Here is a 56,469-nt window from a genome sequence, read left to right on the forward strand (position 1 = left end):
CCCGCGCATAAAGGAACCGGCCGTTGAAGCCGAAGGGCGACAGGTTGGAATAAGGCAGGAAATAATTGTTGCTGCCGAACGCGCCGCCCGCCGGGGAGCGGGTGGGATAGATGTCGAAGATATTGTCCGCCCCGACCGCCAGTTCCAGCGCGGGGATGGGCTTCACCCGGATTTCGGCATCGGTGATCCATTTGGGCTGAAGATAGAAGTCGGCCGCCCCCGCACCCGGCGCGACCGACAGGTCGGTGGAGGTGCCCGGCGAGAAGACCGAGCCATAGCGGTTGGTCCGGATCGTCGCCGACACCCGGCCGATATCGTAATCCGCACCCATGTTGATCTTGCTGCGCGGCTGCCCCTTGGTCAGGCGATAGCTTTCGGCGCGGCCGAACAGGATAAGCCCCGGCAGCGAAGGCAGCGACGCGCGCCGGGTGATCGATTGCTCGTTATAGTTGAACCCGGCGGTCAGGCGCAGTTGTCCCGCACCGAAATCGGGCACGCGATAGGTGGCGACCACGTCCACGCCTTGCGTCTTGGTATCGACGCCGTTGACGAAGAAGCGCGCCGAGCTGACCCCGGTGATTCCCTGCGACGCCAGCAGCGCATTGACCGCCGCCCCTTGCAGATTCTCGGTCAGCACGATCCGGTCGCGGATGCGAATCTGGTAATAATCGGCCGTCACGTTGAAGCCGGGAATCGGATCGAAGGTCAGGCCGCCGCCGAAATTGGTCGCCTTTTCGGGCTGGAGCGGCTTGGACCCCAGCGCCACGGCCACCGGGTTGGACACCGGCACCGTCAGAATGTCGATCAGTGTGCCTGATACATTGTTGGTCGAGGTGGTGCTGAAATATTGCTGGGCCAGGCTCGGCGCGCGGAAGCCGGTCGAGATGCTGCCGCGCACCGCCACGCCGGGGAAGAGTTGCAGGCGTCCGGCCAGCTTGCCGTTCACCGTGTCGCCAAAGTCCGAATAATGTTCGTACCGGCCCGCCGCCTGGACCGACAGCGCGTCCGTGACCTCGGCATCGAGTTCGACATAGCCCGCATAGCTGCTGCGCGAGACATCGACCTGGTTCTCGGGGCGAAAGCCGGGGAAGACCTGCGCCCCGCCCGGCGCGCCGTTCGCCACGAACGGGCCATTGGCATAGCTGGCCGGATCACCCGCGCGGATGCGGAAATGCTCGCGGCGATATTCGCCGCCCAGCGCGAGACCGAGCTTGTTGACGAAGCTGACGTCGAACGGGTGGGTGACGTCCAGATTGACCACCGTCTGGCCGGAACGGAGCCCACCGGCCTGGAAGTTGCGCGGGCTCGCCTGGCCGAGCGAGGTGTTGAAGCTGTTGAGCACCGTATAGTTGAGCGTGTTGCTGCCATGGACGACCGACAGATCGGCGGCCCAGCCATCGGCGATATCGCCCTTTACCCCGACCGCGCCGGAGAAATCCTCGATCTCGGCGCCGATGAACGGCAGGAAGCCGTTGGGATAATAGGGGACGAAGCTCGTGGTCGACGCCGACCAGTCGCGATTGCGCGGGTCGTTGGGCCGTCGGAAATAGCCCGCGCCCAGCCCGTCGCGAATGCCGTAGGAACCAAAGGTATAGAGGTCGAACCGCCCCGCGACCTTGGTCCCCGCGTTGACGAACAGGTTCATGTCGCGCGTCTTGCCGTCGCCATAACCATGGTTGAAGCGGTTGATGGTCAACTCGCGCGGATCGCCCGGAAAATATTGGCGACGGGGGTCCGCACCCGAACGCTGGGTGGGATCGCGGTCGCGAAACTGGGTCGAGACGACGAAATAGCCGTCATCCCCCATCGGCAGGCCGATCGACGAGGCGAGCGTCAGCGTGTCGCCGTCATGCCGCACCCGGTCGTCTTGCGAATAGTTGAGGCCCAATATGTCGTTGGCGCGGTTGTTGCCCCCCGACACCGCGATCACCGGATTGCCCGCCGCATCGGTCTGGACGCCCAGCACATCCTTCACCCCGGCCATGCTGGTGCGATATTGGCCATAGGTGACCGAGCCGCGCACGCCTTGCCGCTTGGACAGCTGGATATTGATGACGCCCGCAATCGCGTCCGATCCGTAGAGTGAGGACGCGCCGTCGCGCAGAATCTCGATCCGGTCGATGGCGATCGGAATGATCTCGTTCAGGTCGACGGCACCCGACCCGCGCCCGACCGAGCCGTTGAGGTTGAGCAACGCCGCCTGATGCCGCCGCTTGCCGTTGACGAGGACCAGCGTCTGGTCCGGCGCCAGCCCGCGCAGCGTCGCGGGACGAAGCGAGTCGGTGCCGTCGGTCAGCGACGGCTGCGGGAAGTTGAACGAGGGCACCAGCTGGTTCAGCAGACGGCTCGTCTCGGTATAGCCGCCCTGGGTCAGCTGTTCGCCGCCGATCACGTCGACCGGCACCGGGCTGTCGGCGATGGTGCGTCCGGGAATCCGGCTGCCGGTTACGACGATCGTGTCCTGCGACTCGCTGCCCTCCTCCTGGGCAGAGCCTTGCGTCGGTGCGGCGACCTGCGCTCCGGCTGGAAGGGCCAGGCACAGCCCCGAGACGGAGACGAGCCATAGCGTGGCGTGACGTGCGCGCATCAAATTCCCCCTTTTTGATACCGGGCGGTCATCATGCCGCCCGCCGAGCGTCACAATATGTCGCGATCCCGCACCGACAATTCCCATTTCAATCGATTCATGATTTTGTCATGCGATTGTTGCTGCGACGCAACATTGCCGGAATGGGACCAAGGCGACGATATCGCCTCGCCACCCGTTCGCGCGGGCAGCCGCGGCGAAAACATGGAATCCTTGGTTGACAATCCGGCCACCTTTGCCTAGCTGACCTTTCTTTCCCGACGGGCATTCCCGCGCGGGAGCCATGCATTTGGGAAGTGACAAGAGCCATGTTCGCAGTCGTGCGCACGGGCGGCAAGCAGTATCGCGTCGCCGCCGGAGATAAGATCGTCGTCGAGAAGATCGAGGGCGAAGCCGGCGCGTCGGTGACGCTGGGTGACGTTCTGCTGGCGGGCGAAGGCTCGGAGCTGAAGGCCGTCGACGGCATCACGGTCGCCGCCGAAATCATCGCTCAGGCGAAGGCCGACAAGGTCATCGTCTTCAAGAAGCGTCGTCGCCACAACTATCGTCGTCGCAACGGCCATCGTCAGCAGCACACGATCCTGAAGATCGTGTCGGTCGGCGCCTGAATTTCAGCCGCGCCACCTCAACGAAATCCAGGAGTAGTTCGCAATGGCACATAAGAAAGCAGGCGGTTCGTCGCGCAACGGTCGTGATTCGGCCGGCCGTCGCCTTGGCGTGAAGAAGTTCGGCGGCCAGGAAGCCGTCGCCGGCAACATCCTCGTGCGTCAGCGCGGGACGAAGTTCTATCCGGGTCGCAACGTGGGCATGGGCAAGGACCATACCCTGTTCGCGCTCGTCGATGGCCGCGTCGCGTTCCACGAAGGCAAGCTCGGCCGTAAATTCTGCTCGGTCGAACTGGCCGCAGCGGCCGAATAATCGGGCAACCGCGCCGGGTTGCCCACCAGGGTGACCCGGGTTCCGCGCAGGAACCAGCAAAAAAGGGAGACGGGTCACCCCGGCTCCCTTTTTTCATGCTCCCTCCACCGCCAAGGGCTTCTGTCTCCGTCCCGTCATGGGCACGTGGCAGGCGCCCGACGCGACGAGGAGTTGTCGAGTGATGTTCGCGCGGACCCCCAGATTGTTGTTACGGCCCGCCTGGCCGGAAGATGCCGCCCCCCTGGCGCAGGCCATCGGGCATGAATCGATCGCCCGCATGGCGGCGCGTGTCCCTTACCCCTATGCCCAGGCCGATGCCGAGCATTGGCTGGCCCAGCCGTGCAGCGCGACCGAGCCGCGCTTCCTCATCACCGCGCTCGACCGGGGCGGTGCGCCGGAGCTGATCGGGGGAATCGCGATCATCGCGGGCGATACCGGCCATGAGCTTGGCTATTGGTTGACGCCTTCGGCCTGGGGGCGCGGCTATGCGACCGAGGCGGGGCACGCGGTCGTCGCCATGGCCCGACATGCGCTGCCCATCACGCGGCTTGGCGCGTGGCATTTTGCCGACAACCCGGCCTCGGGCCACGTCCTGACCAAGCTCGGCTTTCGTCCGACCGGCCAGCATATGGCGCGCGCCTCGGCCGGGCGTGAGGGGCTGTCGCCCAGCATCCATTATGCGCTGGACCTGGTGGACGAGCGAAATCGCGCGATGCCCTTGGCGGCGTGAGGGATGCTTGGCGTCCGGAGGGGACGTGGCCTTCGATGCGCCAAGGCCACGCCCCCTCCCCGATCGCCCCGGCAACAAAAGGCCGGGCTGGTCAGTCGGCGCGGTGAGCGGTAAAGGCGGCACCATGCATTTTCTCGATCAGGCCAAGATCTTCGTCCGCTCCGGCGCGGGCGGCCCCGGCGCCGTTTCCTTTCGGCGCGAGAAGTATATCGAATATGGCGGCCCCGACGGCGGCAATGGCGGCAAGGGCGGCGACATCATCTTCGAGGCGGTCGCGGGGCTGAACACGCTGATCGACTTCCGCTACACCCAGCATTTCCGGGCGCAGCGCGGGCATGGCGGTTCGGGATCGAACCGCACCGGCGCCGGCGGCGACGATCTGGTCATCAAGGTGCCGGTCGGCACCCAGGTCCTGTCCGAGGACAAGGACGAGGTGCTGCTCGACTTCACCAAGGTCGGCCAGCGCGAGGTGTTCCTGCGCGGCGGTGACGGCGGGCGCGGCAATGCCACCTACAAGACCTCGACCAACCGCGCCCCGCGCCAGCACGGCACCGGCTGGCCCAGCGAAGAGGCCTGGGTCTGGCTGCGCCTCAAGCTACTCGCCGATGCAGGGCTGGTGGGCCTGCCCAATGCGGGCAAGTCGACCTTCATCAACGCGGTGACCAATGCGCAGGCCAAGGTCGGCGCCTATGCCTTCACCACCACCCGGCCGCAGCTGGGCGTGGTACGGCATCACCAGCGCGAGTTCGTGGTCGCCGACATTCCCGGCCTGATCGAGGGCGCGGCGGACGGCGCCGGGATCGGCGACCGGTTCCTGGGGCATATCGAGCGGTGCCGCGTGCTGCTGCATCTGGTCGACGCCAATGACGAGGATGTCGCCGAAAGCTATCGGATCGTCCGTGACGAATTGGAGGCCTATGGCGGCGGCCTGATCGACAAGCCGCATGTCATCGCACTCAACAAGATCGACACGCTCGACGACGAATTGATCGAGGCGCTATCGGCCGAACTGGCCGAGGCGAGCGGCGCGGACGTCATCCCGCTATCGGGCGCGGCGGGCACGGGTGTCGACTGGGTACTCGACAAGCTGCTCGAGCAGATCGGGCCGGGGCCGGATTCGGTGCCGGAGAATGACCAGGGCGAGGACGAGATTACGTGGTCGCCGCTGGCGTGATGCGTCTGGCGGTGGGCTCGGTGAGACACCCTGCCCTCCCCCATCCCCTCCCGCCTGCGGGAGGGGAGCGATACTTGGCGTGCCGTTCGCTTCTTCTTCTCCCCTCCCGTAAACGGGAGGGGTCGGGGGAGGGAAAAGAGCCTCGCAGAGACCGACAATCGTGGCGCTCGACCGTATAATGATCTTCCCCCCCACCACCTGCCAGCGCCTGATCGTCAAGGTCGGTTCCGCGCTGCTCGTCACGCCCGAGGGCGAGGTGCGTCGCGACTGGCTGACCGGGCTGGTCGCCGACATCGCGGCGCGGGTGAAGCAAGGTCAGCAGATCGCGATCGTCTCCTCAGGCGCGATCGCACTGGGCGCGCGCCGACTCGGACTACCCAAGGGCGGCCGCGCCAGCCTGGAGGACGCACAGGCCGCCGCCGCGACCGGCCAGATCGCGCTTAGCCAGGCCTGGGCGGAGCTGCTGCACGCGCAAGGGCTGACCGCCGCGCAGATGCTGGTGACGCTCGACGATCTGGAGGATCGCCGCCGTTACCTGAATGCGGCCGCCACGCTGAACCGGTTGCTGGGGCTGGGCGTGGTGCCGGTCATCAACGAGAATGACAGCGTCGCGACCGAAGAAATCCGCTTCGGCGACAATGACCGGCTCGCCGCGCGGGTGGGCCAGGCGGCGGGGGCGAACGGCGTGCTGCTGCTCTCCGACGTGGACGGGCTGTACGACAGCAACCCGCATACCAATCCGGCTGCGCGCCATATCGAGCGGGTCGAGCGAATCGATGCGGTCAGCGGCATGGCCGATGGCGGCTCCGCCTCGGGCATGGGCTCGGGCGGCATGGTGTCGAAGATCGCCGCCGCGCGGATCGCGGTCAGCGCGGGCGCGCATCTCGCCATCGCATCGGGTCGGATCGACCATCCCCTGTCGACCGAGGCCCGCCATACCCTGTTCGTCGCCGAAAAAAGCGCGCCGGCCCGCAAGGCATGGCTGGCGGGCGGCCTGACCGCGCGCGGCGCGATCCAGGTCGATGCAGGTGCCGCCAAGGCGCTGACGGAAGGCGGCAGCCTGCTGGCGGCGGGGGCGACCGCGGTGGAAGGGCATTTCGCGCGCGGCGATCTTGTGACGGTCGAAGGGCCGGACGGCACCATCGCCCGTGGCCTCAGCGAATATGATTCGACCGAGGCGCGCGCGCTGATCGGCACCCGCTCGGACGAGCAGGCGGCGATCCTGGGCCATGCGCCCCGCGCCGCGCTGATCCACCGCAACCATCTGGCCCTGCTATGATTGTTGCCGTCACGGGAGCGACCGGTTTCGTCGGTCGCGCGGTGGTGGACCGTGCCGCCGCTTCGGGCCTCACCTTGCGCGCGCTCACCCGGCGTGCCCAGCCGTCGCGCGCCGGGATCACCTGGATCGCAGGCGCGCTCGGCAAGCCGGAGACTCTGGCGACCCTGGTCGAGGGTGCCGATGCGGTGCTGCATATCGCCGGAGTCGTGAACGCCCCAGACCGCGAAGGCTTTGTCGCGGGCAATATCGACGGCACCCGCGCGATGGTCGAGGCAGCAAAGGCGGCGGGTATCCGGCGCTTCGTCCATGTCTCCTCGCTATCGGCGCGCGAGCCCGACCTATCCGTCTATGGCTGGTCCAAGCGTCAGGCCGAGGATGTGGTGACGCAAAGCGGCCTCGACTGGACCATCGTCCGGCCGAGCGGCATTTACGGCCCGCACGATACCGAGTGGCTGGACGTGTTCCGCACCGCCAAACTCGGCCTCGCCTTCATGCCGCCGCCGGGCAAGCTGTCGCTGATCGCGGTCGAGGATTTCGCGCGGCTGCTGACCACGCTCGTCGCCACCGATGGCCCCCGCACGGTGCTGGAGGTGGATGACGGACAGGTCCTGACCCATGCCGACCTCGCCGCCGCCATGGGCGCGGCGGTCGGGCGACGGGTGATGACGCTGCATCTGCCTAAGGCGCTGCTGCGCCTGGGTGCGAAGATCGACCGGAAACTGCGAGGGCCGGGCGCGAAGCTGACCCCCGACCGGGTCGGCTATCTCTGCCACCCCGACTGGACCGCCGACCCCGGTCTGCGCCCCGACCCGGCGCTATGGGAACCCGCCATTCCGCTCGCCAAGGGATTGGCCGATACGGCACGGTGGTATCGCGCCAACGGCTTGCTATAGCAGCGAACATACAGGTGGTCGAAAAGCCGCCGCATTTGGGTGCCACTGGGCGCCCGACTGAAAGGATCATCATGAGCGACCGCCAAGCCATTTTCGACACCGTCGCGGCCCAGATCGCGCCCTTCAACAAGAAGGGCGTCGAGTTGACCGAGGCGACGACCTTCCAGGGCGATCTGGAGTGGGACAGCCTGACCGTGATGGATTTCGTCGCCGCGATCGAGGACGAGTTCGAGATCATCATCACGATGAACATGCAGGCCGAAATCGAGAATGTCGGCCAGCTGGTCGACGCGGTCGAAAAGCTGAAGCAAGCCTGATCCTGAAGCGCCCGAGACGGACACTCCCATGACCGAAGCCGCTGCCCAGCCCCACGCCCTGCCCGCCGAAGCGCAGGAGGTTGCCCCCGAGCGCGACCTGCTTTCCAAGTTCGACGGCCTGATCGCCGAGCGGCAGGCGCTGCTCGATTCCGGCGTCACCGATCCCTTCGCGATCGTGATGGAACAGGTGAAGTCGCCGACCGAGGCGGTGATCCGCGGCAAGGACACGATCCTGCTCGGCACGTACAACTATATGGGCATGACCTTCGACCCGGACGTCATTGCGGCGGGCAAGGATGCGCTGGAGAAGTTCGGCTCGGGCACCAATGGCAGCCGGATGCTCAACGGCACCTTCCATGACCATATGGAAGTCGAACAGGCGCTGCGCGAATTCTACGGCACGACCGGCGCGATCGTTTTTTCGACCGGCTATATGGCGAATCTCGGCATCATCTCGACGCTGGCGGGCAAGGGCGAGTACGTCATCCTTGACGCCGACAGCCATGCGTCGATCTATGACGGCTGCCAGCAGGGCAATGCCGAGATCGTCCGCTTCCGCCACAATTCGGTTGAGGATCTCGACAAGCGGCTCGGCCGCCTGCCCAAGGAGCCGGCCAAGCTGGTCGTGCTGGAGGGCGTCTATTCGATGATGGGCGACATCGCCCCGCTGAAGGAGATGGTCGCCGTCGCCAAGAAGCATGGCGCGATGGTGCTGGTCGACGAGGCGCATTCGATGGGCTTTTTCGGCCCCAATGGGCGCGGCGTGTACGAGGCGCAAGGGTTGGAAGGCCAGGTCGATTTCGTCGTCGGCACCTTCTCCAAGTCGGTCGGCACGGTCGGGGGCTTCGTGGTGTCCAACCATCCGAAGTTCGAGGCGGTGCGCCTCGCCTGCCGTCCGTATATCTTCACCGCCTCGCTGCCGCCCTCGGTCGTCGCGACCGCCGCGACCTCGATCCGCAAGCTGATGACCGCGCATGACAAGCGCGAGCGGCTGTGGTCGAACGCCCGCGCGCTGCACGGCGGGCTGAAGGCGATGGGCTTCAAGCTGGGCACCGAAACCCCCGACAGCGCCGTCGTCGCGGTGATCCTGGAGGACCAGGAGCAGGCGGTGATGATGTGGCAGGCGCTGCTCGACGGCGGTCTCTACGTCAACATGGCGCGCCCGCCCGCGACTCCGTCGGGCGTCTATCTGCTGCGCTGTTCGATCTGCGCCGAGCATACGCAAGCGCAGCTGGAAACCGTGCTGGGCATGTTCCGCGCCGCGGGCCAGGCGGTCGCCGCCATCGGCTGATCGGGCACCGGACGGTGTCGGCAACCGCGCGCGGCTTTGCAATATAGGATCGTCGGGGATAGCGTCGCGGCCGTGATGGAGCAGGACGAGCTTGGCGGGGTCAGCCGGTGGCAGACCTTCGCACTGATCGCGATGGCGGTGGCAGGCGCGGTGACGCTCGCCATGCTGATCGTGACGCTGGGCCATGCCAATCGCGAACGCGACCGCGCGCTGGAGCGACAGACGCACAGCTATGACGTGATGATCGCCGCCCGCACCCTGGCAGGCACGATCGCCCGGTCCGAGGCGTCGCTGGGCCGCTATGTCATCTCCGGCGACAACAAGCTGGGCCAGCTCTATCAGGACGAATGGACGCTGGCGGGTGCCCAGCTCGATCGGCTCGACCGGCTGATCGAGGACCGGCAGCAGCAACAACTCGTCGACCGGCTGCGCCAGGCCTATGACACGCGCGGTCATGAATTGTCGACCATCGCCCTGTCGACCACCTATCATCTCAACCGTCAGGCCTATGGCCTTTATTATCAGGCGCGGCAGGCCAGGGCGCTGCTGACGATCAACGCCCTGCTGCCCCGGCTGATCGACGGCGAGCGGGTGCTGCTGAAACAGCGGTCCGAGGCGGCGCAGGAGACGATCCTCCATTCCAACCGGATCGCGAGCGGACTGGGGATGTTCGGCATCGCGCTGGTGCTGGGCGGCATCGGCCTTGCCTGGCTGATCTTCCGCACGGTGGGCGAGCGGGCCGAGGCGCGGGCCGAGGCCTGGGCCGAGCGCGCGCGCGCCGAGGAACTGGCGAGCGCGGTCGAGGCCGCGACCGAGGAGCTGAAGGTCCAGGAAGCCAAGCTGCGCCAGGCGCAGAAGATGGACGCGCTGGGCCAGCTGACCGGCGGCATCGCGCATGACTTCAACAACATGCTGGCGGTCGTGCTGGGCGGGCTGGAACTGGCGCGCCGGACCGAGGCGCATGAGGACCGGCTGCGCCATCTGGAGAGCGCGACCGAGGGCGCCCACCGCGCCGCCGCGCTGACCCGCCGGTTGTTGATGTTCAGCCGCGAGGAGGCGCTGACCCCCGAAACGCTGGCCCCGCGTCAATTGGTGGAGGGGATGCGCGACCTGCTCGACCGGACGCTGGGCGACGGGGTGAAGGTGACGGTCGAGGACCGGACGACCGACTGGACGCTGTTCGGCGATCGCACCCAGATGGAGAATGCGATCCTGAACCTGGCGGTCAATGCCCGCGACGCGATGGAGGGTCGCGGCGAGTTGACCATCCGCACCGCCGAGGCGCAGGTGAAGGCCGATGTCCTGCCGCGCGCGGGGGCGGGCGATTATATCATCCTGTCGGTCACCGACACCGGCGCGGGGATGACGCCCGAGGTCGCCGAGCGCGTGTTCGAGCCCTTCTTCACCACCAAGCCCGCGGGCAAGGGCACGGGCCTGGGGCTCAGCCAGATTTTCGGGCTGGTCGGGCAGATGGGCGGCGATGTCACGATCCGCAGCGCGCCGGGCCGGGGCACGACCGTCAACCTCTATCTGCCGCGCCATATCGCCCCGGCCGCAGCCGCCGAGGTGGAGACCCCGCTGGCCGCCCCCGAAGCCGAGGCGACCGATGCGCTGCGCATCCTGCTGGTCGAGGATGATCCGCGCGTGCTCGCGGCGACGCTGGCCGCGCTTCAGGAGCTGGGTCACGATCCGATCGCCTGCAACGACCCGCGCGAGGCGGAAGGGTTGCTGGCGCGGCATCCGGGGATTCGCCTGATCGTGTCCGACGTGCTGATGCCGCATCTGACCGGGCCCGAGCTGATCGCCGCGATCCGCCCGCGCCACCCCGACCTGGCGGTACTGTTCGTCACCGGCTTTGCGGGCGAGGCGCAGGCGACGGGGTTCGAGGGGCATGAGGTGCTGCGCAAGCCCTTCACCCTGGTCGGCCTGGAACGCGCGGTCGCGGCAGCGTTGAAGCGGGCGGAGGGCCCGGTCTGCGCGGCGGCATAAGAGCCGACGGCCATCCCCTTGCGCGCCAACCACAAACGGGGGGTGACGCGCCCTGCCCACCCCCGTATAGCCATGGCCGTTTTATCGCGCGAGTGATGTCCCCCCGCATGAAGTGCCCCGCATGAAATCAATCGATCGCTACATGGCCCGGTTGATCGCGTTGCCGCTGTTCGCGACGCTGCTCATCTCGGCGATGCTGCTGGTGCTCGATCGCATCCGCCGCCTGTTCGAATTCGTCGCGACCGAGGGCGGGCCGATCAGCGTGGTGTGGCGGATGCTCGCCAATCTGCTGCCCGAATATCTGGGGCTGGGCATTCCGATCGGGCTGATGCTGGGCATCCTGCTCGCCTTCCGGCGTCTCGCCACCTCGTCCGAGCTGGACGTGATGCGCGGTGTGGGCATGAGCTATACCCGGCTGCTGCGCGTGCCCTATATGTACGCGATCGTCCTCGCCGCGCTGAACCTGGCGATCGTCGGCTATGTCCAGCCGATCGCGCGCTATTATTACGAGGGCTTGCGCTACGAACTGCGCACCGGTGCGCTGGGCGCCTCGATCAAGGTCGGTGAGTTCACCCATCTGGGCGACCGCATGACCCTGCGCATCGAGGAAAGCCGCGACAATGGCCGCGACCTTTCGGGCATCTTCGTCCATGCCCAGACCGCGAAGGGCGACTGGATCGGCGTCACCGCGGAGCGCGGACGCTTCCTGGCGACCGACGATCCCAACGTCATCATCTTCCGCCTGACCAACGGCACGCTGATCCACAACCGGCCCGACTTCAAGGCGCCGCGCGTGCTGACCTTCTCCAGCCACGACCTGCCGATCGACCTGCCCAAGTTCGACAATTTCCGCCAGCGCGGCGGCCGCGACCTGGAGTTCACCCTGCCCGAACTCGCCAAGCTGGGCCAGGACGCCCCCAGTGCCGAGGCACGCGCAGGCAGTCGTTCCGAATTCCACTTCCGCGTGGTCGAGGTGGTGACGATGTTCCTGTTGCCGCTGCTTGCGGTGTCGCTGGGCATCCCGCCGAAGCGATCGACCTCCGCGCTGGGCGTGTTCCTGTCGATCGTGATGCTCGTCACCTATTTCAAGGTGAACCAGTATGCCGCCGATATCGGCGCCTTGGGACGGGTGAATCCGATCCTCGCGCTATGGGGGCCATTCACGGTGTTCGCGGGGCTGGTTCTCTGGATGTATTACGTCACCGCCTATGTGCCCGGCGGCCAGCCGATCGGCGCGCTGGAGCGCGGAGTGGCCAAGCTCGCCAAGGCGATCGGCCGCTGGTTGCCCGGCCGCCGCCGCAAAAAGGCGTATACGGCATGAGCCTGTCCAATATCTTCCCGTCCAAGACGATCGCCATCTACATGGCGAAGATGTTCCTGGTGCGCACCTTCGCCATCCTGTTCGCGGTGGCGTTGGTGCTCCAGACGCTCGACGTGCTGAGCGAGTCCGGCGCGGTGCTGGCCGCGCCCGGCAACGGGCAGGAACAGGTGTGGCGCTATGTCTCGCTGCGCGCGCCGCAGATCATCTCGTTCCTGCTGCCCTTCTCGGTGCTGCTCGGCACCATCCTGACCTTCTTCACGATGAACCAGAATTCGGAGGTCATCGCCCTGAAGGCGGCGGGCATGTCGGCGCATCAGGTGCTCGCCCCCCTGCTGATCGCCAGCGCGGGCGTCGCGGCGTTCAGCTTCGTGTTCAACGACCGGATCGTACCCCGCGCCAGCGCGACGCTCAGCGCGTGGCAGAAGGTGCAGTACGGTCCCCTGCCGATCGACAGCGGCGACCGCTCCAATGTGTGGGTGCGCGACGGCGATGACCTGATCTCGGTCGACCTGATCCAGGGGCGGGGTACGAAGACGCAGTTGGGCGGCGTGACGCTCTATGATCGGTCGGGCGGCAGCCTGCGCTCGATCGTCCATGCCCCGCGCGGCGTGCGCGCGGGCGATGGCTGGCGGATCGGCCCGGTGACGCGCTTCGAGGTGCAGTCGGGCAAGCTGACCACCGCGCCTTCGATGATGATCGGGCGCGGCGTCACCCCCGATCAGCTGACGCTGGCCAGCGTGAATGCCGACAATCTGTCCTTCGGTGCCCTGGCGAGCGCGATCACCGACCTGCGCGAAGCCGGGCGGCCCACCAAGTCGCTGGAGGGATCGCTCTGGCACAAGCTGTCGGCGCCGATGTCGGCCATGCTGATGCCGCTGCTGGGCGCGGTCGCGGCCTTCGGGATCGCGCGCTCGGGCAAGCTGTTCGTCCGCGCGGTGGTCGGCATGGCGCTGGGCTTCGCCTATTTCGTGGCGGACAATTTCTCGATGGCGATGGGCGATCTGGGGGCCTACCCCCCCTTCCTCGCCGCCTGGGCCCCGATCCTGCTGTTCTTCCTGATCGGGGAAGCGGTGCTGTTCCGGACGGAGGAGTGAGGCTCAGCCTACCACATCCCCGTTTGCATGGAGCGAAATCGCTCAGATCGAACGGACCATGCAATCCACGTCGTCATTGCGAGCGTAGCGAAGCAATTCAGTGCGTCCTGATATGGCTCTGGATTGCTTCGCTACGCTCGCAATGACGGATTTCAGATTCAGGCGAACCCGCCAATCCCAGTGCGCGAGCCCCTCACTTGCCCCGACGGATCGTGCTCAGGCCGATCTTCGTCACCAGCCCCGGCAGTCCCTTGTAGCTCGCCTTGTGATAGGGCGAATCCGGGGTCAGCGCCGCGCTGATCCGGCGATGCGCCTCGCCCAGCGCGTGATAGGGCAGCGACGGCAACAGGTGATGGAGCGCGTGATAGCGCAGGCCGACCGGCGCCCACAGACCCGGCAGCAGGGCGGGCGGCGGCACATTGACCGAGTCCAGATACTGGGCGGTCACGGTCATCTGCTCGCCTTCATTCTCCCAGAGATGGGCAACGAGCGTGCGGACCTGGTTCAACACCGCCACCGCCGAGCCGATCGCGAAGCCGATCGCGAAACCGCGCACCGGAATGATCCCGGTCGCCAGCATCGCGATCAGCGCGATCGCCCAGATCGAGGCGGCGGCATCGGTCCGGTTGAAGCGGACCAGCGCCTCGCCCTCGGGCATGCGGCGGCGGAAATGCGGGTTGATCGCCAGCGCCGAATAACGCTCGACCACGATCTTGCGCAGCCCCGGCACGACCCATGACAAGGGCGACAGGACCCCGAACCGGATCAGCAGCCCCAGCGGCGCCAGCGCCGACACCAGGATGAAGACCGGCAGCGTCCACGGCTTCATCAACGCGAGCGGCAGATATTCGGGATCGTCGGCCGTGCCGTACCGCGTCTTGGCGTGGTGCAGATTATGCACCCCCTCATACATGAAGGCGGGCGTCAGCAACGGCACGCCGACCAGCGCGTTCCACCCTTCGCGGAAACGCGGCAGCGCCGAATGCTTCATATGGCTGACTTCATGGATGAACAGCAGCGCGCGGTACAGCGCCAGCACCGCCACGACCGAGGCCGCGACGATCACGCCGGTCGACGCGGCGGTCACCGCCACGGCCAGCCCGGCATAGCCGATCAGCGCGCTACCCACCATGTCCGCCCAATAGAGGCCAGGGCGCGGCGCGATCAGATCGCGGGTCAGCTCGGCCGCAGCACGCAGCATCGCCTTGTCGTCCGCAATCGGGACACGGGGCGTAGGCACGGCTGCGTTGGTGGCCGGGGCCCGATCGAAAGAAAGCGTCGATTCCATAACTCTATCCTTTGCCCCCACATAGTGGCGACACGGTGGCATTCCCACCAAAGGCTATGACGGAATCCTCACTCGCTATGATCGACCGAGATGGTTAGGAACGAAGGTGAAATCTTTTGTTCGGACCGCATCGCCCATGACCGTCTCCATCCGCCCCATTTCGTCGAAGCGCGATCGCAAGGCGTTCGTCGACTTCCCCTTCTCGCTCTATGCCGATGATCCCCATTGGGTTCCCCCGCTGAAGGGCGAGGCGCTGGGGCTCATCACCCCCGAAAAGAATGGCTGGTACAGCCATGCCAAGGCGCAGCTGTTCCTGGCGGAAAAGAATGGCAAGGTCGTCGGGCGCATCTCGGCGCATCTCGACACGCTGGCGCTGGAGATGTCGCCGGACCAGGGTTTCGGACCCGGCGTCGGCTTTTGGGGCCTGATGGATGCGGTGAACCAGGATGTGTTCCGCGCGCTGCTGTCGGCGGCCGAGGGCTGGCTGCGCGAGCAGGGCATGAACCGCGCCATCGGTCCGGTCTCGCAATCGATCTGGGAAGAGCCCGGCCTGCTGGTCCAGGGCTTCGACCAGGACCCGACGATCATGATGGGCCATGCCCGGCCGGAATATCAGGGCTGGATCGAGGGCGCGGGGTACGGCGTCATCAAGCAGCTCTTCACCTATGAACTGGACATCACGCAGGAATTTCCGCCGATCGTCCAGCGTATCATCAAGTCGGGCGAGAAGAACGAGCGCATCCGCGTGCGTGAGGTGAACAAGGCCAAGTTCGAGGAAGAGGCCGCGATCATCCTGAACATCCTGAACGATGCCTGGTCGGACAATTGGGGCTTCATCCCCCTCACCCCGCCCGAAGTGAAGGATGTCAGCGTCAAGCTGAAGCCGATCGTGTTCAACGACCTGATCCGCATCGCCGAGCTGGACGGCAAGCCGGTGGCGTTCATGATTACGCTGCCCGACCTCAACGAGGCGATCAAGCCGCTCAAGGGCAGCCTGCTTCCCTTCGGCTGGGCCAAGCTGCTGCTCTGGCTGCGCGCGCCCAAGGTGCGGACGATGCGCGTGCCCTTGATGGGCGTGGTCAAGGAGCTTCAGTCGTCGCGCATGGCCAGCCAATTGGCCTTCATGATGATCGAATATATCCGCCGCGCCTCGGTCGAGCGCTATGGCGCGTCGCGCGGTGAGATCGGCTGGATTCTCGACGACAATCAGGGGATGCGGTCGATCGCCGAGACGATCAAGAGCGACGTCAACAAGACCTATAACGTCTACGCCCGCGATCTGGACTGATCGCGGCGGGCGGGGCCACCCGACAGGGGCGGCCCCCACCCTTTCCCCTCATTTCTTGCGGCCGATATAGTCGAGCGGATCGACGCCGTTCCACAGCCATTGCTTGCGCGTCTTACAGACCTTGCCGCGCATGATATGGTCTTCCTGGACGTTCAGGAAACAATAGCGGGTCGGCTTGGCCTCGGCGGCGGGGGTCGGCAGGCTTCCGGCTTCGACGGGGGCCGCTGCGGGCTTGACCGTGTTCTCGCGCGGGGACAGCGCCGACAGGGCGGCAGCGGCGGCGAGCAGGGCGAACATCATGATGGGTCTCCGCGTTTCGGGGCTTAGCGACGTGCAATTCGGCCGGTAGGGAGTTCGCCTTCCATGGCGATCCATTCATCGGCGGTGCGGCAGGTCTTGATCCGAATGCGCGAGCCGGTGATAGCGTCGATGACGCAGTAACGGGTCGCCTTCGACGGGACGGCGGAGGGGCGAGCCCCGGTGGTTGCAACGGCGACGGTGTTCAGCGTGACCGTGTTCGGCTCGACGGGCTCACGGGCCGGAGCGGCGGACAGGGTCGATGCGATCAGCAATGTCAGCAGCATGTTGGTAACTCCCTTTATGCCGGATCACCCCGGCACGTGAGTTACTGCATTAGTCATGCCACACAGTAGATTTACGCATTTTCAATAACTTAGAGATTTTCACTATCGTAAAGAGCGCCAAACCATGGCGACACTCGCCAATCCGTCAGCAAAATCCGCTATGCCTCGGACAGGCCCGCGCGTCGACATCGCCAAGTGCCGTGCCAGCAACGGACGGTTGATTCACAGCGGATGATCGGTCGGCAGCGTGACGAATCAGGAGCGCCGCTGCGGGGAATCCCATCAAGTTTAAATGCGCGCCGACCAAGTCAAAGCCACGACCATTATATATGGTCGATAGTTATCGCCCCCGAAAACCCATAAGGGCGATGAGTTCCATATTGGTGGATAAACGCAGAATACGACATATTCATGCAGCGATGATGACATAATCATTGCGCTATTGCGAAAATCTCGCAGCCATCATGACATTTGTCGCGAAACTGTCACCGCCTGCTGCGAACAGGGATCGCATCGTCGTTCAACGGGATGCCCCTTCGATGGCAACGCAGATGAGTACCGCCAGCGTCACCAAGGCCTATGATCGCTGGTCGCCGGTTTACGATCTGGTCTTCGGCCCCGTCTTCAAAAAGGGCCGCTCCGCCGCCATCGTCGCCGCCGAGCGGATCGGTGGACGGATCATCGAGGTCGGTGTCGGCACCGGCATCTCCCTCCCCCAATATTCGCGCAACAACCGCATCGTCGGCGTCGACCTGTCCGAGCCGATGCTGGACAAGGCACGGGAGCGGGTGAAGCGCGGCAAGCTCTCCCATGTCGAGCAGATCGCGTACGGCGATGCCGAAGCGCTGCAATTCGCCGACAACAGCTTCGACGTGGTGGTCGCACAATACGTCATCACCGCCGTCCCCAACCCGGAACGCGCGCTGGACGAGTTCGCGCGCATCTGCCGCCCCGGTGGCGAGATCGTCATCACGACCCGCGTCGGCGCGGGCGAGGGCCTGCGCGGCCGGATCGAAAAGACGCTGATGCCGATCACCAGCCGCCTGGGGTTCCGCACCGACTTCCCGTTCGAACGCTATACCGATTGGGCGGCGACGCGCGGCGATGTGGAACTGGTCGAAAGCCGCCCCCTGCCCCCGCTCGGCCACTTCTCGCTGGTCCGCTTCGCCAAGCGCCAGCCCTCCCTCCAAGGACAAGTCCAATGACGGGTTTTCGCGCGCAGCTCGCCGAACAGCGGTGGGACGATCACCGCTATTATCATCACAGCCTGGTCAATCAGAGCCTGCACTTCGTCAGCGCCTGCACCTTCCTGACCGCCTATGTGCTGCTGTTCATCGACCCGGCGGTCGCCAGCCTGCTCGCCTGGGGCGTGGCGATGACCAGCCGCCAGGCCGGGCATTTCTTCTTCGAGCCCAAGGGCTATGACCATGTGAACAAGGCGACGCATGACCATAAGGAAGAGATCAAGGTCGGCTATAATCTGGCGCGCAAATATGTGCTGATGGGCATCTGGGCCGCGATCCCGGTCGTGCTGCTGGTCCAGCCGACGCTGTTCGGCAGCCTGGAATATCCGGACGGCTTCATGGGCTATCTGCGCCATGTCGGCATCGGCTGGCTGGGCCTGGGCGTCAGCGCGATCATCGTGCGGGTGATGCAGCTCTGGGCCAAGCGCGATCTGGAAACCGGCCTGGTCTGGGCGACCAAGATCGTCACCGACCCGTTCAACGACTTCAAGATGTACAAGAGCGCACCCCGCCGCCTGATGAAGGGGGAGCGGATGGATCATCACGATGTCGATGATTTCGAGGATTTGAAGGCGGCGTAATTTCCGCTTTCGGCGACTGAGGGAGCGGTAGTCGCAAGGCTGCCGCTCTTTTGCGTCATTGCGAGCGCAGCGAAGCAATCCAGGGCGTCGCACCCCAACCCTGGATTGCTTCGCTGCGCTCGCAATGACGGACGGGGGGTTAAGGCTTGGCCCGCCCCAACCGCACCGCCAGCGACTCCTTCAATATCCGCCGCCGGATCGCCTTGTTCGCGGCCTTCAAGTCCGTCGGCGCGTCCGGCGACGTCCACCACCAGCCATCGTCACGCATCTGTTGTCCCGCTGCAACGAAGCGGTCGCAAATCTCGGCGAACAGGATGTCGTCGATGTCGAGGCTGAAGATCAGCCGCCCGGTCCCGACCCAGCTCAACGCCAGTCCTTGCGCCCGGAGATAATATTGCAGCATCCAGTTATAGGGCGAGGCGACGGCGTAGAGGATCGTCCAGATCGTCTGGACATGCGCGACCGACAAAGGCAGCCCCGCCTCCGCCATCCGCGCATTGAACAGCGCGGCACGGGCATTCCAACGCGCGTCCAATCCGTCATAGAGTGCGGCAACCTCGGGCGTCTCCAGCCGCCGCAGAAAGGCGTTCATCGCCCCCATCACCATGGGGTGCGAATTGAAGGTCCCGCGCGCAAAGCAGATGTCGACGGGCCGATCCTCGCGCCAGCGCTTCATCAGATGCGCAGGCCCGCACAGCACGCCGACCGGCAACCCACCGCCCAGCGTCTTGCCATAGGTGATGAGGTCGGGCTTCACCCCAAAATAGTCCGGCATCCCGCCCTTCGCCAGGCGGAAGCCCATGAACACCTCGTCGAAGATCAGGACGATACCGTTCGCGCGGCAGGTCTCGGCCAGCCGGTGCAGCCAGTTGCGATAGGCGTCCAGGTCCGCCCCAGCCTTGCGCCCGCCATCGACCAGCTGACCGTCCGAGGGCGCCGAGCCATTGGGGTGCATCGCCTGGAGCGGGTTGACGAGCACGCAGGCAATGTCTTTGCGGGTCGCCAGCACCTTCAGCGTGCGCTCGGACATGTCGGCCAAGGTCAGCGTCCGGTCGGCCGAGACAGGATTGCCGATGCCGGGCTGAACCTCGCCCCACCAGCCATGATAGGCCCCGGCAAAGCGCACCAAACGCGGGCGGCGGGTGTGATAGCGGGCGAGCCGCACCGCCTGCATCACCGCCTCGGTACCCGACATATGGAAGGACACCTCGTCCATCCCCGTCAGCGCGGTCAGGCGGCGGACATTGTCGGCGACCACCGGATGAAACGAGCCCAGCACGCCGCCCAGATCGGCGACGGTCGTCGCCCCCTCGGCCATGGTCTGTTTGTAGAAGTCGTTGCCGAACAGATTGACGCCGTAGGAGCCGGTCAGGTCGATCAGGCGATTGCCGTCCAGATCGACCAGGATCGGCCCCTCCGATCGCTCATAAAACGCCCCGGTCGCCAACGTGGTCCGGACCTTCTCGCGAAACTGGAACGGCACGCGGTAGGCACCGGTGAATTGCAGGTCGGACAGGCCGGAGCGCGTCTCGCGGGTCAGCGCCAGTGTCTGCGCATACCGCTCGGCGAACAGCGCGCCCAGGCGCTCGAACCCGGCGCGGCGCTGCGCGGCAATCGCATCGGGCGCGTCATCGACGCGGAAGAAGCGATCCTCGCCATAGCTATAGAACGGGATCTGCCCGGCGATGCGCTTGGCCATGCGGACATGGCCGCCCAGCCCCGGATGCTTGGCGCGCGACAGGGTCAGGCGGCGATGCCCTTTCGACAGGGCGATTGCACCGGCGGATACGGCCAGCAGGCCAGTGAGAATCGGGTTCATGCGGCCTTTGACCGCGTGCCCATGACGGAGGCATGACAATGCGTGGACCGATCATGCGGTTCTTCCTGAACGAGGACATCAATTTCCTCGTCACCAACCGCCTGCCCCGCCGGTTCGCGACCAAGCTGGTCGGGCGGATCGCCCGGATCGAGCATCCGCTGGTGGCGAAACCCAGCCTGGGCCTTTGGAAATTCTTTGCAAGCGTCGACCTGTCGGATGCGCGAACCACGCGCTTCAAATCCTTACGCGACGGCTTCGTGCGGCCGCTGCGTGACGGCGCGCGCGCCTTTGACAGCGATCCCGACACGATCGCCTCCCCCTGCGACGCGCTGGTCGGTGCGCATGGCCGGATCGAGGACGATCGGCTCTATCAGGTGAAGGGCTTTCCCTATCGGCTCGGCGACCTGATCCCCGACCCCAGTCTGGTCGAGCGGTTTCGTGACGGGTCGTTCGTGACGCTGCGGCTGACGGCGGGCATGTACCATCGTTTCCACGCGCCCGCCGATATCGCGGTGGAGGGCGTGACCTATCTTTCCGGCGACTGCTGGAACGTGAATCCGATCGCGCTCAAGCGGGTCGAGCGGCTCTTCTGCCGCAACGAACGCGCGGTGATCGAGGCACGGACGCTGGTATCGGGCCAGCCGCTGCTGATCGTACCGGTCGCCGCGATATTGGTGGCGAGCATCCGGCTTCACTGCCTCGACACCGAACGGACCCTGCGCGAACACGGCCCCGGCCGCCGAGCCTGCTCGGCACGGATCGGCAAGGGCGAGGAAATGGGCTGGTTCGAACATGGCTCGACCATCATCCTGTTCCTGCCCAAGGGGATGCGGCTGGCCGAGACGCTGGTCGAGGGACAGGCGATCCGAGCAGGCACGGTGATCGGGCAGTCGTGATCCGATTGCCGTCGTCAGGACATGGCGAAGGGGTGTCGCCGGTGGTGAGGCAGATCGCACCTCACCACCGGCAACCCCTATCCGTCAGACCTTCGCCCTGCCACCTCCCCTTGCCGGGGAAGCGGATCAGGAGCCTAAAGCCTTAGAATTCCGACCAATCCCCGTCATCGATCGCCACGGCGGCGTTGGAGGCGCGGGCGACGCGGGGGGCGGCGGCGATGCGGGGACCGGCCTGCGCCACACGCGCCTGCAACTGGTGCACGGGCGAGGCCGCGTAAGCGGGGACGGCGCGATCGGCCAGGCGGAAGCGGTTGACCTCGCGGGTCATGTTGCTGGTTTCATCGGACAAGGAGCGGGCGGCGGCGGTGGCCTGTTCGACCATCGCGGCATTCTGCTGCGTGACCCCGTCCATCTCGGCGACGGCGGTGTTGACCTGTTGCAGGCCGGTCGCCTGCTGCGCCGCGGCCGAGGCGATGTCGGAGACCAGCGCGTTGATCTCGCCGATCCGCCCGGTGATCCGGGTCAGCGCGCTGCCCGCCTGCGCCACCAGCTGCACCCCGGCATCGACCTGCTGGGTCGAGGCGGTGATCCGCTCCTTGACGTCCTTGGCCGCATCAGCCGAGCGCTGGGCGAGCGCGCGGACTTCGGACGCGACGACGGCAAAGCCTTTGCCCGCATCGCCGGCCCGTGCCGCCTCGACGCCCGCATTCAGCGCGAGGAGATTGGTCTGGAAGGCGATGCCATCGATGACCGCGATGATCTCGCTGATCTCGCTCGACGAGCGTTCGATGCCGTGCATCGCCTCGACGGCCCGGCGGACCACGTCGCTCGACTGGTCGGCGTCGGTGCGGGTCTCGGTGACGGCCTGATTGGCACGCTTGGCATTTTCCGCCGTTTCGCGAACCGTCTCCGTGATCTCATGCATCGCGGCGGCGGTTTCCTCCAGGCTGGCCGCCTGCTGTTCGGTCCGGTGCGACAGGTCGTCGGACGCCTGGCGGATATCGGCGGCGCCGTTGCTGATCCCCTGTGCGCTGGTGTTCACGGCCGTCAGCGTGGTCGACACCGCCTCCATCGCATGGTTGAAGTCATCCTTCAGCTTTGCGAACGGCCCGGTCAGTTCCGCGTCGATCCGCGCAGTCAGGTCACCCTGCGCCAGCGCATCGAGCCCGCTGCCCACGCTGTCGACGATCAGCCGGGTCTGTTCGGCCTTGGCAGCCTCGGCGGCGGCGAGCTGGTCGCGGAACGCCATGATCGACTCGGCCAGCTGACCCACTTCGTCGCGGCGCGCATCGACCTCGATCTGGGTGTTCAGGTCGCCAGCCGCCAGCCGCCGCATCGCGGTCGTCATCGCGGCCAGCGGATTGGCGATCCCCCGGATCAGCGTCATCAACAGGAACCCGGTCAGGCCCAGCACCAGCACCGCGATCGCGATCGACACGTTGCGCGACCAGATATAATCCTCTGTCGCGGCCGTCATTTCCTTGTCCATCAGCGCGACCTGAATGTCCTGCATGACGACCGCATCGCGATTCGCCGTGTCGAACACCCGCTTGCTGGCCCGGAAACTGGCCAGCGCCTCTGCATTGAGGTTCTGACGCGAAAGCTCCAGCGTCCTGCGCGACCGCTCCATGTAGGAAGCCCAATTCTCGCGGAACATGCGGAACTGCTCGATCGCCTTGGGGGCGGTCAGGTTACTCTGAAGATAGGCATCATTCTTGGCGATCATCGCAGTGCGCGCCTGCACGTCTTTCAGCGCGGCGCTGATCTGGTCCGGTTCGGTCGAGAGAATGGCCGAAGCCTCATAGACCCGATAATCCGACGTCGCCGTGTTGATCGCCGCAATCGCGACGAGCTTGTCCCGGCGGCTACGGCCCAGATTCTCGGCCACGCTGTTCAGATGCTGCTGGCTCATGATCGACAGGACCATGGTCACAAGCAAAGCGGCGGTCAGAATACCGAACGCCACAAGTAATTTGCTGCTGATCTTCAGGTTCTTCATCATCCACCACCCCGAATATGGGACGGTTATGGGCGAGACTGGTTAAGATCGCGTTGTCTGACGCGATTTTCAGTTGACATATGAAAAACCCGTTTCGCTATCGCAACAAAATTGGGCGAGCGAGCCCTTGCATGGTGACCCCGACTGGATTCGAACCAGTGGCCCTCAGATTAGGAATCTGATGCTCTATCCTGCTGAGCTACGGGGCCCCATGCCGGGCGGGTGATACAGACGGCGCGCGATGGGGTCCAGAGTGGTTTCGCGCCGCTCAGTTGGCCAGTTTGGGCGGCACCACCGGGAAAGGCAGCGGTGCGACGGGCACCCCCTCCTCGACCAGCGCCTTGGCCTCGGCGAGGCTGGCCTGGCCGTGGATCTGGGTCACGGGCGCATCCCCCTCATGCATGGCGCGCGCCTGGTCGGCAAAGGCGGTGCCGACCCAGGTGGATGTCTCCAGCATCTTCGCCTGGGCCTGGGCCAGATGTTCCAGCGCGGCCTTGACCGCCTGAGGGCTGGGTATGTCAGGCTTGCTGTTACTCTTGGCGGCGATCTGCGGCGCCATCACCGCCTTTTCGATCGTGCGGTCGCCGCAGAGCGGGCATTCGACCAACGTCTTTTCGCGCTGCTCGGCATAAGCGGTGGACGAGGCGAACCATGCCTCGAACACATGCCCTCCGGCACAGCGCAGGTCGAAGACGATCATAGCTGCACCACCGGCGGGATGGCGCGGCGGTGGCGGATCGCGGGCAGCCGCTCCCGCACCGCCACGACCTCGCCCGGATCGATCGTGGCGAAGCCGAGCCCCGCCGCCTCGCCCATGTCGAGCAGCACCTCGCCCCAGGGCCCGACGACCAGCGAGTGGCCATAGGTGGTGCGGCCATCCTGATGCGCGCCGGTCTGGGCGGCGGCGACCAGATGCACCCCCGCCTCGATCGCGCGGGCGCGCAGCAGCACGTGCCAATGCGCTGCACCCGTCGGCCGGGTAAAGGCGGCGGGCACCGCCAGGATCGTCGCCCCCGCCTCGGTCAGTGCGGCGAACAGCGCCGGGAAACGCAGGTCGTAACAGATGGCGAGCCCCAGTCGCCCGACCGGCGTGTCGACCACCACCGCCTGCTCGCCTGGCGCATAGGAGGCGGATTCGCGCCAGCTTTCACCGCTGGGCAAATCGACGTCGAACAGATGCATCTTGTCGTAGCGCGCGCGGATATCGCCCCGGTCGTCGATGACGTAACCGCGATTGGCCAGCCGCCCATCGTCGCGGCGCACCGCCAGCGAGCCGAGATGGACCCACAGGCCATGCGCCGCCGCCGCTGCACGGACGCGGGCCAGCACCGGATCGGCATCCTCGGTCACCAGATGCGCCGCCGCCCGCGCGCGGTCGCGGTCGATCAGCCCCGACATTTCGGGCGTGAACAGCATGACGCACCCCTGCCCCGCCGCCTCGGCGATGGCACGCTCCAGCGCGTCCGCATTGGCGGCGGGGTCGATCCTCGCCGTCATCTGCAGCACCGCGACAGCGGTCATGCCGCCAGGAGCGGGTCGAGCCCTCCCCGCTTGTCGAGCGCGGCCAAATCGTCCGAGCCGCCGATATGCTGGCCGTCGATAAAGACCTGCGGCACGGTGGTTCGCCCGTTGGCGCGCTGGATCATCTCGGCGCGCTGGGGGCCGCCCATGCTGATGTCATATTCCTGGGGCTCGACACCCTTGGACGCGAGCAGCGCCTTGGCTCGCGTGCAATAGGGGCAGAACGCCTTGGTGTAGATTTCGACCTTTGCCATCCCCCTCAGGTGTGGCGCGTGGGGGCGCTTGTCAATCGCCGGGTTCCTCGATGACCCGCGCCCAGCACAGGATCGCGACCGAGGCCGCTCCTGCCGCCAACAACACGCGCACGCACGCCCCCGCCGTCGCCCCGGTGGTATAGACATCGTCGATCAGCACCACCCGGCGCCCCTTTACCGCCGCCGGATCGGCCACGCGGAACGCCGCCGTCACCGCCGCGCGCCGCTGTTTCGGCGATAGCCCTCGCAATAGCGGCGTCGCGCGCACCCGCTGCACCGCATGACGCGCCAGCGGGACGCCGGTCCGCCGCGACACGCCCTCGCCGATCAGCACTGCCTGGTTGAACCCGCGCCGCCACAAGCGCCAGCGATGAAGCGGCACGGGGACCAGCAGGTCGATATCCGGGGGCATCCGCCGCGCCATCGGACCCGCCATCGTCTCGGCCACCCCGATCCGGCCGCCATGCTTCAACCGGATCGGCAATTCGCGTGCGATCGGGCCATAGGCGACCGCCGCATGGATACCCGCATGACGCGGCGGATCGGCCAAACAGCGACCGCACCGTCCCATCAGCCCATCGCCCAGCGGCAGCCCGCAGGTCGCACAGCCCGAGCCGTCGAGGAAACGCAACTGCCCCCAGCATGGCGCGCAGAAGCGGTGATCCGCCTCGACCGGCTCGGCACATCCGGGACAGCGCGGCGGCAGCGCCCAGCGGGCCAGCCACGCCAATGGGGCGGCGAGCATGGACCATGCCCGCTCCACCGCAAATCGCGGCTGTTTCGCATGTTCCCCCATCGGCTTTGCCTTGTTCCAGATCGCGCGAGCGCGCACAAGCGCGCGGGTGAGCATGTCCACCATCTTCGACCGTCACGCCCGTCGCCTGCGCCGCGACCGCGCCCAGCCCGATTTCGCCGAGCATGATTTCCTGCGCGCCGCGATGCTGGACGGGCTGGCCGAGCGACTGGAGGCGGTCACCCGGCCGTTTCGCCACATCCTGGACCTCGGCTGTTTCGATGGCGCCTTTCCGGCCCCGCCGGGCGCGCAGGTGGCGCGGCTGGACCCCGGCTTCGCCTTTGCCCGTGCCGCGCACGGCGTTCAGGGGGACGAGGATCGCCTGCCCTTTGCCGATCGCAGCTTCGATCTGGTGGTCAGTGCAGGCGTACTCGACCAGATCGACGACCTGCCCGGCGCGCTGACCCTGATCCGCCGGGTGCTGCGGCCCGACGGGCTGTTCCTGGGGGCCTTTGTCGGTGGCGGCTCGCTGCCCCGGCTGCGCGCGGCATTGCGTGTCGCCGAGGCCGAGCGGCCGGTGGCGCGGCTCCATCCGCAGGTCGATGTGCGCTCGGCGGGCGACCTGCTGATGCGCGCGGGTTTCACCCTGCCGGTGGCGGATATCGAGACGCTGACGGTGCGCTACCGCGACTTCGGCCGATTACTGGGCGACCTGCGCGGCATGGGGGCCAGCAATCTGCTGGCCGAACGGCGGCCGATCGGGCGCGCGGCGCTGGCGGCGGCGGCGTCCGCCTTTGTCGAAATGGCCGATCCCGATGGCCGCGTGGCGGAACAGTTCAACCTGGTCTTCCTGACCGGCTGGGCCCCCGACCCGTCACAGCCCGCGCCCGCCAAGCGGGGCAGCGCCACCGCTTCGCTGGCCGAGGCGCTGCGTCCCAAACCGGACGCGGGCGACTGATCAGCCGATGATCGCGCCGCCGCGATCGCTTGCCAGGATACGGCCCATCGACTCGAACAGCTGATCCATCGCGACGGGCTTCACGATCACATCGTCCGCGCCTGCGCCCAGGCAGCGTTCGCGCAGGTCGACGCCGCTATCGGCGGTGACGACGATGATCGGCACCTCGGCCTTGGCATCGCCGCGCGCGCGGATGTGGCGGATGGCGGTGATGCCGTCCATGCCGGGCATCCGCAGATCGATGAGGATCATGTGATACTGGTCGCGCTCGATCATATCCAAACCGATCTCGGCGCTCTCCGCCTCCGCCATGCTGGCGCCCGCGACGTCCAGCATGTCGCGCACGACGCGGCGGTTCATCCGATCATCCTCGATGAAAAGGACGTTCATCGCCGTCCCCTTCGCGCGCGGAACAGGATGGCGTGTGTGACCAGGATCATGAGCCCGCCCTAACGATCATGCCGCTTGCGTTACAAGTGGCACGGTGGCGGTTTGCGGTGAGGCGTCGAACATCTTCCGCATCACCTCGGTCCCCGCAATGGGTTTGGCGATAACGTTGATTAAAGCCTGAGCAAAAAAATCGTTCCCATCCAATGGCTCGCCATCGGGCCAGAGCAGATGGACGGGGATATGATTCGCCCTGGCGGCGGCCGAAATGGCACCCAAAGCCGGGGTGACGCCGTCGTCCCGGATGGCACTGTCATCCACCAGTATCTGCGTCACGTCGCCCCTTTGCAAAGCGGCGACCGCCTCCGCCGCCGTTCCGGCAAAGGCGGCGTGCGCATGGGGCGCGCACAATTTGCTCCACATGGCGCGCCGGATCGGATTGCGGTCCAGGATCAACACGGTCGAGCGTTCGGGCTCAGGCGCGGTTTCGACTTCGACCAGCGGCAGGTCGAGCGTGAAGCGCGAGCCGCGCCCCGGCTCGCTCTCCACCGTCACGTCACCGCCCATCGCCCGCGCCAGTCGGCGACAGATCGCCAGGCCCAGCCCGGTGCCGCCGAATTGCCGCGTGGTGCTGGTATCCGCCTGGCGGAAAGCCTCGAAAATCTCCTCCAGCTTGTGCGGCGCGATGCCGATGCCGCTGTCGGTGACGCTGATCGAAACGCCCTGGTCGGTGCGGCGCGTGGACAGGCGCACCTCGCCCGAGCTGGTGAATTTGAGCGCATTGGACAGGAGATTGAAGACGATCTGCCGAATGCGGGCCGAGTCCCCCATCACCGTGGCCGGACAATCAGCCACGTCGAGGGTGAAGCCGATCGCCTTGGCCGCCGCCTGATCCTCGAACAGGCGCGACGCATCGCGGATCGTCCCCGCCAGGTCGAAGGGCGCCTGCTCCAGGGTCAGGCGGCCATGCTCGATCTTGGCGACATCGAGCAGATCGTCGACCAGCGCGCGCATGGTCAGCCCGGCGCCGTGCATCACCTCCACCCGCTCGCGCTGCTCGTTCGCCAGCGCGGCATCGGCCAGCATCACCTGGGTCATGCCCAATATGCCGTTGAGCGGCGTGCGGATCTCGTGGCTGGTCGTCGCCAGGAACTCGGTCTTGACCGCCAGCGCCTTTTCCAGCCGGTCGTTGGTCACCGCCAGTTCGCCATGCGCGGCGCGGATACGGTTCCGGCTGCGCCCCAGCGTGACCAGCCAGATGCCGAGCAGCGCCAGCACGACGACGATCGCCGCGACCGAGCCGATCAGGATGAACCGCTCGGTCCGCAACTGCGCCCGTTCGAAGGCGATGTTGCGTTGGAGGTCGGCCGCCTTCATGCGCGCGATCCGCAGTTCCTGATTGGCGAAATCGAACCGCGCGCCCATCAGCGCGAGATTGGTCGAGGTGGCGAGCCGGGTGGCTTCGTCGTCGATCCGCTTCAAAGCCTGGAGATGGCGAAGCGCATCGGCGGTCCGCCCGACCGCTTTGTAGATGTCATAGGCGCTTTGATGGGCGTCGCGCTGCGACACCGGCGTGTGCGCGACATCCACACCCTCAAAGCTGCGGTCGATCAGCCGCGCGGCATCGGTCAGACGCCCACGTTGAAAGGCCGCTTGAGCCTCGACACTGGTCAAGGCGCGGATGTCGCTCGGGTCGGCGCGGCGTGCCCGCGCTATCGAGGCCTGGGCTGCATCGATACGATTCAGGCGTAACTCGCCGCGTGCGATGTTACGCCATACTTGGGACAGCAACGCCGGGCTATCCAGCTTCTGCGCCAAGCCACCCGCTTCGCGCAACTGAACAAGTGCATCTTCAGGGCGCCCCAATTCGCCCAGCGTCACCGAGCGATTGTTGAGGATGACCATACGCAGCGCGTCATCGCCCCGATATGTCGCGCGAGCCTGTTCTAGATAGCGCAACGCTGACGCGAAATCCTTGGCGTCGATGTAGAGATTGGCGATCTGGGCAAGTGCGCGGGCCTGCCCGCGTGCGTCATTCAGATGTTGGAAGACCCGATACGCGGACTGATACGCGCTCAACGCTCCCGCGATATTACCGCTATCGGTATCCAGGCTCCCTTTCGAAAGCAGTACGTTGCCATAGAGATCGGATTGTGGTGCGAGCCGATATGCCACCGGCAGTGCCTGGCCGATCGCTGCGCGCGCCGTTGCACGGTCGCCTTGTCGAAGAGCGCCTTCCCCCTGCAACCAATCCGCCGTCGCCAGCGCCAGTCCGCGTTGCCCAGGTTCGGCGATCCCATCGGCCAGCGAACGTGCCTTTTGAGCCTGCCGAACCGCAGCCGCCGGATCGCGAAGCATCTCGGCCTTGGCAGCGTCCACCGCCCGTTCAAACAGGCCGGAAGGGGCATGACCACCCTGTGCCCGGATTTCACCGGCCGCAACGAGCAATGCCGCGACGACGAGGCCGATCCTAATGACGCGCAAAGGTCACCAACCGGGCGAAAGGCGTTGGCTTCGGTAACGTCGTAACCGCTTCGTATTTTTGTTCGCTCAGGAAATGAATCAGCGCCTCAAGGCCGATCGGGCGGCTGATCAGATAGCCCTGGATCATGTCGCATCCCATGACGCTGAGCAGCGCGAGGGTGGCGGGTGTCTCCACCCCTTCGGCGACCACTTCCATTTCCAGGGCATGGGCCAGATCGATCGTCGAGCGCACGATCAGGGGATCGCGGTTGCTGCTGGTCAACTGGGTGATGAACAGCTTGTCGATCTTCAACTCGCAGGCGGGCAGTTGCTTGAGATAGGACAGCGACGATAGTCCCGCGCCATAGTCGTCGATCGCCACGGCGATGCCCATGGCGACAAAGGCCTGAAGGTTCGCCATCGCACTGGCGGGATCGCGAATGACCGAGGTTTCGGTAATCTCGAACCCGATACAGGCGCCGCTGTCGGTAACGAGGGCGCAGGCGTCGCGCACGAAACTCTGGTCGCCCAGCAACATGCCCGAGATGTTGATGAAGATGCGCAAGCCATGGCCCGCCTCGGCCAGGCGGCGCTGGTCGGCGATCACCTGGCGCAAAATCCATAGCGTGAGCGGTGCGATGCTGCGCGATTCCTCGGCGACCGGAATGAATTCGACCGGGCTGATCAGCCCGTGGGTCGGGTGCCGCCAGCGCAGCAGCGCTTCGACGCTTGCCACGCGTTGCTGCCGGACATGGACCTTGGGCTGATATTCGACGAACAGCCCCTCGCCGACAATCGCCTGGGTCAGTTCGTGCGCAAGCGCGATCCGATCCAGCCGATCGGTCGACATCGTCATTTCGCGGACGATCAACCGTCCCTCGCTCTGCGCATCGGCCAGCGCCTGCTCCGCCTCCTCCAAAAGCCGGATATCGTCCTCATGCGGCACGGCAGCGACCGCCGCCCCCAGCACGGGTTCGATCCGACATTCTCTATCGGGCAGGCTGAAGGGATGCGCCATCGCCTCGACCAGGGTCAGCAGATGCGCATCGAGCGCTTCGCGGGTCGATGCGCGGATCAACACTTCGACCTGCGCAGGCGCGGTCGGCCGAGCGACGGCATCGGGAATGCACTGCGTCACCCGTTCGGCCACCGCCGCGATCAACAGGGTGCTGAGGTCGCGCCCAAGCTGACGGCGAAGCAACGTGAAATTTCCAATGCCGACCAGCACCAGGGATTGCCACTGGAGCAGGGCAATTGGCGTGAGGGGCGTCGACGTGCCCGACGCGATTCGAGAATGGCGGTTCTTCACGCCCGCGAGTCTAGATGTGGGTATTAAACAAGGTGTTAACCCCGTTTGCCGGGCCAAACCAAATGCTTGGCGGCTTATCGCTTGCCCATTGCGTAATGGTTAATGTCGAATTAACCATATCCATGCACCGGGCAACGGTGCGCAAAAGGGAGAAAACCCATGCTGAAGTTCATTCTGGCGCTGATCTACGGCGAGACGATGCGCCCCTGGTAATCCATGTTAGGTCATGGAGCGGTCCGAGCGGACTTTAGCTGGCCGACCGCTCCATGATTTTCTTTGCCATTTACCGACGATCGCGTCCGTTATCGGAACAGATCATCCGCCAGCCGCAGCATGAAGGCGGCGCCCCGCTCCATCTGCTGCACCTCGATATATTCATCCGGCTGGTGCGCCTGGGCGATCGATCCCGGACCGCAGATGACGGTCGAGAAGCCCGCCCCCTGAAACTGCCCTGCCTCCGCCGCATAAGGCACTGCGCGGGCCGGACCGTTGTCGCCCGCCCAACGCCGGGCCAGCTGTTCCGCCGCGCCGTCCGCCTCGGGCGCAAAGGACGGTGTGCGCGACCGTCGCTCGACCCGGACGCCCGCCTCCGGAAAGCGGGCACGAAGCGCGGCATCGGCCTCGTCGCAGGCCGCGAAGAAGGGCGCGAGCAGCGTCTCGGGCTCCTGTCCCGGCAGGGTCCGGAGATCGAAGGCGAAGCGGCATTCGCGCGCCAGGATATTGACGGCGGTGCCGCCATTCATCTGGCCGATGGTCAGCGTGGCATGATGCGGACAGAAGGGACCATGCGGATCGCCCTCCCCCGCCAGCCGGTCGGCGAGATCGGCCAGCTGCTGCATCAACCGCACCGCCACCATATTAGCCGAAGCGCCCAAATGGATCAGGCTGGAATGCGCCTCATGCCCCGTCACGGTCACATTCCAGGTGGCGATCCCCTTATGCCCGCTGACCACCACCATTTCGGTCGGCTCGCCCACCACGACGGCGGCGGGTGACGGCAGGTCGCGCGCGATCTCGGCGATCATTGACGGCGCACCCAGACACCCCACTTCCTCGTCATAGGAAATCGCCAGGTGCAGCGGCCGGGTCATCGTCCCCCGCGCGACATGCGGGGCCAGCGCTAGCGACAGCGCCAGGAACCCCTTCATATCGCAGGTGCCGCGCCCCAACAGCCGGTCCCCACGCCGGGTCAGCCGCCAGGGATCGCTGGTCCAGGGCTGGCCGTCGACCGGCACCACATCGCTATGCCCCGACAGGACGACACCGCCCGGCACCATGGGCCCGACCGTGGCGTAAAGATTGGCCTTGCTACCATCGGCATTGAGGACGCGCCGCCCGGTGACGCCGATCCCCGCCAGATGCCGCTCGACATAGGCGATCAGGTCGAGGTTCGACTCCCGCGACGTGGTGTCGATCGCGATCAGGTCGGACAGGATCGCAGTGGCGTCGGCGGCAAGATGCTCGGGGGTCATGCGCGCATCTTGCCGTATGTGACAGTTTGGCGAAACCCCGCTTAGAAATCCCGCGAGTAGCGCAGGCTCGCCGCCGATCCGCCGAACGAGCCAGTCTGGGTCAACAGGCTGAGCGTCCGGGTCAGCGCGATCTGCAGCTGGGTGGCGGTGAAGCCGCGCGCATCGGTGACGATCTCCACATAGATATTGTCGGTGATGTACTTGCCCGCCGCCAGGCTGGTGCCCCGCCCGGTCGCCTCATCGGCGCCCAGCACGCGCAGCCGGTCGAAGCCAACCGCCGAGCGCAACTTGCCCAGCGGATTGAGCCCGCCACCCGATCCGCGTAGCGAATTGAGCGCCGCGGCCAACTGGATCGCCTCGACCGCCGACAGGTTTTCGGGGTTGGTCCCGAACAGCAACCGGCTGAGCACCTCGTCCTGCGGCAGGGTCGGCGTCGAGGTGAAGCTGATCTGCGGACGCTGACCGGTGCCGGTGACGTTGATGACCGCGGTGATGCCGTCGGTGGTCGTCGTCGCCTGGATATTGATGTCCGGATCGGTCAGCGCCCCGCCGCGGAAGCGGATGGTACCGCGATTGACGTCGAACCGCTTGCCCGCAAAGCTGTAGGTGCCGCGCACCAAATCGAGCCCGCCATTGATCGTCGGCGCCGCGCTGGTGCCGCCGATGCGCAGGTCCATCTCCCATTCCGACTCCAGCCCCATGCCGGACACGAACAGCTGATTGTCCGCACGCACCCGCAGGTCGAGGCGGAACAGCCCCGGCGGCGGCGTGGGGGCGGGCCGGTCGGTGGAACGCGGCGTCCGGATCTCGCTGCGACGGCGCACGCCGGTCAGCTCGGGCACCTCGGCCTGGCCCTGGCGGATGATCTGATAGCGGGCATTGGGCACGGTCAGGTCGCCCTGGATCAGGCCACCGTCCCGATTATGGGTCAGGCGGATCGTGCCGCTGGTCGTCGCGGCCAGCGCATCGCTATCGGCCAGCCGCGCATTGTTGAGCTGCGCGCGCAGGTCGATCGGATAGCCACTATCCGCCGCCAGCCCGATCGAGCCCTGCGCCTGGATCGTCCCCTCGCCCGCCTTGGCCTGCAACCGGGTGATATCGAGCCGGTCGTTGTTGAAGCGACCCGCCAGCTGCATATTGGTCAGCCGGGTGCCATAGCTCTCATTGTCATAGGTCAGATTATCGGCCCGGATCAGGCCGTTCAGCTGCGGCGCGGACACCCGCCCGCCAAAGTCGGCGGCGACCGCGATCGGTCCGCTCAACTGCTGGTTCGGCAGCGCGGCGAAGGAGAAGAGCACCGCCGACGGGCCGTTATAGCGGATGCCGCCCGACAAGGGGGCCTGCATCAGCCGGTTGACCCAGCCGCCATTGCCCGGCGGCAGCGGCCGGAGGTTCGCGACCATGCGGCCGACGACCAGATTCTCACGCCGGATCAGCGCCCGCGCTTCGCCGCCATCGGCAACCAGCCGTCCGGCAAAGACGATGTCCACCGCCTGCGACACGGCCGCCAGCCCGGTCCGCCGGAAATTGGCGATGGTCAGCCGCGCCTCGGCCGCCGGGAAGCTGGCATCGCGCGCCTGCGAGAAGTCGAGCGCACCGCTGGCCTGCCCGGTAATGCCCAGATTGGGGACGAAGGCATCGAGGATCGACAGCTGCAACTTGTCGAGCCGCGCCTGGACGTTCAGACCATTGCCATAGGAGCCTGCGAGCAGGACCGCGCCCTGATCGAACGCGATCCGGGTCGGGGTCAGACGCCATGCGCCCTGATCCTGCCGGATGCGCGCCGGATTGGTCGAGCGGAAGGGGATGCCGTTGGCCTGTCCCTTGGCCGCGACCAGATAGTCGTTGGGCGCCAGACGCGCATTGAGCGCAAGGTTGAACGGGATGCTCGACGATCCGGTCAGCACCGCCTGCGCGGTGCCGCGCCCGCCGCTATAGTTCACCTTGGCGCGCGCGGACTGGATGACCACCTCGCCATAGCGGGTGTCGGCCAGCTGCGCATCAGCGACGATCTGCGGCGCATTGGGAATCATCACCACGCTGGCATTCACGATGGCGCGGCCGATGGTGAAGTCGACCATGCCCGGAATGCGCGCATTATAAGCGCGGGCCGCGATATCGGCGCGCTGGTTGCCGCCCTGATCGGCCAGCTGGACGCGACCGTTGATCCCCTGCCCGGCGAATTGCAGCGCGCCCGCGAACGGCCCTGCCGCCGTCTGGACGACGCGGCCGGTCGCGTTGATCCCGGCAAAGACCAGGCTGCGCACGTCGATCGCCAGTTGCCGCCCGGTGCTGACCAGCACATTGGCGGTGAAGGGACCGTAATTGGTGTCGCCGCTGGCATTGACCGCATAGGCGCCGTTCTGCCCGACGACCCGCGCCTGGAGGTTGGCGAGGCCGACACCGACGCCGGGCTTGGCCGCGCGCAGAACGATCACCGGATTGGTCTGCGACCCCGTCACCCGCGCGGTGATCGGGCCGTACTGGTTGGAATAGGCATCCGCCTCGACCGCCAGCGCGCCATTGGCGGGATTGTAGCGGCCGCTCCCCCGCGTCACGCGGAATTGCGGCGCGGCGAGCCGCAGGCCGCTGAACGTCACGATGCCTTGCGGGCTATATTCGACATCGGCGCGGATGGTGGCATTGCCGCCCAGGAAGTTGCGCGCGCCCTCGTTGAAAATCTGCGAGGTGCGCGCGACCACCCGGCCCTTCATCCCGAAGCCGCCCGGTGTCGCCACCAGATTGGCGTCGGTGGTCAGGTTGATGATGCCGATGCTCTCGACGCGGTAATTGTTCACCCGCCCCTTCAGCGCGCCGGTATAGCGCCCGGTCTTCAGGTTCGCGACGACCACGGCGGTCGCATCGATATTGTCGGAGCGGATGCGCAGATTATCCGACAGGATATTGGGCATCGCGATCGCGAAGTCGCCCTGGATCGCGACATTGTTGGTCAGGCCGCCCACGGCCGCGTTCAGCCCCGCGATCCGCTTCGCCCGCGCCTTGACCGGCACCAGGATGCGGTCGGCATTCACCTTCGCCAGACCCTCGGCATAGAGATTCTGCACCGAGGTTTCGCCAAAGCCCAGTGCCGCTGCGCGAATCTTGTAATCCACCGTCGGCGTCGCGAACGCGCCGTTCAGCACGACGCGCGCCAGCACGTCGCGGCCCGTCAGATTGGGCGCGATCGCACCGGGCGTCAGCAGCTTGGCATCGACCGCGAAATTGCCGAACTGGCTGTTCGCCAGGTCGATCAGACCGCCCGCATCGACCATCAGGGCCGAGGAGCGCAGCTTCATCCGCGTATCGGCGCGACGCTCGTTGAGGGTGGTGTCGATCGCCACCTGGAGCGCAGGCGCAGTCAGTCGCTCGACCGGCCCTTCCAGATACAGGCCCGGCCGCGTCACGCCCCGCACCTCGATATGCCCATCGCGCGCGGTGGCGTTCAGATTGGCAAACTCGCCACCGCCCAGCGTCGCGATCGCGCGGCCGGTCCACGCTTTCCACCCGCCGCGCCCGTCGACCGACAGGGTCAGCGGCGCCTTCAGCCCCGCCATGGTGGCGACGACGCCGCCGGTCGGCGCGGTCAGCTTCACGTCGACCGCCAGCCGGTCGGCATCGGGCACCGCGTCGAGCACCAGCCGAAGCCGATCGCCCCCCGCGATACCGGGCGCCCGCAGCGCATCGGCGCTGGCCGTCACCTGCGCACGACGATCGGCGATATGCACCTTGCCGTCGATCGCCAGCACATGGCGCTGCCCCGTAACGGCTGCACCGATCACGAAGCGCTTGAGCGTCAGCCGGTTCACATCGATGTCGAGATCGGGGAGCAGCGGCGCATTGGGGTCGCTGGGCGTCGGCTTCAGCTCGGGCCGCCTCGCCAAAGTCACAAGGTCGGCGCTGAGCGAGCGGACATCGATATGGTTGTTGGTATAGGCAAAGGGCCGCCAGTCCACGTCCAGACGCGGGCTGGACAGGAACACGCCCTTGGGATCGCTGACCCGCAGGTCGACCAGCCGCATCCGGCCGTACAGCGAACCCTCGATCCGCCCGACCTTGATGTTGAGCCCCGAGGCGGTGGAATAGCCGCCCAGCTGATCCGCGACGAAGCGGCGGCCCGGATCGGTGTTGATGCCGAGCAGGATCGCCCCCACCAGCAGGATCAGGCCCAGGATCGTGATGCCGATCCATTTGAGCACCCGCTGCCACAGCGGGCGGCGCACGATCACGGTTTCGTTGACTGGTTCGGGCGACATGGTCTGTTCGTCCGCCATCAGAAAGCCTGCCCGATCGAGATATACAGGGCCACCTTGCCGTCACCCGGACGCGGGTTCAGCGGCGTCGCGACGTCGACGCGCAGCGGCCCAAAATTGGTGTAGAAGCGCCCACCGATACCGGCGCCGAAGCGCAAATCCTTGCCGGTGGGCAAGGTGCTTTCATAGCTGTTGCCCGCATCGACGAACGGGACGATGCCGAAATTGCCGAAGCGATAGCGCGCCTCCAGCGAAAATTCGTTCAGGCTGCGTCCGCCGACCGGGTTGCCCTGCGGATCGAGCGGGCCGAGCCGCTGATAGCCATAGCCGCGCACCGACCCGCCGCCGCCGCCATAATAGCGCCGCGAGGGCGCCAGATCGTCGCGGGCGATCCCGAAGATCGAGCCGCCGCGCACGCGCCCGGCGATCACCAGGCTGTCGGTCGCGGGATAATAGAAGGTCGCCTCCGCCATCGTCCGCGCATAGGGCCGCACCGCGCCGCGTACCGAGGTTTCGGGGCTGAGATTCAGCTTCAGGCGATAGCCGCGCGTCGGGTTGAGCAGGTCGTTCGACTGGTCGAACACGACCTGGCCCGGAATCGCGGCGATACCATAGGTGCCGCGCACCCGCTCGCCACGCGCGAAGTCGTACACGCTTTCGTTCGTGCCGGTCAGTTCGCCGCCAAAGGAATAGGTGAATTTCTTCTGCCAGAGCGGCGTCGAATCATAGCTCCAGCGGACGGCGACCGTGCCGGTAAAGGCATCGAACGCGTCGTAATTCTGATGCGCTGCCGACGCCAGGACCTGGAACGTCCGATCGCGCCGCCCGGCATTGGACCGGCGGAAGGTGCCGCTCAAACCCTGTTCCTGGGTGCCCGCCGTGACCGAGGCGATGATCGCCCCCTCGGGCGAGAAGGCGTTGCGGTTGATGAAATTGCCCTGCGCCCGCACGCCCTGACCGGTCGAATAGCCCGCTTCGCCCGACAGGGTACGCGCGGGCCCCTTGGTCTGGGTCACCTGGATGTCGATCTGCTCGGTGCCGTCGGGATTCATCCGACCGGTCTGCTTCGGCTCGACCGCGATGCCGTTGAACAGGCCAGTCGCGACCAGCGCGTTGCGCAGATCGTCGGTCAGCCGCGAATCATATAGCTGCCCCTCGTCGAAGCGGGGGAAGACGTTCAAATGATCCAGGTCGAACACCTTGTCGCCGACCGTGGTCAGCTTGCCAAAGGCCGAACGCGGCCCGGTATCGACCGGCAGGGTATAGGCGCCGACCGCCTCCGGCCCCTGATCCTCCAGAAGGATGTCGCGCTGCCCCACCTTGACGAAGGGATAGCCGCGCTGGGGCAGGACCAGGCTGACATTGGCCTCCGCCCCCTCGATCCGCGCCGCCTCGATCGGGTCGCCGACCTTGAGCGGCAGGTTGGACCGGATCAGGTCGGTCGGCACGGTCGGCTGGGACCGGATCGTGATCGAGGACAGGCGATAGAGCCGCCCCGGCGTCGCGGTCAGCACGACCTTCAGCCGCCCCGCTTCTCCATCGGCGGCGGTTTCGCGTTGCAGGGTCGAAACGGCGGTGGCGTCATAATAGCCCAGCGACTTCATCAGCCGGATCGCCAGCTGCTCGTCCTCCCGCGCGCGCGCCGAGACCTGGGTCGCGTTGGCCGCCTTGCCCTTGCCCTCGCGCAGCGCCGACAGCCGCTTGAACTCATCGTCGAGATTCAGGTCGGCAAGCCCGCGCACCTCCATGTCGTAACGAATCTCCGGCGCACGTTCGCCCTTGGGGTCGGCGGCGGTATCCAGCGGCGTGGAGTCGAAGCTGCTCAGCGGGGTCAGCGGCTGGGCGAGTTGCGGGTCTTCGGGGGCGATCGCGCCGATCGACTCGCCGGTCGCCAGCGGCTGGGACGTTTGCGCGGGGGGCAAAGGCGGCGCGGCCTGGGGCGTGGGGATGGCGTCCGTCTTGGGCTGGGTCGTCGCCATCGACGACATCGGCTCCAGCGGCGCGTTGATATCGCTGCTCAGCGGCGGCAGCGCGGCGTTGAACTGCGCATCGGGGACGATCGGCACATTGCCCTGCGGGTCCGCATCGCCCTCGCGCTGATCGCGCGGCACGCTGGGTCCTTGCGCGGGTGCGGTGCCGGGCTTTGCCAGCTGTGCCGATACCGGAGCGGAGAAAAGGGTGGGAGCAATCAGCGCGAACGCGAGCCAGGTGTGTCTGCCGTTCCGTTCCGCCACGCCGTCAAAAGCCCCTTTCCGACAGGGCTCTTCCGCTATTCGGAACGATCCCCCCAACAGCCGCACAACGCAGCGAGGGGCCTGAAGTTCCCTTTACCGGTCAGCGCGATACCGGCGCGCATCCGACCAGCCCACCGACGGGAACGACGATTTCATCCTGATTCCCGCGCGTTAGGCGAATGCTGGCATCCGAGACGATGGCCCCGTCCTGCAACGTCTCGCGCTGGGTGATCGTCATGTCGAGCGTCGCGGTAACGCCGTCCCCGGCATAGCGGGTCGTGCTCGCCAGCCCCAATGTACCGCCGCCAGCCGCCTGGGCCGCGGGCAGATCGGTCTGCTTGCCATCGAGCATGATGCGCAGTCGGCCCGGCTCGACCATCGCGACGAAGCGCTGGTCCTGCACCGCCCAGAGATAGGCCGCGCACCCCCGCTCGGGCAATGTCTGCTTGGGCAGCGTCCCCAGCACCGGCGGAGCGACCGGGGCGGCCTGAACACCGGCAAGCGCCAGCGCGACGACGGACAAAAGCATCATGGTGCCGATCCTATCATCAACACCCAGGCCGGGTAAGCCGCCAGTGCGAGCAACAGTCCGAGCGGCACCATGTCCTGCCCGCTCGCCCGGCGGCCCAACCCATGCCGCACCGCCACGAAGCCTAGCCCGATCACGCACGCCGCCAGCAACACGCCGGGCAGCATCCGCCAGCCCAGCCACAGCCCGATCGCGCCCATCAGCTTGGGATCGCCGCCACCCATCCCCTCGCGCCCCCGCCACCGGCGATAGCCCGCTGCAATCGCCCAGAGCGCGCCGAAGCCGACCAGTCCGCCGATGATCCGCTCGTCCAGCAACGGCGCATGGCCCAATATGCCGGTCAACAGCCCCGCCCCGGCCAGCCACGCGGTCAGTCGATCGGGCAACCACATGGCCAAGGCGTCCAGCGCCCCGAGCGCCAGCAGCGACCAGCCGAACAGTGCGCCCGTCCAGCCATCCGGCCCCGCGACCCACCCCGCCGACACGCCGATCAGCGCGGCGAGACCTTCGATGCGCCAATGAAGCGGATCGATCGGCTGGCGACACCGCGCACAGCGCCCGCGCAAGGCGATCGCGCTGACGATCGGCACCAATTCCCAGGCACGCAGCGTCTTGCCGCAATGATCGCAGGCCGATCGCCCCGCCAGCACCGAGCGATCGTCGAGCCAGCGCAGCACCAGCGCGGCGACGAACGATCCGATGATCGCCCCCGCCACGCCATAGATCGCGGCCCACAAAGCCGATGCCGCCCCGAACGTCATGGACCGGCCCCTAGCCCCTTTGCGAAGGCTGCGCAAAAGGCGTAAGGCCCGCGCCAAACAACGACATCAAAACAGACCTATCGGAGAGTATGCCATGACGGACCCCATCGTCATCCTGTCCTATGCCCGCACCCCCATGGGATCGTTCCAGGGCAGTATGTCGGGCCTGTCCGCGACCCAGCTGGGCGCCGCCGCCGTCAAGGGCGCGGTGGAGCGGGCGGGGGTCGATGCGGCGCTGGTCGAGCGCATCCATATGGGCTGCGTCCTCCCCGCCGGGCTGGGCCAGGCCCCGGCGCGGCAGGCGGCGATCTTGGCCGGGCTGGGCGAACATGTCGAGGCGACCACCGTCAACAAGATGTGCGGATCGGGCATGCAGGCCGCGATCATGGCCGCCGAGGCGCTGGCGGCGGGCTCGGCCGAGCTGATCGTCGCGGGCGGCATGGAGAGCATGACGAACGCCCCCTATCTCAGCCACAAGCATCGCGGCGGCGCGCGGATCGGGCACGACACGCTTTATGACCACATGTTCCTCGACGGGCTGGAGGACGCCTATGAGCGCGGCCGCCTGATGGGCCATTTCGCCGAGGAAGCCGCGCAGGAATATCAGTTCACCAGGGGCGCGCAGGACGATTTCGCCATCGCCTCGCTGGAACGCGCCAAGGCGGCGCAAGCCTCTGGTGCGTTCGATCGCGAGATCGTGGCCGTCACGGTCAAGACCCGCAAGGGCGAGGAGAGAATAACCCTCGACGAACAGCCCGCCAAAGGCGACCCCGCCAAGATCCCGACGCTGAAGCCCGCCTTTTCGAAGGACGGGACGATCACGGCGGCGAACGCCTCGTCCATCTCGGACGGGGCCGCCGCGCTGGTGATGACGCGGGCGAGCGTCGCCGAGCGGCTGGGCCTGACCCCGATCGCGCGGGTCGTGGCCCAGGCAGCCCATGCCCATGCCCCCGCCCGCTTCACCACCGCCCCGGTCTTTGCGATGCGGAAAGCCCTGGAGCGGGCAGGCTGGTCGGCGGGGGATGCCGATCTCTACGAGGTCAACGAGGCGTTCGCGGCGGTCGCGATGATCGCGATGCGCGACATGGACCTGTCGCACGACCGGCTGAACGTCCATGGCGGCGCCTGCGCACTGGGCCACCCGATCGGCGCCAGCGGCGCGCGGGTACTGGCCACCCTGTTGTCAGCGCTGGAGACCAAGGGGGCGAAGCGCGGCGTCGTATCGCTCTGCATCGGCGGCGGCGAAGCCACCGCGATGGCCGTGGAGTTGATGTAAGGGGTAGCCCTCGGTTCTTGGCACGCCCCTCCCACGGGCGGGAGGGGATGGGGGAGGGAAAGCCACAGGCGACAGTCTCGGTGAGACTTCTTGCCCTCCCCCGACCCCTCCCGCTTGCGGGAGGGGAGAAGAAGGCTCCCGCCCCATGGGACGGGCATGTTCCGCGCGGGGTCGGCACCTCCGCCGGACGGAGCGTTTAAGGAATCACCTCACCCGGCGCGACACCCCAGATCGATCCGACCGGCACGAAGCCCGCCTGCCCCTTCACGTCCAACCGGCACCAGCCGCCATTGCACTCGCTGATCCGCCCGACCACGCCGGGCGCCGCGCGCCACAGGGTCTTGGCATTCTCATCGGGGGCGGCGCGCATCGGCAGTGGTTCGGTCCCCTGCACGATCGCGGTACGGGTGTTGCGGAGCAGGACGGCGAGCATCCAGCCCTCGGTCCCGTCGGGGTCCTGGACCTTGCGCCATTCCTTGAACACGTCGACCACCTTCACCGGCAGGTCGGCCCGGCGATAGGTCCAGCTGGCCGGATAGCTGCGCCCCGGCCCCGTCCGCATCCGTGCCAGCGACGCGCCGATCGATCCATAATAGGGCAGTGCCCGCTTTTCGGACGCGGCGGTCGCCGCCGGGGCGAGCGGCCCCACCGTCAGCGTCATCGCCAAAATTGCCAGTCCGACCATGGACCTGCGCATCTTTCATCCTTCCGCTTGCCCGTCAGCGTGCGGCTCTACGCCGAGCCGGGGGGCGGCTTCAACCATCTTCCCGCCCCGATCGCCGGTTGACGGACCCGCGAGCTTGCCGCAATCCCCAGACATGGTCGATCCACGCCGCTGCCTGAACCCCAGGGTGGTCGTCACCCGCGAACTGCCCGATCCCGTGATGGACCGGATGGCGGCGCTGTTCGAGACGCATCTCAATCGTACCGACGAAAAGATGAGCCGCGCGCAGCTCGCCGCCGCGATGGCTATTTGCGATGTGCTGGTCCCGACCGTCACCGACACGATCGATGCCGCCCTGATCGCGGAGGCCGGTCCCCGGCTGAAGCTGATCGCCAATTTCGGCGCCGGGGTGAACCATATCGACCTGAAGGCGGCGCGGGCACGTGGCATCATCGTCACCAACACGCCGGGCGTCCTGACCGAGGACACGGCCGACATGACCATGGCGCTGATCCTGTCGGTGCCGCGCCGCCTGGCCGAGGGCGAGAAGCTGGTCCGTTCGGGCGCGTGGAAGGGGTGGAGCCCCGGCGGGATGCTGGGCCACCGGATCGGCGGCAAGGCGCTGGGCATCGTCGGCATGGGGCGGATCGGGCAAGCCGTCGCCCGGCGGGCGCGTGCCTTCGGCCTGTCGATTCACTATCACAACCGCCGCCGCCTGCCCGCCAGCATCGAGGCGGAACTGGGCGCGACCTGGTATGCCGACCTCGACGCGATGCTGGGCGCGGTCGACATCGTGTCGATCCACACGCCGCTCAACGCCGACAGCCACGACCTGCTCGACCGCCGCCGGATCGGCCTGATGCGCTCGCATGTCTATCTGATCAACGCCAGTCGCGGCGGCATCGTCGACGAGGACGCGATGGTCGACGCGCTGGAGGCCGGGGGACTGGCGGGCGCTGGCCTCGACGTCTGGCGGCACGAGCCCGAGATCGACCCCCGCCTGCTCGCCCTCCCCAATGTCGTGCTGACCCCGCATATGGGCTCGGCCACGCTGGAGGGCCGCGTCGCCTCGGGCGAAAAGGTCATCGCTAATATCCGCAGCTGGGCCGACGGCCACCGCCCGCCGGACCAGGTGCTGGAGGGGTGGCTGTAAGGCTTGCCGATTTCAGGCGGTATTAAAGCCGAGCGACACGAGGCCGATTCGTCATTGTGAGCGCAGCGAAGCAATCCAGTGTCCGGGCACGACACCCTGGATTGCTTCGCTCGGCTCGCAATGACGGGACAGGGTCGAACGGCGGGCATGGCGCTTTGCCGCGGGCCGAGAGTGGCACGATGCCGGACGCTTGCCCCTGCAGTTCAGGTCTTCTGTATAGAGTAGCCGCCTGCGCAAATGCCGCCGCCACGCCCCTCTGATCCATGTCAAAATGTTGCGGCGCGGAACCCCTGTCACCCTCCCCGCATTCCCCTCCTGTCATTCCAACAGGAGCTACCCCCATGAAAAAGCTGGCTATTAGCCTGACCCTCGCCGCAACTGCCCTGTCCATGTCGGCCTGTTCCACCCTGAAGGGTGCCGCGATCGGTGGCGCGGGCGGCGCGGGTGTCGCGGCCGCGACGGGGGGCAGCGTCGAAAAGGGTGCTGCGGTCGGCGGCACGGCGGGTGCCGTGGTCGGCACCGTCGCCGACTAGAGCGGTTTCCGTCCAGTTTGGATCATCGGCACGGAGGTAATTTCGGTTCGGGGCAAGGCGCGCGGAGGGAGCGATGCTGAAGCATCGTGACCGACAAGCAACGCCGCCCTGAATCGAAAGCGCCCCGCCGCGAAGCGGTCGCCCGCAGGGCGATGACGGTGGTTCAACCTGGTTGAAAACCGCTCTAATTGTGTCAGGCGGAAGCGGCTGGTTATGCGGCCGCTTCCGCCGCCAACAGCGCTTCGATACGCGGCTCGTCCTTCGGTCGCCCGAAGAGGCGGCATAGCGCCAGCAACTCTTGCCGGTCGGGCACGAACAATGCCCCCTCTGCCATGACGATCCGCTGGCGCGTGCGTGGTTCGACCCGTTGCCAGCGTCCCGCAACGGCGACATGGAGACCGGCCATCACCTCGACAGGAACCGGTGTCGCATCCCATTTTGCGAAGGCCGCCGAGCGGAACAGCGGATCGGGCGGCAAGGTGATCGGCGCAACGCCCAGACGATCGAACACCGCATCGGTCAGCCTGGCGTCGATCAGCACATCGACATCGTGGACCAGCCCGGCATCGACACCGTGAAGCGCCAAGGCCGCACTACCGATAATCCACCACCCATCGGGAAAGGACGCCATGGCCTCCGCGACGCTTCGCAACGTCGCGGTGAGTTCCGGCGTCATCACCAGACTTAGTCGCCGGTCAGGATGCGGTCGACCAGCTGCTTCACCGTCGGCACGAAGCCGTTGGAATAGAAGGGATCGCGCTTGAAATTATACGCCGCATGTCCGGCGAACATCAGGTTCTGCTCGACATCGCCGCCATGGGCGATGTCCTGCAGCGTCTTCTGGATGCAGAAGCTGCGCGGATCGGCGAGACGGCCGGTCGAGTTGGTCTCGCTATCGGCCCAGCTCGAGAACAGGCACTGCGACAGGCAGCCCATGCAGTCGGCCTGGTCCTTGCGGATTTCCTTGGCCTCTTCCGGCGTCACGAAGACGAGCGTGTTGTCCGGCGTCTTCAGCGCCATGGTGAAGCCTGCGCCGAACCACTCGCGCGCGCGCAGCAGGTCGCCCTTGGTCACCCAGAAATTCTTGCCCTTCACGCCTACGTCGAGCTGGAAGACATGGTCGCCCGCTTCCTGCGTCGAAAAGGCGATCTGGCGGTCCGAACGGGCTTCCAGATTGCGCAGGAACGGATTGCGTACCGCGCTGGAATAGAAACCGGTCGGCGAGAAGCGATGGAGCAGGACATCGCCCTGCTCGATCGTCATCAGCCGCTGCTTCCACTCTTCCGGGATCGGGCTTTCCTGGGTCAACAAGGGCCGCGTGCCGAACTGGAAGGCGATCTTGCCCAGCTCGGGATTGTCGATCCAGTCGTTCCAGTCGCGTAAGTACCAGACGCCGCCCGCCATCACGATCGGCACCTCGTCCGAAATCCCACCCTCGCGCATCGTGTCGCGCAGCGCCTTCACGCGCGGATAGGGGTCTTGCGGCTGCAAGGGGTCTTCGGCATTGGACAGGCCGTTATGGCCGCCGGCGAGCCAGGGGTCTTCGTACACGACCGCCGCCAGCCATTCCGATGCCTTGGAATAGGCCCGCTTCCACAGCGCGCGGAAAGCGCGGCCCGAGGAGACGATCGGCAGATAGCTGACCTGGTGATGCGCCGCGATCTCGGACAGCTTATAGGGCATGCCCGCGCCGCAGGTGACGCCCGCGACCAGACCCTTGGTGCGCGCCAGCACGCCTTCCAGCACCCGCTGCGCGCCGCCCATTTCCCACAGCACGTTGATGTTGATCGCGCCCTTGCCACCGGCAATGTCCCAGGCGCGCTTCACCTGCTGGACCGCACCCTCGATGGCGTATTCGATCAGTTCCTCATGCCGCTCGCGCCGGGTCAGCGCGCGGTAGATCTGGGGAATGATCTTGCCCTCGGCGTCATAGCTGTCGGCATTCACGGCCGACACGGTGCCGACGCCACCCGCCGCCGCCCAGGCGCCCGCCGAGGCGTGATTGGTCGCCGCGACGCCCTTCCCGCCTTCGATCAGCGGCCAAACCTCGCGGCCGTTGTAGAGGATGGGGCTCAAGCCTTTGAACACGTCGTTACCTTGTCTGTCCGAAAGGGTCTCATATAGCGTGTTAGGATCGCTAAGCGAGGGGGAATTAAAAGCACCCGCCCGTACCGGCCTCAACCCAGCGCGCCGGGCCGCCCCAATACGCCTTCGTACAGCGCCTTGTAGCGGGCGATCATCTGGCTCTGGTCGAATTCGGCGCGCGCCCGCGCCTGGTTGGCGGCACCCGCCTGGGCGCGCAGGTCGGGATTGGCGATAAGGGCCTGGATCACGTCGCGCAGCCGCACCTCGTTGGGGGCATCGGCGATGAACGGGCGATTGGCCTCCGACACCATCGACGCCACATCGCCGACCGGCAGCGAGGCGATGGGCAGCCCCGCCGCCATCCCCTCCAGCACCGAGATCGGCGCCTGCTCGGACAGCGAGGACAGCGCGACGATGTCGAAATGCCGGATGAAATTATAGGGGCGCGGCAGAAAGCCCGGCATCACCAGCCGATCGGCGATGCCCATCGCGGCGGCGGCCTGCTGGATGATCGCGCGCTCCGGCCCTTCGCCGACGATCACCAGCCGGAACCGCCCCGGAATGCCGCCCATCGCGCGGACCAACATCGGCAGGTTCTTGACGGTGCGCAACCCCGCCAGCGCGCCGACCACGACCTCCTTGGGCTGGCGGACGAAGCCGGGAATGCCCTTGGGATCGGGATCGCGGGCATAGAGTTTGGTGTCGATGCCGTTGGGGATGCGGTGGACCCGCGCGGCCGGTTGCTTCCAGGTCTGAAGCGCGATCCGTTCCAGGATATGGCTGGGCACCGCCAGCGCATCCGCCGCCGACAGGGCGATGCGGCGATAGATGTTGCGCTCGACCTTGAGCCCCCGCGCCTCGTCGGCGTTGAAGCCGTCCTCGTGATGGACCAGGGGCGGCGCACCCTTGGCATAGACGCGGCGCGCCATCACCCCATCGATCGCGCCCCAATTATAGGTCAGTACCAGGTCGAAGCGGCGCATATAGGCCGCGATCGCCTCATAGCGCTTGACCGAGGGTTTGCCGGTCAGCGGCGGCGCATCCTGCGCGATCTCGTAGCGGATACCCTTGGCGATCGAATCGCGCGCGCCGAGTTCGTCGGGCATCGCCGAGACGATGCTGTGCTTCGCCGCATCACCAAAGGCGTTCATCAACGCAACCGCGCGCGCCTCCTTGCCGCCGAGCGAAAAGGAGGAGTGGAGATGGAGGATGTTCAGCGGACGGGCCATGCCGCCGGATTAGCGGGCGGCGCGGGTGTTGAAAACCGCTGACGCCAATCGTCCGCGTTTCCCCCCCCAGCGAAAGGGCGCTTTGCGATGTCGATCCGGTCAGCTTGCCGGGCGGGCGCCACCGGGTTTCCAATCACGCGCCCGCGCCCTAAATCCCGGTCATGACCGACACCCCCCAGCCCCGCCCCAAGCTTGCCTATAACTGGACGCCGGGCACGGGGCCCGCGATCGTCTTCCTGCCGGGCTATGCCTCGGACATGCAGGGGTCGAAGGCCTTGGCGCTGGAGGCCTGGGCAACGGCGAACGGCCGGGCGTTCCTGCGCTTCGACTATGGCGGCTGCGGCGAGTCGGCGGGGGCGTTCGAGGATCAGGCGCTGGCCGACTGGCGTGACGACGTCGTCGCGATGCTCGACGATGTGGTGAAGGGCCCGGCGGTGCTGGTCGGCTCGTCGATGGGCGGCTGGCTGATGCTGCTCGCCGCCCTCGCCCGGCCGGATCAGGTCAGGGCGCTGGTCGGGATCGCGCCCGCGCCCGATTTCACCGACTGGGGTTTTTCGACCGAGGAAAAGATGACGATCCTCCAGGCCGGGCGGCTGGAGCGACCCAATCCCTATGGCCCCGCCCCCACTGTCTATACCCGCCGTTTCTGGTCGTCGGGCGAGGCCAACCGATTGACCTTCGGCCCGATTGCGTTCGACGGGCCGGTGCGGCTGCTTCAGGGCATGGCCGACCCCGATGTGCCATGGCACCGGACCACCCATCTGGCGCAGTTGTTCCGTTCAGCCGATGTGCAGACGATATTGGTCAAGGATGGCGACCACCGGCTGTCGCGCGAGGGCGATATCGCGCTGCTGATCCGGGCCGTCGAGGACGTGTTGCACCACCTATGATCCTGCTCCCCCTGGCACTCGCCGCCGCCGTCCAGTCCGCTCCTGCGAAGACGCCGCCCTTGCCCACCGACCCACGCGAAGCCCGCTATCGACGCTGCGTCGCGCTGGCCGAAAGCGAGCCCGCCGCCGCCAAGATCGAGGCGGGCAAATGGCGGCTGGCGGGCGGCGGCTTCTTCGCGCAGCAATGCCTGGGCCTGGCCTTCGCCACCGAGCGAAACTGGACGGCGGCGGCGAGCGCCTTCGAACAGGCGGCCCGCGCCGCCGAGACGGCGCATGACGTGCGCGCCGCCAATTACTGGGCACAGGCGGGCAATGCCTTTCTGGCCGCCGGGGATGCCACCCATGCCCGCGCCGCGCTCGACGCCGCGCTGGCGGCGGGCGAGTTGAGCGGCTTTGCGCTGGGCGAGGCGCAACTCGACCGGGCGCGCGCCTCCGTCGCGGGCGGGCAGATGGCCGCCGCGCGGGTCGATCTGGACGCGGCGCTGACCAATGCCCCGGCCGATCCGCTCGCCTGGCTGTTGTCGGCAACGCTGGCCCGGCGGATGAAGGATTTGCCGCGCGCGCAGAAGGACATCGCCCAGGCGCTGGCCCGCTCCGCCGACGATGCCAGCGTCCAGCTGGAGGCGGGCAATATCGCCGCCGTCGCAGGCGACGAAGCGGGCGCGCGCAAGGCGTGGAGCGAGGCCGCCCGCCTCTCCCCGCCCGACAGCCCGATCCGCGCCGAAGCGGCCAAGGCGCTGTCGCAATTCCCGTCGCGCTGACCGCTTATCGCATGTCAAAGCCATATAGTCCCGTTCGGGATAGGATGGCGTCCCCGCCCGAGCGGCCCCGTTGAACAGGCAGACCAACCGATGCGCTATCTCCACACCATGATCCGCGTCAGCGACCTGGACGCCAGCATCCGCTTTTTCGACCTGCTCGGCCTGAAGGAAGTGCGGCGGATCGACAATGAGGGCGGCCGTTTCTCGCTGATCTTCCTGGCGGCGCCGGGCGACGAGGGTCGCGCCGAGGTCGAGCTGACGCATAATTGGGACCCCGAAATCTATACCGGCGGACGCAATTTCGGGCATCTCGCCTACCGTGTCGACAATATCTACGAGACCTGCCAGCGGCTGATGGACGCCGGGATCACGATCAACCGCCCGCCGCGCGATGGGCATATGGCCTTCGTCAAGACGCCCGACGGCATCTCGATCGAACTGTTGCAGGACGGCGCGCTGCCCCCGGCCGAACCTTGGGCCTCGATGCCCAATGTCGGAAGCTGGTAAGGGACCGTCCATGGAAATCGTTCGCGTCCCCGTCCTCTCCGACAATTATGCCTGGCTGATCCATCATGCGGGCCAGACCGTCGCGCTTGACCCCGGCGAAGCCGCGCCCGTCGCAGCGGCTGCGGCGGCGCGGGGCTGGACGATCGATCAGGTCTGGCTGACCCATTGGCATCCCGATCATGTCGGCGGGGCCGCCGCGTTGAAGGCGCAAGGCGCACGCGTCGCCGGTCCGGCGGCGGAGGCAGCGAAGATCGACGGGCTCGACACGCTGCTTGCCGAGGGCGACACGATCGCGGTCGGCGGCACCTTCGCCACCATCTGGTCGGTGCCGGGGCACACGGCGGGGCATATCGCCTTTCATATCGTGGACCGCGCCACGATCTTCACCGGCGACACGCTGTTCGCCATGGGCTGCGGCCGGTTGTTCGAGGGGACGGCGGCGCAGATGCACGCCAATATGCGCCGCTTCGCCGCGCTGCCGGGCGACACCCGCGTCTATTGCGGGCACGAATATACCCTGTCCAACGCCCGCTTCGCCGCCGCTGCCGAGCCCGATAACGAAGCCATTGCCGAGCGGCTGGCCGATATCGTCGCGATGCGCGAACAGGGTGAGCCGACCATTCCGACGACCATCGCGCTGGAACGGGCCACCAACCCCTTCCTCCGCTCGGTCGATGCCGAGGAACTGGCGCAGCGTCGTGCAGCCAAGGACGCGTTCAAGGGTTAGGGTGATTGCTACAGGGGTATTTTGACGGAGGCGGAATGATGCGTATCGTGACGTTGGTTTCTGTTCTGATCCCCATGGCGGCCCTGGCGGGCTGTACGCTGAGCCCCGCCGAAAAGGCGCGCATCGAGCAGCGCGCCGAAACCGAGCGCGCCGACCTCGCCAAGACCCTGCGCGGCCTCACCGCAGGGCCGCCGACCCAGTGTATCAACCAGTATCGAACGCAGCAGGTCCGCTCCTATGGCCCCACGTTGGTCTATACCGTATCGCCGCGCCTGAAATATGTCAGCCGGACGGCGGGCGGATGCGGTGATGTCGGTGGGTCGGGCAACAATATCTTCGTGACCCGCACCACCACGGGGCAGCTCTGCTCGGGCGATATCGCCCAGACCGTCGACCGCAGCTCGGGTTTCTTCACCGGCAGTTGCAGCTTCGGCGAGTTCACCCCCTATCGGAAGCAAGGATGATGCGGAGCAAAACGACCATCGCCGCCGCGCTCGGCCTGGCCCTGACGCTGTCGGCGGCCAAGTCCGATCCCTTTGCCGGGCGCGTCGCCGGACCACCGGCCCAGTGCGTCGATACCGGCACGGCCATGTCGGGGCCGGTCATCGCCGACAAGGACACCATCATCATCAACGCAGGCCCCCGCCTCTGGCGCGCCAAGGTGCGCGGGCAATGTGCGGGGATTCAGCCGTTCAACACGCTGATGATCGAGCGCTGGGGCTCGCAGGTCTGTCGCAACGACCGGTTCCGGGTGCTGCAGCAGGGACTGTCGATCCCGACGGCGTGGTGCTTCTTCGACGGGTTCGTGCCCTATGATCGGGTGAAGAAATAGGAGGCGTGGCTTGTGGCCTGCCCTCCCCCATCCCCTCCCGTCTACGGGAGGGGAGCGGCAAGACCAGCGGCTGCACCTCTATTCCTACGTTTCAATCTGGGCTCACCCCTCCCGCAGGCGGGAGGGGATGGGGGAGGGCCACGGTGTCTCACCGAGCCTCCACCCTAATCACAAAACGAACCGGCTGAGATCGGTATTGCGCGCCACCGCCGCCAACTGGCTGTCCACATAGGCCGCGTCGATCGTCAGAGTCGTACCCTGCCGGTCCTCCGCTTCGAAGCTTACTTCCTCCAGCAGCTTTTCCATCACCGTCTGGAGCCGCCGGGCACCGATATTCTCGACCTGTGAATTCACCTCTGCCGCGATCCGCGCGATCGCCGCGATGCCGTCCTCGGTAAAGGCGATCTCGACGCCTTCGGTGCCGATCAGTGCCTTATATTGAAGGGGCAACGACGCCTTGGTGTCGGACAGGATCGCGACGAAATCGCCTTCGGTCAGCGCCTTCAGCTCGACGCGGATCGGCAGACGCCCCTGCAACTCGGGCAGCAGGTCGGACGGCTTGGCGACATGGAAGGCGCCGGACGCGATGAAGAGGATATGGTCCGTCTTCATCGGGCCGTATTTGGTCGAGACGGTCGTCCCCTCGATCAGCGGCAGCAGGTCGCGCTGCACGCCCTCGCGGCTGACCGAGCCGCCGCGCACGTCCGACACGGCAATCTTGTCGATCTCGTCGAGGAAGACGATCCCGTTCGCCTCGGCATCGGCCAGCGCGGCGCGGCTGACCTCGTCCTGGTCTAGGCGCTTGTCGGCTTCCTCCTCGACCAGCTTGGTCCAGGCGGCCGAGACGGTCAGCTTGCGGCGCTTGAGCGGCTGGCCGCCGCCGAACGCCTTGCCCATCATCTCGGACAGGTTGATCATCTGCGGCGCGACACCGGGGATCTCGAACGGCATGGCCGGGGCCTGTTCCAGTTCAATCTCGATCTCGGTCTGGTCGAGATGACCGTCGCGGAAGCGCTGGCGGAACGCCTCGCGCGTCGCCTGGCTGGAGTCCTTGCCCACCAAGGCATCGAGCAGGCGGTTCATCGCCGCCTCTTCGGCCTTGTCCTTCACCGCGACGCGGCGGCGTTCCTTTTCCAGCCGGATCGCCTCCTCGACCAGGTCGCGCGCGATCTGTTCGACGTCGCGGCCGACATAGCCGACCTCGGTGAACTTGGTCGCCTCGACCTTGACGAAGGGCGCATCGGCCAGCTTGGCCAGACGGCGGCTGATCTCGGTCTTGCCGCACCCCGTCGGGCCGATCATCAGGATGTTCTTGGGCGTCACCTCGTCGCGCAAATCCGCGCCGAGGCGCTGGCGACGCCAGCGGTTGCGCATCGCGACGGCGACGGCGCGCTTGGCGTCGGCCTGGCCGATGATATGCGCGTCGAGCGCGGCGACGATCGCCTTGGGGGTCAGCTGGTCGTTCATGGGAGCTTTCGGGTTACTGCGCGCCGTCGATGGCTTCGAGCGTGACGCGGTCATTGGTGTAGACGCAGACATCGGCGGCGATCGCCATCGCCTTGCGTGCGATCGTCTCGGCATCCTGTTCATAGTCGACGAGCGCCCGCGCCGCCGCGAGCGCATAGTTGCCGCCCGACCCGATCGCACAGATGCCGTTCTCGGGCTCCAGAACGTCGCCGTTTCCGGTCAGGATCAGCGTCACGTCCTTGTCGGCGACGATCATCATCGCCTCCAGGTTGCGCAGGAACTTGTCGGTCCGCCAGTCCTTGGCCAGCTCGACCGCCGCGCGCAGCAGCTGGCCGTTATGCCGCTCCAGCTTGGCCTCCAGCCGCTCGAACAGGGTGAAGGCATCCGCCGTCGCGCCTGCAAAGCCGCCGATGACCGAGCCGTCGCCCAGCCGCCGGACTTTCCGCGCATTGGGCTTCATGACCGTCTGGCCCATCGAAACCTGACCGTCCCCGGCCACCACCACCCGGCCGCCACGGCGCACCGAGCAAATCGTCGTGCCATGCCAAGTGGGCATGGCGTGTTCATTCCCGCTCATGCGCGGCGATATGGAGTCGGGGGGCGGCGGGTTCAATGATCGGGTGACGGTCGATCCACCATCTCCGCTCCATCTGAGCGAAGTCGAAGGCCACGCCGCAACGGTAGGCACCAGGTTCCTGCCCATTCCTCCCCTGCAAGGGGGGGGGGGGGACCAGCGAAGCTGGTGGAGGGGTGTCACCAGTCGTGAGAGAAGACCAATCTCTCAAGCCGGGGCACCCCTCCGTCAGGCCTTCGGCCTGCCACCTCCCCTTCCAGGGGAGGAATGAGATGGGGCCAGCCGCGATGTTCCGCCACAGCATTCGACTTCGCCCAGGCTGAACGGAGCGTGGAGATTACTCCCCCAGCTTCTCGATCTTGTCCTTCAGCGCGGCAAGCTCCGCCTTCAGCGCCGCCATTTCAGCATCCTTGCTGGCGGCGGGGGCCGCCGGAGCCGGGGCAGGCGCCGCCGCACCGGGCTTGAACCCCTGCGTCGCGGCCTCGAACATCGCCAGGTTGCGCTTGGCCATGTCGGCGAAGGGCGTGTTGGCGAATGCGCCCTCGACCGCCGATTTGAACTGTTCCTGGTTGCGGCGGAAGCTGTCCATCGACGCCTCCAGATACCCCGGCACCACCGCCTGCATCGAATCGCCGTACATCGAAATTAACTGGCGCAGGAAATTCACGGGCAGCATCGTCTCGCCCCGGCTTTCCTCTTCCATGATGATCTGGGTGAGGACATTATGGGTGATGTCCTCGTCGGTCTTGGCGTCGACCACCTTGAAGTCACGCCCCGCCCGAATCATCACCGCCAGATGATCGAGCGTGATGTAGGAGGAGGTTTCGGTGTTGTAGAGCCGCCGGTTCGCATATTTCTTGACGATCACGACGCCGTCCGATGCCTGCTTCTTCATGGACCCCCGCCTTTCATGGTTTTGCCGCAGCCTAACGCCTTGGATTTCGCATCGCAACATGGTCCGCGCCCCTTGCCGCTGTTCCTAGCGATGCTGCGCAGCGAGGCCGCGGAAAATCCCGCGCTGGCACAGGCCGCGCTGACCGGTCTGCGCCGCTTCCAGCAGGCGAAGCGCGAGCGGCCGATGCGCGCCCTGCCCGTCCGGCGGCGGCGCGGGCGGGTGCGCTTGCGCGATGCCGGAGGAGAAGGGCGGCCGGTGCTGTTCATCCCCTCGCTCATCAATCCGCCCGCGATCCTCGACCTGTCACGCGACCGCTCGCTGATCCGCTGGCTGCGGGGGCAAGGCTTCCACCCCTGGCTGATCGACTGGGGCACGCCGGACGCGAAGGACCGCGACCTGGACGTGGCGGGCCATGTCGAGCGCTTCCTCCTTCCCCTGATCGCGTGCCTGCCGCAGCCGCCGGTGCTGGTCGGCTATTGTTTGGGCGGCACGCTGGCGATGGCGGCGGCGGCGCGAAGCCAGGTGGCTGGGCTCGCCGCGATCGCCGCGCCCTGGCACTTCAGCGGCTATGGCGACGAGGCACGCGCCGCGATGGCGGCCCAATGGGCGGCGATCAAGCCGACCTCCGAAGCCCTCGGCATGGTGCCGATGGAGGCGTTGCAGGCGGGCTTCTGGCGGCTCGATCCGGCGCGCACCATCGCCAAATATGCCGCCTTCGCCGATCTCGATCCCCGCAGCGAGGCGGCGCGCCGCTTCATCCGCCTGGAGGACTGGGCCAATCAGGGCGCACCCCTGCCCCATGCCTTCGGACGTGAGCTGTTCGAGCAACTGATCGCCGAGGATCGGCCCGGCCTGGGCCAATGGCGCGTCGCGGGCGGCATCGTCACACCATCGCAATGCGACGCCCCTAGCGTCGAGTTCGTCGCCACCGCCGACCGGATCGTCCCCGCCGCCACCGCCATCGGTCTGTCCGACCGGCGTGAGGGCGGCACGGGCCATGTCGGCATGGTCGTCGGCGGCCGCGCGGAGCAACAGCTCTGGCAGCCGCTGGCCGACTGGATCGCGGGCCTTCCTGCCCCTAGATAGAGTGAGAGTTGAGAGGAGCCTTCATGACCGAGATCGTCATTACCGCCGCCAAGCGCACCCCTGTGGGCAGCTTCCTGGGCGCCTTTGCCGCCACGCCCGCGCATGAGCTGGGCCGAGTGGCGATCACCGCTGCGCTCGAACAGGCGGGTATCACCGGCGAGGACGTGTCCGAGGTCATTCTCGGCCAGGTGCTGACCGCCGCGCAGGGGCAGAACCCCGCTCGTCAGGCGTCGATGGCGGCGGGCATTCCCAAGGAAGTACCGGCTTATGGCGTGAACCAGGTCTGCGGTTCGGGCCTGCGCGCGGTGGCGCTCGGGCTTCAGGCGATCGCCAATGGCGATGCGACCATCGTCGTTGCGGGCGGGCAGGAATCCATGTCGCTGTCGCCCCATGCCCAGACGATGCGCGGCGGCACCAAGATGGGTCCGCTGACCATGGTCGACACCATGGTCCATGACGGCCTGACCGATGCCTTTGCGGGCTATCACATGGGGATCACCGCCGAAAACCTCGCCGAGCAATATCAGGTGACCCGCGACGAGCAGGACCGGTTCGCCGTCCGCTCGCAGAATCTGGCGGAAAAGGCGCGTGGCGAAGGCCGCTTCAAGGACGAGATCGCCCCCGTCACCATCAAGACCCGCAAGGGCGAGACGGTCGTCGCCGACGACGAATATATCCGCGCCGGTGCCACGATCGAAAGCGTGTCGGGCGTGCGCCCCGCCTTCAAAAAGGACGGCACGGTCACGGCCGCCAATGCCTCGGGCCTGAATGACGGCGCCGCTGCGCTCGTCCTGATGAGCCGCGAGGAAGCCGAGAAGCGCGGCGCCCCTGTGCTCGCCACGATCAAGAGCTGGGCCTCGGCGGGCGTCGATCCCTCGGTCATGGGCATCGGCCCCGTCCCCGCCACGCGCCGCGCGCTGGAAAAGGCGGGCTGGAGCGTCGGCGACCTCGACCTGATCGAAGCCAACGAAGCCTTTGCGGCCCAGGCGCTGTCGGTCGGCAAGGAACTGGGCTTCGACCCCGACAAGGTCAACGTCAATGGCGGCGCGATTGCGCTGGGCCACCCGATCGGCGCCAGCGGCGCGCGTGTGCTCACGACCCTGATCTACGAAATGCAAAAGCGCGACGCGAAAAAGGGCCTGGCCACGCTGTGCATCGGCGGCGGCATGGGCATCGCCATGTGTGTTGAGCGATAAACACGCCACTTTTCTATTCTGAAGCCAATGCAGGGGGTGTGACGGAGCCGTCACGCCCCCTGTTTCATCTCTGGCCGGTAACGGCATAGGTGCTCCGATTCCGGCGATCCGATTCATCGGTTTCAGACGCTATCCTACGGCGCCTCAACTCGCCTGAATCTACCCTCGACAGAAAAAATCCCACGATGCGTATGCACCTCAAAAATTTTATGATAATTTCGTGACTTACCCACTTCCTGAACATAAGTGACAAACATGTCACATACATGTCACATGATCTTCACAATATTCGCTCCTGCCGTCTTATATCCTTGTTTTTGATCGAATAATTTCTTCCCCTGAGGGCAGCGGACGGAATGATCCGCACTTAAGGGGTAAAATAAAATGAAGATGCGTACCCTGCTGGGAGCGTCCGCGCTCGCCAGCACCCT

Annotated in this window: 53 protein-coding genes and 1 tRNA gene (2 of these 54 cut by a window edge); 28 read left to right on the top strand and 26 right to left on the bottom strand. The window is 66.6% G+C overall.

Annotated features, from left to right (window positions below; translation table 11 throughout):
* Nucleotides 1–2,587 carry the 5' portion of a TonB-dependent receptor plug domain-containing protein gene (locus U1H82_RS06865; protein WP_322964176.1) on the bottom strand. It extends 17 nt beyond the left edge of the window, so the window shows 2,587 of its 2,604 coding nt (coding positions 1–2,587); its start codon is at nt 2,585–2,587; its stop codon lies beyond the left edge, outside the window.
* A 308-nt stretch (nt 2,588–2,895) separates the two neighbouring features.
* On the opposite strand from U1H82_RS06865, the gene rplU reads away from it, so the two are divergent.
* The 11 genes from rplU to lptG all read left to right on the top strand — a co-directional run bounded on the left by rplU (nt 2,896) and on the right by lptG (nt 13,593).
* On the top strand, nt 2,896–3,195 hold the full coding sequence (gene rplU / locus U1H82_RS06870; protein WP_007405484.1) for a 50S ribosomal protein L21: 300 nt from the start codon (nt 2,896–2,898) through the stop codon (nt 3,193–3,195).
* 43 nt (nt 3,196–3,238) lie between these two features.
* Nucleotides 3,239–3,505 (top strand): 50S ribosomal protein L27, encoded by a 267-nt coding sequence (rpmA, locus tag U1H82_RS06875; protein WP_230482215.1) that lies wholly within the window; start codon nt 3,239–3,241, stop codon nt 3,503–3,505.
* A gap of 181 nt (nt 3,506–3,686) precedes the next feature.
* A complete protein-coding gene (locus U1H82_RS06880; protein WP_375339502.1) occupies nt 3,687–4,235 on the top strand; it encodes a GNAT family N-acetyltransferase in 549 nt (182 codons plus the stop codon).
* 124 nt (nt 4,236–4,359) lie between these two features.
* A complete protein-coding gene (gene obgE / locus U1H82_RS06885; RefSeq protein WP_322964178.1) occupies nt 4,360–5,409 on the top strand; it encodes a GTPase ObgE in 1,050 nt (349 codons plus the stop codon).
* Nucleotides 5,410–5,587: 178 nt separating this feature from the next.
* On the top strand, nt 5,588–6,688 hold the full coding sequence (gene proB, locus U1H82_RS06890; protein WP_322964179.1) for a glutamate 5-kinase: 1,101 nt from the start codon (nt 5,588–5,590) through the stop codon (nt 6,686–6,688).
* Nucleotides 6,685–7,581 (top strand): SDR family oxidoreductase, encoded by an 897-nt coding sequence (locus U1H82_RS06895; protein WP_322964180.1) that lies wholly within the window; start codon nt 6,685–6,687, stop codon nt 7,579–7,581. The genes proB and U1H82_RS06895 overlap by 4 nt, the downstream gene beginning before the upstream one ends.
* Before the next feature lie 71 nt (nt 7,582–7,652).
* Nucleotides 7,653–7,898, top strand: a complete 246-nt coding sequence (locus U1H82_RS06900; protein WP_322964181.1) for an acyl carrier protein — start codon at nt 7,653–7,655, stop codon at nt 7,896–7,898.
* Between the two features lie 28 nt (nt 7,899–7,926).
* A complete protein-coding gene (spt, locus tag U1H82_RS06905) occupies nt 7,927–9,189 on the top strand; it encodes a serine palmitoyltransferase (protein ID WP_322964182.1) in 1,263 nt (420 codons plus the stop codon).
* Between the two features lie 75 nt (nt 9,190–9,264).
* A complete protein-coding gene (locus U1H82_RS06910) occupies nt 9,265–11,178 on the top strand; it encodes an ATP-binding protein (protein ID WP_322964427.1) in 1,914 nt (637 codons plus the stop codon).
* Between the two features lie 121 nt (nt 11,179–11,299).
* Entirely contained in the window at nt 11,300–12,499 is a 1,200-nt protein-coding gene (gene lptF, locus U1H82_RS06915) for an LPS export ABC transporter permease LptF (RefSeq protein ID WP_322964183.1), read from the top strand.
* On the top strand, nt 12,496–13,593 hold the full coding sequence (gene lptG, locus U1H82_RS06920) for an LPS export ABC transporter permease LptG (RefSeq protein ID WP_322964184.1): 1,098 nt from the start codon (nt 12,496–12,498) through the stop codon (nt 13,591–13,593). Before lptF ends, lptG begins: the two co-directional genes overlap by 4 nt.
* A gap of 193 nt (nt 13,594–13,786) precedes the next feature.
* Here the strand turns inward: lptG and U1H82_RS06925 are convergent, their stop codons facing one another.
* Nucleotides 13,787–14,881, bottom strand: coding sequence for a fatty acid desaturase family protein (locus U1H82_RS06925; protein ID WP_322964185.1), 1,095 nt, complete (start codon nt 14,879–14,881; stop codon nt 13,787–13,789).
* 136 nt (nt 14,882–15,017) lie between these two features.
* Here U1H82_RS06925 and U1H82_RS06930 point away from each other — a divergent pair, with 136 nt between their 5' ends.
* Nucleotides 15,018–16,169 (top strand): GNAT family N-acetyltransferase, encoded by a 1,152-nt coding sequence (locus U1H82_RS06930; protein WP_322964186.1) that lies wholly within the window; start codon nt 15,018–15,020, stop codon nt 16,167–16,169.
* A gap of 48 nt (nt 16,170–16,217) precedes the next feature.
* On the opposite strand, the gene U1H82_RS06935 is transcribed toward U1H82_RS06930, so the two are convergent.
* The gene (locus U1H82_RS06935; RefSeq protein WP_322964187.1) at nt 16,218–16,469 is read right to left on the bottom strand and encodes a hypothetical protein; all 252 of its coding nucleotides are present in this window, start codon (nt 16,467–16,469) and stop codon (nt 16,218–16,220) included.
* A gap of 23 nt (nt 16,470–16,492) precedes the next feature.
* On the bottom strand, nt 16,493–16,753 hold the full coding sequence (locus tag U1H82_RS06940; RefSeq protein ID WP_322964188.1) for a hypothetical protein: 261 nt from the start codon (nt 16,751–16,753) through the stop codon (nt 16,493–16,495).
* Nucleotides 16,754–17,304: 551 nt separating this feature from the next.
* Here U1H82_RS06940 and U1H82_RS06945 point away from each other — a divergent pair.
* Both U1H82_RS06945 and U1H82_RS06950 read left to right on the top strand, forming a co-directional pair.
* Nucleotides 17,305–17,958 (top strand): class I SAM-dependent methyltransferase, encoded by a 654-nt coding sequence (locus U1H82_RS06945; RefSeq protein ID WP_322964189.1) that lies wholly within the window; start codon nt 17,305–17,307, stop codon nt 17,956–17,958.
* A complete protein-coding gene (locus U1H82_RS06950; RefSeq protein WP_322964190.1) occupies nt 17,955–18,578 on the top strand; it encodes a hypothetical protein in 624 nt (207 codons plus the stop codon). Before U1H82_RS06945 ends, U1H82_RS06950 begins: the two co-directional genes overlap by 4 nt.
* Before the next feature lie 139 nt (nt 18,579–18,717).
* Here U1H82_RS06950 and U1H82_RS06955 read toward each other — a convergent pair whose 3' ends face one another.
* On the bottom strand, nt 18,718–20,397 hold the full coding sequence (locus U1H82_RS06955) for an aminotransferase class III-fold pyridoxal phosphate-dependent enzyme (protein ID WP_322964191.1): 1,680 nt from the start codon (nt 20,395–20,397) through the stop codon (nt 18,718–18,720).
* A gap of 38 nt (nt 20,398–20,435) precedes the next feature.
* On the opposite strand from U1H82_RS06955, the gene asd reads away from it, so the two are divergent.
* Nucleotides 20,436–21,293, top strand: coding sequence for an archaetidylserine decarboxylase (asd, locus tag U1H82_RS06960; protein WP_322964192.1), 858 nt, complete (start codon nt 20,436–20,438; stop codon nt 21,291–21,293).
* Nucleotides 21,294–21,435: 142 nt separating this feature from the next.
* Here asd and U1H82_RS06965 read toward each other — a convergent pair whose 3' ends face one another.
* From U1H82_RS06965 to U1H82_RS06990, 6 genes are all read right to left on the bottom strand, one after another.
* Complete coding sequence (locus U1H82_RS06965; protein WP_322964193.1) at nt 21,436–23,295, bottom strand: methyl-accepting chemotaxis protein; 1,860 nt, start codon at nt 23,293–23,295, stop codon at nt 21,436–21,438.
* 129 nt (nt 23,296–23,424) lie between these two features.
* Nucleotides 23,425–23,501 (bottom strand) — tRNA-Arg (locus U1H82_RS06970).
* A 59-nt stretch (nt 23,502–23,560) separates the two neighbouring features.
* Nucleotides 23,561–23,992: a DUF1178 family protein gene (locus U1H82_RS06975; RefSeq protein ID WP_322964195.1), complete on the bottom strand. Its 432-nt coding sequence runs from the start codon at nt 23,990–23,992 to the stop codon at nt 23,561–23,563.
* The gene (locus tag U1H82_RS06980) at nt 23,989–24,813 is read right to left on the bottom strand and encodes a carbon-nitrogen hydrolase family protein (protein ID WP_322964196.1); all 825 of its coding nucleotides are present in this window, start codon (nt 24,811–24,813) and stop codon (nt 23,989–23,991) included. The genes U1H82_RS06975 and U1H82_RS06980 overlap by 4 nt, the downstream gene beginning before the upstream one ends.
* A complete protein-coding gene (grxC, locus tag U1H82_RS06985) occupies nt 24,810–25,067 on the bottom strand; it encodes a glutaredoxin 3 (RefSeq protein WP_042486177.1) in 258 nt (85 codons plus the stop codon). The genes U1H82_RS06980 and grxC overlap by 4 nt, the downstream gene beginning before the upstream one ends.
* Before the next feature lie 31 nt (nt 25,068–25,098).
* Nucleotides 25,099–25,812 carry a ComF family protein gene (locus tag U1H82_RS06990; protein ID WP_322964197.1) on the bottom strand — a complete coding sequence of 238 codons (714 nt, stop codon included), beginning with the start codon at nt 25,810–25,812 and terminating at the stop codon, nt 25,099–25,101.
* 103 nt (nt 25,813–25,915) lie between these two features.
* Between U1H82_RS06990 and U1H82_RS06995 the strand changes: the two genes are divergently transcribed.
* Entirely contained in the window at nt 25,916–26,758 is an 843-nt protein-coding gene (locus U1H82_RS06995; RefSeq protein ID WP_322964198.1) for a methyltransferase domain-containing protein, read from the top strand.
* On the opposite strand, the gene U1H82_RS07000 is transcribed toward U1H82_RS06995, so the two are convergent.
* From U1H82_RS07000 to U1H82_RS07035, 8 genes are all read right to left on the bottom strand, one after another.
* Nucleotides 26,759–27,148 (bottom strand): response regulator, encoded by a 390-nt coding sequence (locus U1H82_RS07000; protein ID WP_322964199.1) that lies wholly within the window; start codon nt 27,146–27,148, stop codon nt 26,759–26,761. It lies immediately after the preceding gene.
* Between the two features lie 66 nt (nt 27,149–27,214).
* Nucleotides 27,215–29,629, bottom strand: coding sequence for an ATP-binding protein (locus tag U1H82_RS07005; RefSeq protein WP_322964200.1), 2,415 nt, complete (start codon nt 29,627–29,629; stop codon nt 27,215–27,217).
* Nucleotides 29,616–30,917 carry a putative bifunctional diguanylate cyclase/phosphodiesterase gene (locus U1H82_RS07010; protein WP_322964201.1) on the bottom strand — a complete coding sequence of 434 codons (1,302 nt, stop codon included), beginning with the start codon at nt 30,915–30,917 and terminating at the stop codon, nt 29,616–29,618. The genes U1H82_RS07005 and U1H82_RS07010 overlap by 14 nt, the downstream gene beginning before the upstream one ends.
* Before the next feature lie 302 nt (nt 30,918–31,219).
* A complete protein-coding gene (gene argE / locus U1H82_RS07015) occupies nt 31,220–32,389 on the bottom strand; it encodes an acetylornithine deacetylase (protein ID WP_322964202.1) in 1,170 nt (389 codons plus the stop codon).
* A gap of 41 nt (nt 32,390–32,430) precedes the next feature.
* Nucleotides 32,431–36,660 carry a translocation/assembly module TamB domain-containing protein gene (locus tag U1H82_RS07020; RefSeq protein WP_322964203.1) on the bottom strand — a complete coding sequence of 1,410 codons (4,230 nt, stop codon included), beginning with the start codon at nt 36,658–36,660 and terminating at the stop codon, nt 32,431–32,433.
* Nucleotides 36,660–38,873 carry an autotransporter assembly complex protein TamA gene (locus tag U1H82_RS07025; RefSeq protein WP_322964204.1) on the bottom strand — a complete coding sequence of 738 codons (2,214 nt, stop codon included), beginning with the start codon at nt 38,871–38,873 and terminating at the stop codon, nt 36,660–36,662. The genes U1H82_RS07020 and U1H82_RS07025 overlap by 1 nt, the downstream gene beginning before the upstream one ends.
* Nucleotides 38,874–38,973: 100 nt before the next feature.
* A complete protein-coding gene (locus tag U1H82_RS07030; protein ID WP_322964206.1) occupies nt 38,974–39,405 on the bottom strand; it encodes a hypothetical protein in 432 nt (143 codons plus the stop codon).
* Nucleotides 39,402–40,163 (bottom strand): prepilin peptidase, encoded by a 762-nt coding sequence (locus U1H82_RS07035; RefSeq protein ID WP_322964207.1) that lies wholly within the window; start codon nt 40,161–40,163, stop codon nt 39,402–39,404. Before U1H82_RS07035 ends, U1H82_RS07030 begins: the two co-directional genes overlap by 4 nt.
* Nucleotides 40,164–40,257: 94 nt before the next feature.
* On the opposite strand from U1H82_RS07035, the gene U1H82_RS07040 reads away from it, so the two are divergent.
* Entirely contained in the window at nt 40,258–41,439 is a 1,182-nt protein-coding gene (locus U1H82_RS07040) for an acetyl-CoA C-acyltransferase (protein ID WP_322964208.1), read from the top strand.
* Between the two features lie 196 nt (nt 41,440–41,635).
* Here the strand turns inward: U1H82_RS07040 and U1H82_RS07045 are convergent, their stop codons facing one another.
* Nucleotides 41,636–42,136 (bottom strand): SH3 domain-containing protein, encoded by a 501-nt coding sequence (locus tag U1H82_RS07045; RefSeq protein ID WP_322964209.1) that lies wholly within the window; start codon nt 42,134–42,136, stop codon nt 41,636–41,638.
* Between the two features lie 121 nt (nt 42,137–42,257).
* Between U1H82_RS07045 and U1H82_RS07050 the strand changes: the two genes are divergently transcribed.
* The gene (locus U1H82_RS07050) at nt 42,258–43,256 is read left to right on the top strand and encodes a 2-hydroxyacid dehydrogenase (RefSeq protein ID WP_322964428.1); all 999 of its coding nucleotides are present in this window, start codon (nt 42,258–42,260) and stop codon (nt 43,254–43,256) included.
* Nucleotides 43,257–43,597: 341 nt separating this feature from the next.
* Entirely contained in the window at nt 43,598–43,789 is a 192-nt protein-coding gene (locus tag U1H82_RS07055; protein WP_322964210.1) for a YMGG-like glycine zipper-containing protein, read from the top strand.
* A gap of 211 nt (nt 43,790–44,000) precedes the next feature.
* Here the strand turns inward: U1H82_RS07055 and U1H82_RS07060 are convergent, their stop codons facing one another.
* The 3 genes from U1H82_RS07060 to U1H82_RS07070 all read right to left on the bottom strand — a co-directional run bounded on the left by U1H82_RS07060 (nt 44,001) and on the right by U1H82_RS07070 (nt 47,103).
* Complete coding sequence (locus U1H82_RS07060) at nt 44,001–44,465, bottom strand: hypothetical protein (protein WP_322964212.1); 465 nt, start codon at nt 44,463–44,465, stop codon at nt 44,001–44,003.
* Nucleotides 44,466–44,473: 8 nt separating this feature from the next.
* The gene (locus tag U1H82_RS07065) at nt 44,474–45,877 is read right to left on the bottom strand and encodes an NAD(P)H-dependent flavin oxidoreductase (RefSeq protein WP_322964213.1); all 1,404 of its coding nucleotides are present in this window, start codon (nt 45,875–45,877) and stop codon (nt 44,474–44,476) included.
* An 89-nt stretch (nt 45,878–45,966) separates the two neighbouring features.
* Nucleotides 45,967–47,103, bottom strand: a complete 1,137-nt coding sequence (locus tag U1H82_RS07070; RefSeq protein ID WP_322964214.1) for a glycosyltransferase family 4 protein — start codon at nt 47,101–47,103, stop codon at nt 45,967–45,969.
* Nucleotides 47,104–47,264: 161 nt separating this feature from the next.
* On the opposite strand from U1H82_RS07070, the gene U1H82_RS07075 reads away from it, so the two are divergent.
* The 6 genes from U1H82_RS07075 (at nt 47,265) to U1H82_RS07100 (ending at nt 50,820) form a co-directional block, all read left to right on the top strand.
* Nucleotides 47,265–47,993: an alpha/beta hydrolase gene (locus U1H82_RS07075; RefSeq protein ID WP_322964216.1), complete on the top strand. Its 729-nt coding sequence runs from the start codon at nt 47,265–47,267 to the stop codon at nt 47,991–47,993.
* Nucleotides 47,990–48,754 (top strand): tetratricopeptide repeat protein, encoded by a 765-nt coding sequence (locus U1H82_RS07080; protein WP_322964217.1) that lies wholly within the window; start codon nt 47,990–47,992, stop codon nt 48,752–48,754. The genes U1H82_RS07075 and U1H82_RS07080 overlap by 4 nt, the downstream gene beginning before the upstream one ends.
* 90 nt (nt 48,755–48,844) lie before the next feature.
* Nucleotides 48,845–49,261 carry a VOC family protein gene (locus U1H82_RS07085; protein ID WP_322964218.1) on the top strand — a complete coding sequence of 139 codons (417 nt, stop codon included), beginning with the start codon at nt 48,845–48,847 and terminating at the stop codon, nt 49,259–49,261.
* A 10-nt stretch (nt 49,262–49,271) separates the two neighbouring features.
* Complete coding sequence (gloB, locus tag U1H82_RS07090; RefSeq protein WP_322964219.1) at nt 49,272–49,988, top strand: hydroxyacylglutathione hydrolase; 717 nt, start codon at nt 49,272–49,274, stop codon at nt 49,986–49,988.
* Nucleotides 49,989–50,023: 35 nt separating this feature from the next.
* Nucleotides 50,024–50,452, top strand: coding sequence for a hypothetical protein (locus U1H82_RS07095; protein WP_322964220.1), 429 nt, complete (start codon nt 50,024–50,026; stop codon nt 50,450–50,452).
* Complete coding sequence (locus tag U1H82_RS07100) at nt 50,449–50,820, top strand: hypothetical protein (protein ID WP_322964221.1); 372 nt, start codon at nt 50,449–50,451, stop codon at nt 50,818–50,820. The genes U1H82_RS07095 and U1H82_RS07100 overlap by 4 nt, the downstream gene beginning before the upstream one ends.
* A 168-nt stretch (nt 50,821–50,988) precedes the next feature.
* Here U1H82_RS07100 and hslU read toward each other — a convergent pair whose 3' ends face one another.
* From hslU to phaR, 3 genes are all read right to left on the bottom strand, one after another.
* On the bottom strand, nt 50,989–52,287 hold the full coding sequence (gene hslU / locus U1H82_RS07105; RefSeq protein ID WP_322964222.1) for an ATP-dependent protease ATPase subunit HslU: 1,299 nt from the start codon (nt 52,285–52,287) through the stop codon (nt 50,989–50,991).
* A gap of 13 nt (nt 52,288–52,300) precedes the next feature.
* Nucleotides 52,301–52,843, bottom strand: a complete 543-nt coding sequence (gene hslV / locus U1H82_RS07110; RefSeq protein WP_058744342.1) for an ATP-dependent protease subunit HslV — start codon at nt 52,841–52,843, stop codon at nt 52,301–52,303.
* Nucleotides 52,844–53,198: 355 nt separating this feature from the next.
* Complete coding sequence (gene phaR / locus U1H82_RS07115; RefSeq protein ID WP_322964223.1) at nt 53,199–53,756, bottom strand: polyhydroxyalkanoate synthesis repressor PhaR; 558 nt, start codon at nt 53,754–53,756, stop codon at nt 53,199–53,201.
* A 72-nt stretch (nt 53,757–53,828) separates the two neighbouring features.
* Here phaR and U1H82_RS07120 point away from each other — a divergent pair, with 72 nt between their 5' ends.
* The 3 genes from U1H82_RS07120 to U1H82_RS07130 all read left to right on the top strand — a co-directional run.
* On the top strand, nt 53,829–54,842 hold the full coding sequence (locus U1H82_RS07120) for an alpha/beta fold hydrolase (protein ID WP_322964224.1): 1,014 nt from the start codon (nt 53,829–53,831) through the stop codon (nt 54,840–54,842).
* Between the two features lie 23 nt (nt 54,843–54,865).
* On the top strand, nt 54,866–56,038 hold the full coding sequence (locus U1H82_RS07125) for an acetyl-CoA C-acetyltransferase (RefSeq protein ID WP_322964225.1): 1,173 nt from the start codon (nt 54,866–54,868) through the stop codon (nt 56,036–56,038).
* Between the two features lie 384 nt (nt 56,039–56,422).
* Nucleotides 56,423–56,469: the start of a TonB-dependent receptor domain-containing protein gene (locus U1H82_RS07130; protein WP_322964226.1), read on the top strand. It continues 3,235 nt past the right edge of the window; 47 of the gene's 3,282 nt are visible here — the first part of the coding sequence; it begins with the start codon at nt 56,423–56,425; its stop codon lies off the right edge, out of view.

This window comes from Sphingomonas fuzhouensis, from assembly GCF_034659795.1.
Lineage (GTDB): Bacteria > Pseudomonadota > Alphaproteobacteria > Sphingomonadales > Sphingomonadaceae > Sphingomonas > Sphingomonas fuzhouensis.

Excerpts from the sequence above, each read along its gene's own strand:
- rplU (WP_007405484.1), top strand. The coding sequence starts at position 2,896 with ATGTTCGCAGTCGTGCGCACGGGCGGCAAGCAGTATCGCGTCGCCGCC.
- rpmA (WP_230482215.1), top strand. The coding sequence starts at position 3,239 with ATGGCACATAAGAAAGCAGGCGGTTCGTCGCGCAACGGTCGTGATTCG.
- U1H82_RS06880 (WP_375339502.1), top strand. The coding sequence starts at position 3,687 with ATGTTCGCGCGGACCCCCAGATTGTTGTTACGGCCCGCCTGGCCGGAA.
- obgE (WP_322964178.1), top strand. The coding sequence starts at position 4,360 with ATGCATTTTCTCGATCAGGCCAAGATCTTCGTCCGCTCCGGCGCGGGC.
- proB (WP_322964179.1), top strand. The coding sequence starts at position 5,588 with ATGATCTTCCCCCCCACCACCTGCCAGCGCCTGATCGTCAAGGTCGGT.
- U1H82_RS06895 (WP_322964180.1), top strand. The coding sequence starts at position 6,685 with ATGATTGTTGCCGTCACGGGAGCGACCGGTTTCGTCGGTCGCGCGGTG.
- U1H82_RS06900 (WP_322964181.1), top strand. The coding sequence starts at position 7,653 with ATGAGCGACCGCCAAGCCATTTTCGACACCGTCGCGGCCCAGATCGCG.
- spt (WP_322964182.1), top strand. The coding sequence starts at position 7,927 with ATGACCGAAGCCGCTGCCCAGCCCCACGCCCTGCCCGCCGAAGCGCAG.
- U1H82_RS06910 (WP_322964427.1), top strand. The coding sequence starts at position 9,265 with ATGGAGCAGGACGAGCTTGGCGGGGTCAGCCGGTGGCAGACCTTCGCA.
- lptF (WP_322964183.1), top strand. The coding sequence starts at position 11,300 with ATGAAATCAATCGATCGCTACATGGCCCGGTTGATCGCGTTGCCGCTG.
- lptG (WP_322964184.1), top strand. The coding sequence starts at position 12,496 with ATGAGCCTGTCCAATATCTTCCCGTCCAAGACGATCGCCATCTACATG.
- U1H82_RS06925 (WP_322964185.1), bottom strand. The coding sequence starts at position 14,881 with ATGGAATCGACGCTTTCTTTCGATCGGGCCCCGGCCACCAACGCAGCC.
- U1H82_RS06930 (WP_322964186.1), top strand. The coding sequence starts at position 15,018 with ATGACCGTCTCCATCCGCCCCATTTCGTCGAAGCGCGATCGCAAGGCG.
- U1H82_RS06935 (WP_322964187.1), bottom strand. The coding sequence starts at position 16,469 with ATGATGTTCGCCCTGCTCGCCGCCGCTGCCGCCCTGTCGGCGCTGTCC.
- U1H82_RS06940 (WP_322964188.1), bottom strand. The coding sequence starts at position 16,753 with ATGCTGCTGACATTGCTGATCGCATCGACCCTGTCCGCCGCTCCGGCC.
- U1H82_RS06945 (WP_322964189.1), top strand. The coding sequence starts at position 17,305 with ATGAGTACCGCCAGCGTCACCAAGGCCTATGATCGCTGGTCGCCGGTT.
- U1H82_RS06950 (WP_322964190.1), top strand. The coding sequence starts at position 17,955 with ATGACGGGTTTTCGCGCGCAGCTCGCCGAACAGCGGTGGGACGATCAC.
- U1H82_RS06955 (WP_322964191.1), bottom strand. The coding sequence starts at position 20,397 with ATGAACCCGATTCTCACTGGCCTGCTGGCCGTATCCGCCGGTGCAATC.
- asd (WP_322964192.1), top strand. The coding sequence starts at position 20,436 with ATGCGTGGACCGATCATGCGGTTCTTCCTGAACGAGGACATCAATTTC.
- U1H82_RS06965 (WP_322964193.1), bottom strand. The coding sequence starts at position 23,295 with ATGATGAAGAACCTGAAGATCAGCAGCAAATTACTTGTGGCGTTCGGT.
- U1H82_RS06975 (WP_322964195.1), bottom strand. The coding sequence starts at position 23,992 with ATGATCGTCTTCGACCTGCGCTGTGCCGGAGGGCATGTGTTCGAGGCA.
- U1H82_RS06980 (WP_322964196.1), bottom strand. The coding sequence starts at position 24,813 with ATGACCGCTGTCGCGGTGCTGCAGATGACGGCGAGGATCGACCCCGCC.
- grxC (WP_042486177.1), bottom strand. The coding sequence starts at position 25,067 with ATGGCAAAGGTCGAAATCTACACCAAGGCGTTCTGCCCCTATTGCACG.
- U1H82_RS06990 (WP_322964197.1), bottom strand. The coding sequence starts at position 25,812 with ATGCTCGCCGCCCCATTGGCGTGGCTGGCCCGCTGGGCGCTGCCGCCG.
- U1H82_RS06995 (WP_322964198.1), top strand. The coding sequence starts at position 25,916 with ATGTCCACCATCTTCGACCGTCACGCCCGTCGCCTGCGCCGCGACCGC.
- U1H82_RS07000 (WP_322964199.1), bottom strand. The coding sequence starts at position 27,148 with ATGAACGTCCTTTTCATCGAGGATGATCGGATGAACCGCCGCGTCGTG.
- argE (WP_322964202.1), bottom strand. The coding sequence starts at position 32,389 with ATGACCCCCGAGCATCTTGCCGCCGACGCCACTGCGATCCTGTCCGAC.
- U1H82_RS07020 (WP_322964203.1), bottom strand. The coding sequence starts at position 36,660 with ATGGCGGACGAACAGACCATGTCGCCCGAACCAGTCAACGAAACCGTG.
- U1H82_RS07030 (WP_322964206.1), bottom strand. The coding sequence starts at position 39,405 with ATGATGCTTTTGTCCGTCGTCGCGCTGGCGCTTGCCGGTGTTCAGGCC.
- U1H82_RS07035 (WP_322964207.1), bottom strand. The coding sequence starts at position 40,163 with ATGACGTTCGGGGCGGCATCGGCTTTGTGGGCCGCGATCTATGGCGTG.
- U1H82_RS07040 (WP_322964208.1), top strand. The coding sequence starts at position 40,258 with ATGACGGACCCCATCGTCATCCTGTCCTATGCCCGCACCCCCATGGGA.
- U1H82_RS07045 (WP_322964209.1), bottom strand. The coding sequence starts at position 42,136 with ATGCGCAGGTCCATGGTCGGACTGGCAATTTTGGCGATGACGCTGACG.
- U1H82_RS07050 (WP_322964428.1), top strand. The coding sequence starts at position 42,258 with ATGGTCGATCCACGCCGCTGCCTGAACCCCAGGGTGGTCGTCACCCGC.
- U1H82_RS07055 (WP_322964210.1), top strand. The coding sequence starts at position 43,598 with ATGAAAAAGCTGGCTATTAGCCTGACCCTCGCCGCAACTGCCCTGTCC.
- U1H82_RS07060 (WP_322964212.1), bottom strand. The coding sequence starts at position 44,465 with ATGACGCCGGAACTCACCGCGACGTTGCGAAGCGTCGCGGAGGCCATG.
- U1H82_RS07070 (WP_322964214.1), bottom strand. The coding sequence starts at position 47,103 with ATGGCCCGTCCGCTGAACATCCTCCATCTCCACTCCTCCTTTTCGCTC.
- U1H82_RS07075 (WP_322964216.1), top strand. The coding sequence starts at position 47,265 with ATGACCGACACCCCCCAGCCCCGCCCCAAGCTTGCCTATAACTGGACG.
- U1H82_RS07080 (WP_322964217.1), top strand. The coding sequence starts at position 47,990 with ATGATCCTGCTCCCCCTGGCACTCGCCGCCGCCGTCCAGTCCGCTCCT.
- U1H82_RS07085 (WP_322964218.1), top strand. The coding sequence starts at position 48,845 with ATGCGCTATCTCCACACCATGATCCGCGTCAGCGACCTGGACGCCAGC.
- gloB (WP_322964219.1), top strand. The coding sequence starts at position 49,272 with ATGGAAATCGTTCGCGTCCCCGTCCTCTCCGACAATTATGCCTGGCTG.
- U1H82_RS07095 (WP_322964220.1), top strand. The coding sequence starts at position 50,024 with ATGATGCGTATCGTGACGTTGGTTTCTGTTCTGATCCCCATGGCGGCC.
- U1H82_RS07100 (WP_322964221.1), top strand. The coding sequence starts at position 50,449 with ATGATGCGGAGCAAAACGACCATCGCCGCCGCGCTCGGCCTGGCCCTG.
- hslU (WP_322964222.1), bottom strand. The coding sequence starts at position 52,287 with ATGAACGACCAGCTGACCCCCAAGGCGATCGTCGCCGCGCTCGACGCG.
- hslV (WP_058744342.1), bottom strand. The coding sequence starts at position 52,843 with ATGCCCACTTGGCATGGCACGACGATTTGCTCGGTGCGCCGTGGCGGC.
- phaR (WP_322964223.1), bottom strand. The coding sequence starts at position 53,756 with ATGAAGAAGCAGGCATCGGACGGCGTCGTGATCGTCAAGAAATATGCG.
- U1H82_RS07125 (WP_322964225.1), top strand. The coding sequence starts at position 54,866 with ATGACCGAGATCGTCATTACCGCCGCCAAGCGCACCCCTGTGGGCAGC.